General features: G+C 63.2%; 51 protein-coding genes and 1 pseudogene (2 of these 52 running past the window's edge). 21 read left to right on the top strand and 31 right to left on the bottom strand.

Annotated elements, in window-relative coordinates; genetic code table 11:
- Window positions 1-390 carry the 5' portion of a nucleobase:cation symporter-2 family protein gene (locus AC3WWH_RS26840; protein WP_058324839.1) on the bottom strand. It extends 1083 nt beyond the left edge of the window, so the window shows 390 of its 1473 coding nt (coding positions 1-390); it begins with the start codon at window positions 388-390; its stop codon lies off the left edge, out of view.
- A gap of 260 nt (window positions 391-650) precedes the next feature.
- Window positions 651-1289 carry a glutathione S-transferase family protein gene (locus AC3WWH_RS26835; protein ID WP_058324840.1) on the bottom strand — a complete coding sequence of 213 codons (639 nt, stop codon included), beginning with the start codon at window positions 1287-1289 and terminating at the stop codon, window positions 651-653.
- A gap of 229 nt (window positions 1290-1518) precedes the next feature.
- Here AC3WWH_RS26835 and AC3WWH_RS26830 point away from each other — a divergent pair, with 229 nt between their 5' ends.
- The gene (locus tag AC3WWH_RS26830) at window positions 1519-3267 is read left to right on the top strand and encodes an adenylate/guanylate cyclase domain-containing protein (RefSeq protein WP_058324841.1); all 1749 of its coding nucleotides are present in this window, start codon (window positions 1519-1521) and stop codon (window positions 3265-3267) included.
- 233 nt (window positions 3268-3500) lie between these two features.
- Here the strand turns inward: AC3WWH_RS26830 and AC3WWH_RS26825 are convergent, their stop codons facing one another.
- Together AC3WWH_RS26825 and AC3WWH_RS26820 are read right to left on the bottom strand one after the other, a co-directional pair.
- On the bottom strand, window positions 3501-3830 hold the full coding sequence (locus AC3WWH_RS26825) for a hypothetical protein (RefSeq protein WP_057253872.1): 330 nt from the start codon (window positions 3828-3830) through the stop codon (window positions 3501-3503).
- Between the two features lie 154 nt (window positions 3831-3984).
- Window positions 3985-6420 (bottom strand): arylsulfatase, encoded by a 2436-nt coding sequence (locus AC3WWH_RS26820; protein WP_113399087.1) that lies wholly within the window; start codon window positions 6418-6420, stop codon window positions 3985-3987.
- A gap of 323 nt (window positions 6421-6743) precedes the next feature.
- On the opposite strand from AC3WWH_RS26820, the gene AC3WWH_RS26815 reads away from it, so the two are divergent.
- Together AC3WWH_RS26815 and AC3WWH_RS26810 are read left to right on the top strand one after the other, a co-directional pair.
- Window positions 6744-7139 (top strand): hypothetical protein, encoded by a 396-nt coding sequence (locus tag AC3WWH_RS26815; protein WP_057253870.1) that lies wholly within the window; start codon window positions 6744-6746, stop codon window positions 7137-7139.
- 588 nt (window positions 7140-7727) lie between these two features.
- Window positions 7728-8738, top strand: coding sequence for an aldo/keto reductase (locus AC3WWH_RS26810; protein ID WP_058324842.1), 1011 nt, complete (start codon window positions 7728-7730; stop codon window positions 8736-8738).
- A gap of 26 nt (window positions 8739-8764) precedes the next feature.
- Here AC3WWH_RS26810 and AC3WWH_RS26805 read toward each other — a convergent pair whose 3' ends face one another.
- From AC3WWH_RS26805 to AC3WWH_RS26790, 4 genes and pseudogenes are all read right to left on the bottom strand, one after another.
- Window positions 8765-9697, bottom strand: a complete 933-nt coding sequence (locus AC3WWH_RS26805; RefSeq protein WP_058324843.1) for a LysR family transcriptional regulator — start codon at window positions 9695-9697, stop codon at window positions 8765-8767.
- A gap of 75 nt (window positions 9698-9772) precedes the next feature.
- Window positions 9773-10645 (bottom strand): NmrA family NAD(P)-binding protein, encoded by an 873-nt coding sequence (locus AC3WWH_RS26800; RefSeq protein ID WP_058324844.1) that lies wholly within the window; start codon window positions 10643-10645, stop codon window positions 9773-9775.
- Between the two features lie 87 nt (window positions 10646-10732).
- Entirely contained in the window at window positions 10733-11605 is an 873-nt protein-coding gene (locus AC3WWH_RS26795; RefSeq protein ID WP_058324845.1) for a helix-turn-helix transcriptional regulator, read from the bottom strand.
- 128 nt (window positions 11606-11733) lie between these two features.
- Window positions 11734-11973: pseudogene (locus tag AC3WWH_RS26790) on the bottom strand (efflux transporter periplasmic adaptor subunit); the annotation flags it as partial.
- Window positions 11974-12199: 226 nt separating this feature from the next.
- Between AC3WWH_RS26790 and AC3WWH_RS26785 the strand changes: the two are divergent.
- The 3 genes from AC3WWH_RS26785 (at window position 12200) to AC3WWH_RS26775 (ending at window position 16066) form a co-directional block, all read left to right on the top strand.
- The gene (locus AC3WWH_RS26785; protein ID WP_492377328.1) at window positions 12200-14140 is read left to right on the top strand and encodes a DUF3604 domain-containing protein; all 1941 of its coding nucleotides are present in this window, start codon (window positions 12200-12202) and stop codon (window positions 14138-14140) included.
- Window positions 14141-14222: 82 nt separating this feature from the next.
- Window positions 14223-15071, top strand: coding sequence for a peptidyl-prolyl cis-trans isomerase (locus AC3WWH_RS26780; protein WP_058324850.1), 849 nt, complete (start codon window positions 14223-14225; stop codon window positions 15069-15071).
- The gene (locus AC3WWH_RS26775; protein WP_112994453.1) at window positions 15071-16066 is read left to right on the top strand and encodes a HupE/UreJ family protein; all 996 of its coding nucleotides are present in this window, start codon (window positions 15071-15073) and stop codon (window positions 16064-16066) included. Before AC3WWH_RS26780 ends, AC3WWH_RS26775 begins: the two co-directional genes overlap by 1 nt.
- A gap of 154 nt (window positions 16067-16220) precedes the next feature.
- Here AC3WWH_RS26775 and AC3WWH_RS26770 read toward each other — a convergent pair whose 3' ends face one another.
- Entirely contained in the window at window positions 16221-18179 is a 1959-nt protein-coding gene (locus AC3WWH_RS26770; RefSeq protein ID WP_058322433.1) for an elongation factor G, read from the bottom strand.
- A gap of 288 nt (window positions 18180-18467) precedes the next feature.
- Here AC3WWH_RS26770 and AC3WWH_RS26765 point away from each other — a divergent pair, with 288 nt between their 5' ends.
- Window positions 18468-19148, top strand: coding sequence for a glutathione S-transferase family protein (locus AC3WWH_RS26765; protein ID WP_057253852.1), 681 nt, complete (start codon window positions 18468-18470; stop codon window positions 19146-19148).
- A 361-nt stretch (window positions 19149-19509) separates the two neighbouring features.
- Here the strand turns inward: AC3WWH_RS26765 and AC3WWH_RS26760 are convergent, their stop codons facing one another.
- Both AC3WWH_RS26760 and AC3WWH_RS26755 read right to left on the bottom strand, forming a co-directional pair.
- A complete protein-coding gene (locus tag AC3WWH_RS26760) occupies window positions 19510-20229 on the bottom strand; it encodes a SphA family protein (RefSeq protein WP_245299139.1) in 720 nt (239 codons plus the stop codon).
- Complete coding sequence (locus AC3WWH_RS26755; RefSeq protein WP_197417334.1) at window positions 20229-20474, bottom strand: hypothetical protein; 246 nt, start codon at window positions 20472-20474, stop codon at window positions 20229-20231. Before AC3WWH_RS26755 ends, AC3WWH_RS26760 begins: the two co-directional genes overlap by 1 nt.
- 338 nt (window positions 20475-20812) lie before the next feature.
- Between AC3WWH_RS26755 and AC3WWH_RS26750 the strand changes: the two genes are divergently transcribed.
- The 5 genes from AC3WWH_RS26750 (at window position 20813) to AC3WWH_RS26730 (ending at window position 26169) form a co-directional block, all read left to right on the top strand.
- Window positions 20813-21862, top strand: coding sequence for an aldo/keto reductase (locus tag AC3WWH_RS26750; RefSeq protein WP_058322439.1), 1050 nt, complete (start codon window positions 20813-20815; stop codon window positions 21860-21862).
- Between the two features lie 311 nt (window positions 21863-22173).
- The gene (locus AC3WWH_RS26745) at window positions 22174-23931 is read left to right on the top strand and encodes an adenylate/guanylate cyclase domain-containing protein (protein ID WP_058322432.1); all 1758 of its coding nucleotides are present in this window, start codon (window positions 22174-22176) and stop codon (window positions 23929-23931) included.
- A gap of 201 nt (window positions 23932-24132) precedes the next feature.
- On the top strand, window positions 24133-24537 hold the full coding sequence (locus tag AC3WWH_RS26740; protein ID WP_058322431.1) for an antitoxin Xre-like helix-turn-helix domain-containing protein: 405 nt from the start codon (window positions 24133-24135) through the stop codon (window positions 24535-24537).
- Window positions 24534-25223 (top strand): RES family NAD+ phosphorylase, encoded by a 690-nt coding sequence (locus AC3WWH_RS26735; RefSeq protein ID WP_058322430.1) that lies wholly within the window; start codon window positions 24534-24536, stop codon window positions 25221-25223. The genes AC3WWH_RS26740 and AC3WWH_RS26735 overlap by 4 nt, the downstream gene beginning before the upstream one ends.
- Window positions 25224-25722: 499 nt before the next feature.
- Window positions 25723-26169 carry a GNAT family N-acetyltransferase gene (locus AC3WWH_RS26730; protein ID WP_063891480.1) on the top strand — a complete coding sequence of 149 codons (447 nt, stop codon included), beginning with the start codon at window positions 25723-25725 and terminating at the stop codon, window positions 26167-26169.
- A gap of 81 nt (window positions 26170-26250) precedes the next feature.
- On the opposite strand, the gene AC3WWH_RS26725 is transcribed toward AC3WWH_RS26730, so the two are convergent.
- Window positions 26251-27447: a TCR/Tet family MFS transporter gene (locus tag AC3WWH_RS26725; RefSeq protein WP_058322428.1), complete on the bottom strand. Its 1197-nt coding sequence runs from the start codon at window positions 27445-27447 to the stop codon at window positions 26251-26253.
- Window positions 27448-27914: 467 nt separating this feature from the next.
- On the opposite strand from AC3WWH_RS26725, the gene AC3WWH_RS26720 reads away from it, so the two are divergent.
- The gene (locus AC3WWH_RS26720; RefSeq protein ID WP_058322427.1) at window positions 27915-28433 is read left to right on the top strand and encodes a GNAT family N-acetyltransferase; all 519 of its coding nucleotides are present in this window, start codon (window positions 27915-27917) and stop codon (window positions 28431-28433) included.
- Window positions 28434-28502: 69 nt separating this feature from the next.
- Here AC3WWH_RS26720 and AC3WWH_RS26715 read toward each other — a convergent pair whose 3' ends face one another.
- From AC3WWH_RS26715 to AC3WWH_RS26705, 3 genes are all read right to left on the bottom strand, one after another.
- Complete coding sequence (locus AC3WWH_RS26715) at window positions 28503-30068, bottom strand: sensor histidine kinase (protein WP_058322426.1); 1566 nt, start codon at window positions 30066-30068, stop codon at window positions 28503-28505.
- A 168-nt stretch (window positions 30069-30236) separates the two neighbouring features.
- Window positions 30237-31004: an adenylate/guanylate cyclase domain-containing protein gene (locus tag AC3WWH_RS26710; RefSeq protein ID WP_058322425.1), complete on the bottom strand. Its 768-nt coding sequence runs from the start codon at window positions 31002-31004 to the stop codon at window positions 30237-30239.
- A 112-nt stretch (window positions 31005-31116) separates the two neighbouring features.
- Window positions 31117-32004 (bottom strand): LysR family transcriptional regulator, encoded by an 888-nt coding sequence (locus AC3WWH_RS26705; RefSeq protein WP_058322424.1) that lies wholly within the window; start codon window positions 32002-32004, stop codon window positions 31117-31119.
- A gap of 125 nt (window positions 32005-32129) precedes the next feature.
- Here AC3WWH_RS26705 and AC3WWH_RS26700 point away from each other — a divergent pair, with 125 nt between their 5' ends.
- Window positions 32130-32486 carry an antibiotic biosynthesis monooxygenase gene (locus AC3WWH_RS26700; RefSeq protein ID WP_057253833.1) on the top strand — a complete coding sequence of 119 codons (357 nt, stop codon included), beginning with the start codon at window positions 32130-32132 and terminating at the stop codon, window positions 32484-32486.
- An 80-nt stretch (window positions 32487-32566) separates the two neighbouring features.
- On the opposite strand, the gene AC3WWH_RS26695 is transcribed toward AC3WWH_RS26700, so the two are convergent.
- The 9 genes from AC3WWH_RS26695 to napE form a co-directional block, all read right to left on the bottom strand.
- Window positions 32567-34006 (bottom strand): DUF1254 domain-containing protein, encoded by a 1440-nt coding sequence (locus tag AC3WWH_RS26695; RefSeq protein WP_058322423.1) that lies wholly within the window; start codon window positions 34004-34006, stop codon window positions 32567-32569.
- Between the two features lie 162 nt (window positions 34007-34168).
- Window positions 34169-35017 carry a hypothetical protein gene (locus tag AC3WWH_RS26690; RefSeq protein ID WP_058322422.1) on the bottom strand — a complete coding sequence of 283 codons (849 nt, stop codon included), beginning with the start codon at window positions 35015-35017 and terminating at the stop codon, window positions 34169-34171.
- Window positions 35018-35491: 474 nt separating this feature from the next.
- The gene (locus AC3WWH_RS26685) at window positions 35492-35914 is read right to left on the bottom strand and encodes a YciI family protein (RefSeq protein ID WP_058322421.1); all 423 of its coding nucleotides are present in this window, start codon (window positions 35912-35914) and stop codon (window positions 35492-35494) included.
- A gap of 525 nt (window positions 35915-36439) precedes the next feature.
- Window positions 36440-37138 (bottom strand): NapC/NirT family cytochrome c, encoded by a 699-nt coding sequence (locus tag AC3WWH_RS26680; protein WP_162752569.1) that lies wholly within the window; start codon window positions 37136-37138, stop codon window positions 36440-36442.
- Between the two features lie 4 nt (window positions 37139-37142).
- Window positions 37143-37598, bottom strand: a complete 456-nt coding sequence (locus AC3WWH_RS26675) for a nitrate reductase cytochrome c-type subunit (protein ID WP_058322419.1) — start codon at window positions 37596-37598, stop codon at window positions 37143-37145.
- Between the two features lie 110 nt (window positions 37599-37708).
- Window positions 37709-40216 carry a periplasmic nitrate reductase subunit alpha gene (napA, locus tag AC3WWH_RS26670; protein WP_058322418.1) on the bottom strand — a complete coding sequence of 836 codons (2508 nt, stop codon included), beginning with the start codon at window positions 40214-40216 and terminating at the stop codon, window positions 37709-37711.
- Window positions 40213-40497, bottom strand: a complete 285-nt coding sequence (locus AC3WWH_RS26665; protein ID WP_058322417.1) for a chaperone NapD — start codon at window positions 40495-40497, stop codon at window positions 40213-40215. Before AC3WWH_RS26665 ends, napA begins: the two co-directional genes overlap by 4 nt.
- A complete protein-coding gene (gene napF, locus AC3WWH_RS26660) occupies window positions 40490-40990 on the bottom strand; it encodes a ferredoxin-type protein NapF (RefSeq protein WP_058322416.1) in 501 nt (166 codons plus the stop codon). The genes AC3WWH_RS26665 and napF overlap by 8 nt, the downstream gene beginning before the upstream one ends.
- Before the next feature lie 8 nt (window positions 40991-40998).
- Window positions 40999-41187, bottom strand: a complete 189-nt coding sequence (napE, locus tag AC3WWH_RS26655; RefSeq protein WP_058322415.1) for a periplasmic nitrate reductase, NapE protein — start codon at window positions 41185-41187, stop codon at window positions 40999-41001.
- A 390-nt stretch (window positions 41188-41577) separates the two neighbouring features.
- Between napE and AC3WWH_RS26650 the strand changes: the two genes are divergently transcribed.
- Complete coding sequence (locus tag AC3WWH_RS26650) at window positions 41578-41952, top strand: DUF4180 domain-containing protein (protein ID WP_058322414.1); 375 nt, start codon at window positions 41578-41580, stop codon at window positions 41950-41952.
- A 77-nt stretch (window positions 41953-42029) separates the two neighbouring features.
- Here the strand turns inward: AC3WWH_RS26650 and AC3WWH_RS26645 are convergent, their stop codons facing one another.
- Window positions 42030-43472, bottom strand: coding sequence for an MFS transporter (locus AC3WWH_RS26645; RefSeq protein ID WP_113399108.1), 1443 nt, complete (start codon window positions 43470-43472; stop codon window positions 42030-42032).
- Window positions 43473-43782: 310 nt separating this feature from the next.
- Between AC3WWH_RS26645 and AC3WWH_RS26640 the strand changes: the two genes are divergently transcribed.
- Complete coding sequence (locus AC3WWH_RS26640) at window positions 43783-44694, top strand: LysR family transcriptional regulator (protein ID WP_058322437.1); 912 nt, start codon at window positions 43783-43785, stop codon at window positions 44692-44694.
- 322 nt (window positions 44695-45016) lie between these two features.
- On the opposite strand, the gene AC3WWH_RS26635 is transcribed toward AC3WWH_RS26640, so the two are convergent.
- On the bottom strand, window positions 45017-45910 hold the full coding sequence (locus AC3WWH_RS26635) for a LysR family transcriptional regulator (RefSeq protein WP_057254416.1): 894 nt from the start codon (window positions 45908-45910) through the stop codon (window positions 45017-45019).
- A gap of 155 nt (window positions 45911-46065) precedes the next feature.
- On the opposite strand from AC3WWH_RS26635, the gene AC3WWH_RS26630 reads away from it, so the two are divergent.
- The gene (locus AC3WWH_RS26630; protein ID WP_058322413.1) at window positions 46066-46719 is read left to right on the top strand and encodes a hydrolase; all 654 of its coding nucleotides are present in this window, start codon (window positions 46066-46068) and stop codon (window positions 46717-46719) included.
- A 213-nt stretch (window positions 46720-46932) separates the two neighbouring features.
- On the opposite strand, the gene AC3WWH_RS26625 is transcribed toward AC3WWH_RS26630, so the two are convergent.
- Window positions 46933-48669, bottom strand: coding sequence for an adenylate/guanylate cyclase domain-containing protein (locus AC3WWH_RS26625; RefSeq protein WP_058322412.1), 1737 nt, complete (start codon window positions 48667-48669; stop codon window positions 46933-46935).
- A gap of 351 nt (window positions 48670-49020) precedes the next feature.
- Between AC3WWH_RS26625 and AC3WWH_RS26620 the strand changes: the two genes are divergently transcribed.
- The gene (locus AC3WWH_RS26620; RefSeq protein WP_058322411.1) at window positions 49021-49944 is read left to right on the top strand and encodes a bifunctional helix-turn-helix transcriptional regulator/GNAT family N-acetyltransferase; all 924 of its coding nucleotides are present in this window, start codon (window positions 49021-49023) and stop codon (window positions 49942-49944) included.
- A gap of 66 nt (window positions 49945-50010) precedes the next feature.
- Here AC3WWH_RS26620 and AC3WWH_RS26615 read toward each other — a convergent pair whose 3' ends face one another.
- The 4 genes from AC3WWH_RS26615 to AC3WWH_RS26600 form a co-directional block, all read right to left on the bottom strand.
- Window positions 50011-50616 carry a histidine phosphatase family protein gene (locus tag AC3WWH_RS26615; protein WP_058322436.1) on the bottom strand — a complete coding sequence of 202 codons (606 nt, stop codon included), beginning with the start codon at window positions 50614-50616 and terminating at the stop codon, window positions 50011-50013.
- Window positions 50617-50672: 56 nt separating this feature from the next.
- Window positions 50673-50951: a hypothetical protein gene (locus tag AC3WWH_RS26610; protein WP_058322410.1), complete on the bottom strand. Its 279-nt coding sequence runs from the start codon at window positions 50949-50951 to the stop codon at window positions 50673-50675.
- A 10-nt stretch (window positions 50952-50961) separates the two neighbouring features.
- Complete coding sequence (locus tag AC3WWH_RS26605; protein ID WP_058322409.1) at window positions 50962-51657, bottom strand: SOS response-associated peptidase; 696 nt, start codon at window positions 51655-51657, stop codon at window positions 50962-50964.
- A gap of 174 nt (window positions 51658-51831) precedes the next feature.
- A complete protein-coding gene (locus tag AC3WWH_RS26600) occupies window positions 51832-53235 on the bottom strand; it encodes a DUF1254 domain-containing protein (RefSeq protein WP_058322408.1) in 1404 nt (467 codons plus the stop codon).
- 305 nt (window positions 53236-53540) lie between these two features.
- On the opposite strand from AC3WWH_RS26600, the gene AC3WWH_RS26595 reads away from it, so the two are divergent.
- The 3 genes in view from AC3WWH_RS26595 to AC3WWH_RS26585 are tightly spaced (at most 16 nt apart) and all read left to right on the top strand, a layout consistent with a single transcriptional unit that may run on beyond the window.
- Window positions 53541-54116 (top strand): TetR/AcrR family transcriptional regulator, encoded by a 576-nt coding sequence (locus AC3WWH_RS26595; RefSeq protein ID WP_058322407.1) that lies wholly within the window; start codon window positions 53541-53543, stop codon window positions 54114-54116.
- Window positions 54113-55084, top strand: coding sequence for a DMT family transporter (locus tag AC3WWH_RS26590; protein ID WP_058322406.1), 972 nt, complete (start codon window positions 54113-54115; stop codon window positions 55082-55084). Before AC3WWH_RS26595 ends, AC3WWH_RS26590 begins: the two co-directional genes overlap by 4 nt.
- Window positions 55085-55100: 16 nt before the next feature.
- On the top strand, window positions 55101-55991 hold the 5' portion of the coding sequence (locus AC3WWH_RS26585; RefSeq protein ID WP_058322405.1) for a DMT family transporter. The gene runs 30 nt beyond the window's last position; 891 of the gene's 921 nt are visible here — the first part of the coding sequence; the start codon lies at window positions 55101-55103; its stop codon lies beyond the right edge, outside the window.

Below are 55991 nucleotides of genomic sequence, written 5' to 3'. Positions count from 1 at the left end.
GAATATCGGTGTGATCAGAAGACCGATCAGCGAGGCCGCGATGACGGCGCCGAGAATGGCCGGTATGCCGCCATTGCCTGAAATCGCGATCATCGTCGCGACGCCCGAGAACGAAACGCCCTGCACCAGCGGCAGGCGGCTGCCGAAGAAAGGCAGGCCGATCGTCTGCAGGATGGTTGCGAGACCGCCGGCAAAGAGCGATGCGGTGACGAGCAGGCCGACATCGGCGGAATTCAAGCCCGCCGCCTGGCCAAGGATCAAGGGGACGGCAACGATGCCGCCATACATGGTCAAAACGTGCTGCAGACCATAGGCGAGGTTCGCGCCGATGCTCAGCCGTTCGTCTTCGGGATTCTCCGGTAGTACACTTTCCTCTGCAATACTTGCCAAGGGTATCTCCTCCATACCATTGTGATTGCCCCGTCTCCCGCGGGACAACCAAAAGGTAGCTGAAGGATGGCAAATCTCGCCTTCCTAAAAAAAGCGAAACACCTTTCGGATATTGGGCGGGAATGGGTACGGCGGCCAATTGATCCTTGCCCCGCTCCGCAGACGCCGGCGCGGCTGCCGACAGCGGCGCTTGGCGGGAGGCGGCTGGAGCCCTTTGTGCGCCATCATGCAACAGGGCTCGACGATGTGCAAACGCCCGCTCAACCCGGTATCGGCGGCAGCTCCGGCGCGACCAGCCCGCGGAACGGATCGCGCCATGCCTCGATCTCTTCGAGCTGCTCCACCCAGCGCTTGAGCGCCGGATAGTCCCCGATCGGCAGCCGCGCGGCATCGTTGTAAGGCAGGAATGTCGCCATGCGAAAATCGGCAAAGGAGACCGCGTCACCGACCAGCCACGCGCGACCGGAGAGCTCAGCCTCGAGGGTCCTCGCCGCCCTATGAAACTCCCGCAGCCCCTCCTCCACCATCGCTTCCTCGCAGGGGCCGATGCCGTAGCGCAGCTTGGTGCCCCGCTCCCAATGCACCATGTCGCAGGCTTTCACGAAGTTCTCTTTCCCCCAGCTGATCCAGCGGATCATCTCCGGCTCGCCGTCATCCGTTCGCCAGAAGTTGGAGCCGGTCTGGCGGGAAAGATAACAGGCGATCGCATCCGCCTCCCAGAGCGACCGGCCGGGGCGCTCCAGGATCGGCAGCAGCAGGTTCGGATTGAGCGACCGGAAGCGTTCGGCCTGCCCCACCCCTTGAGGGTCGGCAAATTCGAACGCGACCTCGGCCTGCAGATGCCGCGCGACGGCAACCGCCAGGCGAGGATTGGGATTGCGGCTGAAGTAGAGCTTCATGCGGTGGCTCTCCGTTGGTGCACGTCATGAAGACGAACGAAGGCGCCGCGCGCCGACAGGTACGAAAGAAAAATCGACCGCCGCTTCGTCGCGAATGACTCCTAGCAGACCTGACGCGTAGCAGCCTGACTTGGGACAACTGGTTGCGGCCAGGCGCGGCTATGTATGCTATCCTGTCATCAACCAGGCTCTGCAAGGGAGCCCAGGTGACCAACAGGGACACTATCGAGTGGTGGACAAGTCCGTTCAGCGCCGTCTGGCTGCCATCCTTGCCGCCGATGTAGTCGGTTACAGTCGCCTCATGGGCGTGGACGAGGACGGCACCTTGGCGGTCGTGCGGAACCTCCGCGCCGAAGTGATCGAAACTAGGATCGCCGAGCACCAAGGTCGGCTGTTTAAGTCTATGGGGGATGGCTTTCTCGCGGAATTCCCCAGCGTCGTGAAGGCCGTGGCCTGCGCAGTCGCATTGCAGAAGGATATGGCAGCACGGAACGCAGAGCTGTCAGAGGACCGAGCCATCCAACTCCGCATTGGCGTCAACTTGGGGGATGTGATTGCCGAGGATGGCGATGTTTTCGGTGAAGGCGTGAACGTCGCTGCGCGGATCGAGGGACTTGCCCCGGCGGGCGGCATTGCAGTCACCGGCATGGTTCATGACAACGTAGGAAGTCGCCTTGATCTCTCGTTTGAAGACATGGGTGAGCAGCAACTCAAGAATATCGCCCAGCCGGTCCGGGTCTATAGTCTGGGAGCTCCCTCAGGAACATCGGTGCGACCAACAGCGGTAGAACGAATCAAACCGTCCATAGCAGTACTGCCATTTACCAACATGAGTGGTGATCCCGGGCAACAGTACATTTCCGATGGGATCACCGAGGATATCATTACCGAACTCGCCCGCTTTCACGGCCTATCCGTAGTAGCTCGCCACGCGTCGTTTCATTTTGCCAACAAAGGAAAAAGTCATATCGAAATAGCGCGGGAACTGGGCGTTGCCTATGTAGTTGAGGGTAGTCTACGCAAATTGGGCGACCGAATACGCATCACAGCCCAGTTGGTCGATGCCATAACCGGCACTCACGTCTGGGCCGACCGCTACGATCGCGATGCGCAGGATATCTTCGCTGTCCAGGACCTTGTTGTGGCGGCAATCGTAACAATGCTGGAGGGCCGTATGTACGCTGCAGAAGCAGCAAAAGCCCGTGCAAAACCAACTACTAGCTGGTCGGCTTATGACTGTCTGTTACAAGGCCGCAATCTATGTGACCATCAGCGTGATGCCGAAGCCGTACCCCTACTTGAGCGGGCAATTGCCGTCGATCCGCATTTTGCACTTGCGCATGCCTGGCTGGCGATAGCTCTTACCATCAGCAATATCATTGTGCTCGATGACGATCAGATGGCCAAGGCTGAGAGCGCTTCGAAACAAGCGCTGGAACTAGATGCCAACGACGCCACGTCTCATTGGGCAAGAGCGCTCTACTACCTTTGGACAGGCGACCATGACCGTTCACGCTTCCATTTTGACAGGGCGCTGACACTCAATCCGGCCGATATACAGATTAAGGGCGACTACGCGAACTGGCAGCGCGCCAGTGGCAGGCCGGCCGATGCGTTGGCCACAATCGATGCCGCCATAGGCTTGGGTCCCTTCGTGCCCGATTGGTTTGCAGCGGTTCGCGGCCTGACGCTCTTTGACCTCGCTCGATATGCTGACGCAGTCGAAGCGCTCGAGAGTGTCCCTGTACAACGCTCCAGTGGCCTCTTGTACCTAGCCGCCGCGCGCGCGCAATTAGGCGACTTAACTGGTGCAAGTGAGGTGATCGCCAAGGTGAAGCTGGTGAAACCGGATTTATCGCTTCGGAATGTGATCCAGGTACTGCACTACGCACGCCCTGAAGCTCAGCAACACTTGATTGATGCCCTGCGGAAGGCGGGGCTGCCGGAGCAGTATGTGCGCCCCTTACGAGCAAGTTGAGTTAACTTCTGCTTGTGGCCCATTGCTTCTTTTAGCTGCCCTGCAAACGTTGGTCGCTTTCGGTGCATAGCGGACGCCGGCAAGTCTTCCGCCCGGTTGATTTATGGGTTCACGGCCTAGAGCATCCCGCTCCTCACGTGGAAGCACTGGAGGCGAAAGATGCTTTAGAATCAAAGTGCTATGGCGTCCTTTGTGCGTCCAGTTGAACGCACGGCACTCTAGGTGACGTTGGGTTAGTTGCGACTGCGCCAGAGCAAGACCGACAGCACCGCATGAACTGCGACCGCGGGCCACAGAAGGAAGCCCGCGGAGCCAGTCAGTCCGAAATAGGCCAGATAGAGCGTGACTGCCGCACTGTAGATCAGCATGCCGAGGAGCCCTGAGTTCCTCCAGCAGGCAACGCCGAGTGCGATCAGGGCAATACCGGCCACCCGGGCCGTCGGGATAGCGGGCCCGGTCAGCACCTCGCCAAGCAATACCTGCCCCACGAACGAAGGCACCACCACCAGCGCGAGCCCTGTTGCCATCTCCGCGAAGGCGGCGAGATCAAGCACGCGTATCATAGGAACGCACCTCTGCTAGCCGTTTATGTCCAAGCCTTGCGATGCACCGGCGCTAGAGCATCCCGCTCTCAAGTGGAATCACTGGAAGCGGAAAGATGCTCTAGATTCAAAGTGCTAGAGCGTCCTTTGTGCGTTCACTTGAACGCACGGCGCTCTAGGGCGTTGCGTTTGGCTTCAGTTCAAAAGTCAGCTTGTCGATCTTGCCCGTGAAGCGGAAGGGCGTGTCGTAGCGGTATTCCAGCAAGGCAACGCCGGTGCGTGTGTCGAGACCGACGTCAAAGGTCTCATCCTCGGGGAAGGTAACCGGGATGCCGTGGTCGATGCTGTTCGTGGCGACTTCCTGGCCGTCCACCGACAGAACGCCCGTGCCGCCGGCGCCAAGTCCCTTTCCATCCGACTTGAAGTCGAAGACGATCGTGTGTTTGCCGGGTTCGAGTTCCGGTCCCTCCCACATGGTGCGCTTGAGGTCGAGGAGATTGTAGAGGAACACGACCTTCCCACTGCCGACACCGAAGTCTCCCTGGCTGAGGAAGAGGCCGTAACCGCCAAAGCGGCCGCCTTCGGTGACGATCATGCCTTGCGCACCGCCGTCCGGTATCTCGACGTCGGCAGTAATCGTATAGGACTTGTTCAAGGTGCTGGGCGCAGCACTGCCCGGCACACCGCTCAATTCTCCCTGATAGGTGAATTCCGTCCGTCCGGCCGTCAGGTTGGGTCGAGGGGCGTTCCAGCGTGCGAGCGTCGAATTGTCGAGTGGCAGCACGTTGTACTTCTTCGCTTCGGCATAGAAGAGGTCCTGCAATTCCTTGAGCTTGTCAGGCATTTTGGCGGCAAGATCGGTGAACTGCGTCGGGTCTTCGTCGACGTTGTAGAGTTCCCAATTGTAGCCGGTGATCACGTCGGGAGGCGTCTTGGTGCTGAGTTCCCACGGCAGTGTTGCGGGCGTCGTCGCGGCGACCCATCCCTCGTGGTAGATCGCGCGGTTTCCCAGCATCTCGAAGTACTGCGTCCGGTGTTGCGTCGGGGCAGTGGCATTCGCCTTGTCCCATGTATAGGCCAAGCTGACGCCTTCGATCGGCTCCTGCTTGATGCCGTTGATCGTCTCCGGTTGCGGGATGCCTGCCGCCTCCAGGATCGTCGGCACGATGTCGATGAAGTGGTGGAACTGCGCGCGGATCCCGCCCGCGTCGTTGATATGGCCGGGCCAGGACATGACCATGCCCTGCGCCGTCCCGCCGAAATGCGACGGCACCTGCTTTACCCACTTGAACGGTGTCCCCATCGCCCAGGCCCAGCCGGCTGCGAAATGCGGGAATGTCCGCTCCGAACCCCAGAACGGATACCAGAGAAACTGGTCCTTAACCGGAACTTCGACACCGTTGAATGTGGTGAACTCATTCGGTGTGCCGTTGAGCATGCCCTCGGCGCTCGCTCCGTTGTCGCCGCCGATGTAGATGATCAGGGTGTTGTCGAGCTCTCCGAGGTCTTCCACCGCCTGGATGACCCGCCCGATCTCGTTGTCAGCATAGGCAAGGTAGGCGCCGTACACATCGGCCTGCCTGATGAACAGTTTCTTCTGCTCGAAACTGAGCGAATCCCATTGCGGTAAACTGTCGGGCCAAGGCGTGAGCTTCGCGTTCTCAGGCATGATGCCGAGCCGCTTCTGATTGGCGAAGATCGTCTCGCGAACCTTGTTCCAGCCCTCGTCGAAGAGGTGCATGTCGCTGATCTTCTTGATCCATTCGGGCGTCGGGTGGTGCGGCGCATGGGTGGCGCCAGGCACGTAATATACGAGCCAGGGCTTGCCGGGGGCGATCTCGCTCAGTTGCTTGATGTGCTGGATCGCGTCGTCGGCCATGGCCGTTTCCAGGTTCCATTTGGGATTGCCTTCAAACGGATAGATGGCAGTCGTGTTGCGGAACAGGTTCGGTTGCCACTGGCTGGCATCGCCGCCGACGAAGCCGTAGAAATAATCGAAGCCCATGCCCGTCGGCCACTGGTTGAAGGGCCCCGCCTGGCTCGATTGATAGGACGGCGTGTTGTGGTTCTTGCCGAACCATGAAGTGGCGTAGCCATTTTCCTTGAGGATCGTGCCGATCGTTCCTTTCTCGATGGGAATGATTGAATCGTAACCGGGATACCCGGTAGCGATTTCGCCGACCACGCCGAAACCGACGGAATGGTGATTGCGCCCGGTGATCAGCGCCGCACGAGACGGCGAGCAAAGCGATGTCGAGTGGAAGTTCGTGAAGCGCAACCCCTCTTTGGCGATGCGGTCCATCGCCGGTGTCGGAATGACCCCGCCGAAGGTGCTCGGCGCGCCGAAGCCTTGGTCGTCCGTCATGATGAGCAGCACATTGGGAGCGCCTTTCGGAGGCACGACACGCGGCGTCCACCAGGGCGTCGATTCCGAGGCTTTTTCCTTGATCACGCCGCCAAAAGCCGGACTTGGCGACGGAAGCTGCTTACCCGTAATTGTCGTGGTCGCTCCGGGTGCGCCGAGCGTCCCTGAAACCTGCTGTGCCCATGCGGACGTAAAACCAAGCGCGAAGAAGGCTGCACCCGCAAGCATGCTCTGGCCAATGGTCATGGCGAACACCTCTACTGCAGATCGTTGAATTCTCTCCGAATTAGAACGGTCTAATATACGCATATCACTGCGTGTGGGAAAGGTAAAAGACCGGTCGTAAAACTCGCGCGCGTTAGGTTCAATGTCCCAAGGCGGCTGATGCCGCCACAGGCAAACATGAATCACGCAAAAACATGCTCGTTTTAGCGGGACTCACGTATAGCGATGCAAGCATCCCAGCGATCGACGCGGGCGTCGCGTCTTTCGTTGCCTGAACAATTCCGTTCTGGCTGCGTTCATAATTACGAGCGCTAAATGGGACCGACGTTTAGGAGGTAACATACATGAAGAAGATCATTTCAATCAGCCTGCTGCTCGCGTCGCTGATACCGGGCGCAGCACTGACGCCGGGCACAGCACTGGCCCAAGGCGTAGAGCTCTATCTCGATGGCGGTGGGCCAAGATATGACGATGGCCGACGCTATTACGACGACGAGGACTACGGCGACGACTATTATCGCGACCGCTACTATCGCGACCGCCAGTATCGCGATCGCCGCGCCCAGCGCCGCATTTGTACCCCGCAACGCGCTTTGGCGATAGCGCGGGCCGAGGGCTTGCAGGGCGCCAGAGTCGGTCGAACCACCAATCAGTGGATCGAAATTAGAGGGTCGCACCGTCGCACGATCGTCTTCGGCCTTCAGCCCAACTGCCCGGTTCGCGGCTACAACAACTGGTAAAATGCATTGCGGGGCTTTCCGTCGACGGTTGGGGCGATCTCCGCCCCAACCCGGCGGCCAGCTATCTCAGGCCCGACCCCCGGCTGAGAACGGGGGGCCGGCCCGCACGGTGAACCTCGTCAGGCGTCCATCGACGGACGATGCTGGCGCTTTCCAGACACCGTGACAGCGTGAAGGTCTGTGCTCCCTCACGAGGTTTCGGCCTCGCCCCCTGTGAACCTCCCAAGCAGTTTTTTTTGCCCTATTTCCCGCCGGAGTTTTGCCCGGCCAGCTCAAAGCCGTCGTCTCATGGAGATGGCGCGCTGCATCAAGGCTGACGAGAGAGCGCACCCTGCGCCGCCAAACGGATCGCCCCACCCTGCGCGCCTGGAGCGTTGGCCGGGCGGTCCCATTCGGCGTCGAACCCTGCGGCGCAAGATTGCGAGCGCCATGCCGCCCCCAACAGATCGACCGTCTCGGCATCTGTGAATTTGCTTCCTAATACCTGCGAACCCGGTCTGCCTACCGGCGATCCACGGGCTGACCTATTTCTCTGTCCACCCTCGACGCAGGCAGGGCCTGCCCCATTGATCAGCAAAGGACAGTGAAATGGCACTCAAGGACATTCTTCCCGGCACGCTCGGCTTCGGCGCCGCACCGCTCGGCAACATGTTCCGCGATATCCCGGAACAGGAGGCGCTCGGCACCGTGGAGGCCGCCTGGGACGACGGCATCCGCTATTTCGACAACGCCCCCTTCTATGGCGCCGGCCTCGCCGAAATCCGCATGGGCGAATCGCTGGCCGGCCGTCCGCGTGACGAATACGTCATCAGCACCAAGGTCGGCCGGGTCATCCTCGACGAGATCGAGGATGTCAGCGCCCGCGATCTCGGGGAAAAGGGCGACGTCTTCCGCTATGGCCGGCCCAACAAGATCGTCAACGACTATTCCTATGACGCGACGCTGCGCTCGATCGAAGACAGCCTGAAGCGCCTGAAGACCGACCGGATCGAGATCGCCTTCGTCCACGACGTCGCCCAGGACTTCTACGGCGACGAATGGCTGGATGTGTTCGAGACCGCCCGCAAGGGCGCGTTCAAGGCGCTTGACCGGCTGCGCGACGAGGGCGTGATCAAGGCCTGGGGCCTCGGCGTCAACCGTGTCGAGCCGATCGAACTGCTGCTCGCGCTCGAAGGCCCCCGCCCCGACGGCTTCCTGCTTGCCGGCCGCTATACCCTGCTCGATCACGACCGCGCCCTGCAGCGCGTCATGCCTGTTGTCGCCGAACGCGGCCTCGGCATCATCGTCGGCGGCCCCTATAGCTCGGGTGCCCTGGTTGGCGGACCGAACTTCGAATATGCCCCGGCCACGCCCGCAATCCTTGCAAAGGTCGCGCGCATCAAGGCGATCGCCGACCGCCACGGCATCAGCATGAAGGCCGCGGGTCTGCAATTCGCGCTCGCCAACCCGGCGGTCGCCGCCGTCATCCCCGGCGCCAGCCAGCCGAGCCGCATTGCGGAAGACCGCGCGGCGCTGAACGAGGTCATTCCCGCCGATTTCTGGCGCGAACTCAGGGCAGCCGGCCTGGTCAATCCCGCCGCTCCCCTGCCGATAGCCTGAGCGAGAGCGTGAACTGTGCCCGCCCGCTATCTTGCGGGCGGGGCAACCGCTACCGGATCCTCCGCCAGAAAGCGCTGCAGGCGCGGCACGGCAAAATCGAGGAACGCGCGCACGCGCGCCGGCAGATGCTGGGCACCGCGATAGAGCGCATGAATTTCATCAGCCTCGGCAATGGCGCTGTCGGCAAGCACCTCGACGAGCTCTCCGCGGGCGATCGGGCCGCGGACGTGATAGTCGGCGATCCGCCCGATCCCGACGCCTGCCATCGCCATGCGGCGGATGGTTTCGCCGTTATTGGTCAGAAGCGAGCCGCTCAGCATCCGCTCGACGATCCGCCCGCCCTCGCGCATCGGCCAGACGGGGTTTGCCCGGCGAAAATTGAACCCCAGGCAATTATGCCTCAGCAGATCCTCCGGCGTTTTCGGCACGCCCCACCTGGCGAGATAGGCGGGTGAAGCGACGATGCGCCTTTTTGTCGTGCCGATCTTGCGCGCCACCAGATTGGAATCCGGCAGGCGCCCGACCCGGATCGCGACATCGGTCCGTTCGAGATAGAGGTCGACCACCTCGTCGGACAGCGAGAGGTCGATGACGATCTTCGGATAGGCTTCAAAGAAAGCGGGCAGGATCGGCTCCAGCGCCGCCGTGCCGAAGCTGACGGACGAACTCACCCGGATCAGCCCCTCGGGTGCTGCACCTCCTTGGGCGATCTGCTGCTCGGTCTCGTCGAGATCGGCAAGCAGCCTCTGGCTCCGCTCGTAATAGAACGCGCCTTCATCCGTCAAAAGCAGCCGCCGCGTCGAACGCTCGACCAGGCGGATGCCGAGCCGAGCTTCCAGCCGTTGAATGAGCTTGGATACGGTCGACGGCGTCATCATGAGCTGCCGCGCCGCCTCGGAAAAACTGCCGGCCTCGACCACCTGGACAAAGACCATCATCTCGCCTGCGCGGTTATCCATGACGCCACCCGGTTCGAATTTCGAAAACCCGCCGTCAGGCTATCGCGGAAGCCTCGACCTGTCGCCCCTGCCCCGTCATGCCGGCACGAACGGCCGGAGAGCCTCGACCAGTTCGGTGGTGCCGTAGCAAACCTCGCCCTGCGGTTCGATGTCGATCAACCCGCCCTTGTTGTGCGCATCGTAGAGATCGACCAGGAGCCCGGCAGTGCTCGCGCTCACAGCCCGCTCAAGCGCCTCCTGCCAATGTTCGCGCGGCACGGCCTGAGCGGTGATCGTGCGGCCCAGCAACTGGCTCAGGGCGCTGGCGACATCCGCAGCGCTATAGCGGCGCGGTCCTTCGGCGTGGACGATGCGCTCGACGTCTGCCGCGCTCGGTCGGCGCAGGAAATCGGCGGCGATGCGCCCCACATCGCCGGTCGAAACGGCGGCAAATGTCCGCTCGACCGGGTGGTGCAGGCTCGGCAGAATGCCCGTCGCGATCGCCGTGGGGATACTGCGGGCCCAGCCCTCCATATGCTCCGCCGAGCGCAGGAACACCTTGGGCATGGCGAGCGCGCGAAGGCGATCCTCGAAGTGACGGAACACGGTGGGCATGCCGATATCTTCGTCGACATGGGCGCCGTAGTCGGAGATCGCCAGCACGCGTTCCGGCCCTGCGCGCGCAATCGCCTCGGCCATGTTCGCCGTCATCCGGCGCATTTCAGCTCTGGCGTCCTCGGCTCTGAGCGGCGGCGGCAGGATGATCTGCACGGCTTGCGCCCCCGCGAATGCCTGACGGAGTGCCGCCGGGTCCTGCAGATCGGCGAGCGCGACGTCACAACCGATCGCGCGCAATTTGTCCGCCCTGGCCGCGTCGCGCAGCACCGCCCTGACCGGCAGGCCCGCCGCGCGCAGTGCCGATGCCGTTGAAAAGCCCACCTTTCCGGCGGCCCCGAGGATAACAAACATGATCTCGTTCCTTGCTGAAGATCGGCAAGGACTAGGGACCGCGAGGGCCCTCGTCGCACAGATTCGGCCAGGATTTTGCAGCTTCGGTCAGATTTCGGCCGCGCGTCGCATGATCTCGCTAGGCGTCTCGCCCAGAAGCCGGCGCATCGTTGAAGCCATATGGCTTTGATGGGCGAAGCCGGCGGCGACCGCAATCTCGCTCGCCGGCATCATCGTCGTGGTCATCAGCGCACGGGCATGCTCGACGCGGCGGCGGATCACATATTGGTGCACCGGCAGGCCGGTGCTGTTGCGAAAGAGCGTCTTCAGCCGCGTGGCGCTCAAGCCCGCGACCGCGGCAAGGTCGGCAAGATGAAGCCTCTTGTCCAGATGGGTCTCGATGAACTCGGTCAGAACCCGCAATTGCCGCGCCGAGAGTTTCGGTTCGCTCCGCCCTTCCGGCCGTTGCGGTCCGCCCGTCGCGGTCTCGATCAGCCGCACGGCAAGCGCATTGGCAAGAAGGTCGATATAGAGCGGATCGGATGGCGTGTCGGCCTCCAGATCCGCCTTGATCGCCCAGCCGATCGCTTCGAGCCTGGTGTCGCGCAGCTGCAATTGCGGCATCAATTCCACCCTGTCGCCATGCCGCCCGAGGTCGGCCGCGACCCGGTCGAGCAGCGATCGCGAGAAACTGAGCCGCAGGATCCGGCAGTCGGCATCATCCTCCCAGGAACCGTCGACGCCGGCCGGAATGATGTCGATATCGCCCGGCTTCTGCACCCGCCGCATGCGCCGACCGCCGCATTGGCAATCGGCGTTGACCGGCGGACCGAAATGCATGCCCAGACGGTGCATCTCGCCGCCCGGCACATGCACCCGGCCGCGCGGAATATGGATGAAGTCGGCCGAAAGCCCGTTCCATGCCCGCCCGGCACTGGTGAGCAGGATCTGTGGCGATGGTTGAATGGAAGAAAGTGACATGACCTGCTGCGACCTGGACCTCGGCATGGGGTGGCCATGCTACGTCGCAATCGGCGGCTTAACAACGGCGGGCGCGCAGTTGATCGCCACCTTTGCTTCCGCTGCCAGATCAGGCTTCCGTTGCTCCATCAGAACGGGTTGATATAGTTGGTGATCGCGATCTGGCGCAAAAGCACCCGGCGGATCACATGCGCCGCCTTTACCCGGTCGGTGAATACAGCGGCAACCCCTGCCGCGCCCGCGGGCAGCCTTGCGGCAAAGGCCTCGTCATCCAGCCTGATCCGCACGATGAAGGGTGCGGCCGATACCGCCTCCGGCGCCACCGCCGTGCCGGAGACGCGCGCCTGCCCGGAGGCGATCGCCTGCAGTCAGAGGAACGGGAAGGTCGCAACGCCGAGTTTGCCGACTGACCGTTAGCTGGCATCGGAGGGCGGCGGGCGAGCTTTTGCCCGCTTGTCCTGCTCGCTGGCCCGCCCCCTCATCGCCCTGGTGATCTTGATCAAAGTCAAGGAAATCCCCGCAGCGCCGTGCGATTGTTTCCGTGCAGTAGCTCAGTCTTTCGCGAAGCGGCCGTGCCGCACGGAGGGGAAAGCGATGAGAAACAAGTCTGCCAAATTGATCCTTGCAAGCATTCTGAGCCTTGGCCCGGCGCTCCCGGCAGCCGCACAGGAACACGGCGACATCGGCACGCCGGACGCCGCCAGGGCCGAAAAGGCTTTTGCCGCCAAGCCGCTCTATTCGCCCTACGCAGGCCGCAATTTTCCGACCCGCCCCCTGTTCGGCGACACGCATCTTCACACCGGAGCCTCATTCGACGCCGGCGCGTTCGGGGCGCGGCTGACGCCGCGCGACGCCTATCGCTTCGCCCGCGGCGAAGAGGTCATGGCGTCGAGCGGCCAGCCCGCCAAGCTGTCGCGCCCGCTCGACTTCCTGGTGGTCTCCGACCACTCCGACAACATGGGCATGTTTCCGGACCTCTTCGCCGGCAAGCCGGAGGTTATCTCCGATCCGCAGGCCAAGACCTGGTACGACATGATCAAGTCGGGTCAGGGCGGCAAGGCGGCGATGGAAATCATCGTCGGGTTCAGCGAGGGCACCTTGCCGCAGTCGATGATCTACGGGCCCGACACCCGCCCCTACAAGAACGCCTGGCAGGACACGATCAAGGCGGCCGAGGAATATAACGAGCCCGGCCGCTTCACCGCCTTCATCGGCTACGAATGGACATCGAACACAGCGGGCAACAACCTGCACCGCAACGTCATCTTCCGCGACAATGCCGACAAGGCGAACGAGGTCTTGCCCTACACGACGCTGAAGCCGCTCGGCAGCGACAATCCGCGCGACCTGTGGAAGTGGATGCAGGCCTACGAGGACAAGACCGGTGGCAGTGTGCTGGCGATCGCCCACAACGGCAACCTGTCCAACGGGCGCATGTTCCCGATGATCGAATCCTTCACCGGCAAGCCGGTGGACAAGGACTATGTCGAGCAACGCGCCCGCTGGGAACGGCTCTATGAGACAACCCAGACCAAGGGCACCGGCGAGGCGCACCCGGCGCTCGCGCCCAATGACGAGTTCGCAAACTTCGAGATCTGGGACTTCGGCAACCTCGATGCCAGCGAGCGCAAGACGCCGGACATGCTCGAATTCGAATATGCGCGCTCGGCGTTCAAGAACGGCCTCAAGCTCGAGGCTCAACTCGGCACCAATCCCTACAAGTTTGGGCTGGTGGGCAGCTCGGACTCGCATACCGGTCTGTCGGCCATGGAGGAAGAGAACTTCTTCGGCAAGACGACCCCCCAGGAACCGAGCCCGGAACGACTGACTGCAACCTTCGTCAAGAACCCTAAGACCAACATAACGGTGATGGACTGGGAGGTCGGGGCGTCTGGCTACGCAGCCGTCTGGGCGGTGGAAAACACCCGCGAGTCAATCTGGGACGCCATGCAGCGCAAGGAGACCTATGCGACAACAGGGCCGCGCATGCTCGTGCGCTTCTTCGGCGGCTGGGATTTCGAACCGGCCGATGCCGAAGGCCGCAATCCCGGCGCCATCGGCTATGCCAAGGGCGTGCCCATGGGTGGCGATCTGACGGCGGCGCCTGAGGGCAAGGCACCGACATTTCTCGTTGCCGCGCTCAGGGACCCGATCGGCGCCAATCTCGATCATTACCAGGTCGTCAAGGGCTGGCTTGACGACAAGGGCGAGACGCACGAACAGGTCTACGATGTCGCCTGGGGCGGAGACCGCAAGCCGGGCACGGACAGCAAAGTGCCGTCTGTCGGCGATACGGTCGACATCGAGAACGCCACATGGACCAACACCATCGGCGCGCCCGAGCTGATCGCGGTCTGGAAGGACCCGGAGTTCGACCCGAAGCAGAAGGCATTCTACTACGGCCGCGTCATTGAGATCCCGACGCCCCGGTGGACGGCCTATGACGCCAAGCGTTTCGGGACGAGGCCGCTGGAAGGCACGCGCATGACCGTGACCGAGCGCGCCTACACCTCTCCGATCTGGTACACGCCATAATCCGGGAGATGGATGACCGCATGCGGGCGGACGCACGAAGACCATGCGCCCGCCGCCCTCCGTCAAGCGAGCGAGCACGGCCATGCTGAAACGCATCTTACGAGAGCCGCTGGTCCATTTCCTGGCACTCGCACTTTTGATTTTCGCCGCGCACGGCCTTCTGCGCACCGGCGCCGATGCGCCGGAAAAAATCGTCGTCAGTGCGTCGAAGATCGAGCAGATGGCAACGGTCTTCACCAAGACCTGGCAGCGCTCGCCGACGGCGGACGAGCTGAAAGGCATGATTGACGACTATGTGAAGGAAGAAATTCTGGTCCGCCAGGCGCTGGAACTCGGGCTCGACCGGGACGACACGGTCGTGCGCCGCCGCCTGCGGCAGAAAATGGAGTTTCTGAACGCCGCCGACGCCGTCCCCGTGACGGTCACCGATCCGGAACTGGAAGCCTATCTCGAGGCCAATCCGGCAACCTTCGCCAGCGATGCGAAGCTGGCATTCGAGCAGGTGTTTCTCAATCCCGCCCGGCACGGCGACACGATTGCTGAGGACGCCGCCGCCTTGCTCGCGGAGCTCCGCAGCAACGACATGGCCGACCCTGCTTCGCTTGGCGATGCGTCCCTGCTTCCCGCGGCAGTTCTGCTCACAAGCAAGGCGGCGATCGACCAGACCTTCGGCGGCGACCTTGCGGACGGGCTCGAAAAGGCTCCGCTCGGTCAGTGGACGGGGCCGATCGCCAGCAGCTTCGGCCTCCATCTGGTCCGGGTGTCCGAGCATGCGCCGGGCCGGGTGCCGCAACTCAAGGACGTCCGCGACGAAGTGGCAAGGGAGTGGGAAAACGCCAAGCGTGCCCAACTTGAGCAGCAACGCTTCGGTGAATTGCTCGCTCGCTACCAGGTGAGCGTCGAAGCCGCCACCGCTGCAGGAGACAACTGATGAGACCGCTTGGCGCGCTTCTCGCCTTGCCGATCCTCCTGCTGCTCGGCGCTTCCGCTATCGCTCATGAGGTTCGGCCGGCATATCTCGACATACGCGAAACGGCGCACGACACCTTCGCCGTTCTCTGGAAGGTGCCGGCGCAGGGCAGGATGCGGCTGGCGCTCGACGCGCATCTGCCAAAACAGTGCATCGAAAGGGCCACGCCGATCCGGTGGTTCGAAGGCAGCGCCTATCTGGAGCGGTGGACCGTCGACTGCGCGGGGGGATTGCGGAATGGCACGATCGTCATCGACGGGCTCAAGGCCACGCTGACCGAAGCACTGGTGCGCATCGAATACGAGAATGGCGGCACCGAGGTTGGGCGCCTCATGCCCGAGGCGCCCACCTTCACTGCGGCCGGCACCCAGCCCAGTCTTGAAGTGGCGCGGACCTATTTCCTGCTCGGCGTCGAGCACATACTCCTGGGTTTCGATCATCTGATCTTCGTGCTCGCGCTCATGTTGCTGATCCATGACCGCTGGATGCTGTTCAAGACGATCACGGCCTTCACCGTCGCCCACAGCATCACGCTCGCCGGAGCATCGCTCGGCTATTTCAGTCTTCCCCAGAAGCCGGTCGAAGCAACGATCGCCCTCAGCATTGCCTTCGTCGCAAGCGAACTGCTCAAGGCCAGACCGAACGAAGCGCGCCTGTCGGAAACCTATCCCTGGGTCGTCGCCTTCGCCTTCGGCCTGCTGCACGGTTTCGGCTTCTCCGGCGCGCTGAAGGAGATCGGATTACCGCAGTCGGATGTGCCGCTGAGCCTCTTGACCTTCAACCTCGGCGTCGAGGCGGGACAGATCATCTTCGTTGCCGCGGCTCTGGCGGTTGCCTGGGCGGGGCGCGCGGTGGTTGGTTACCACGCCGCCTTCGCGCGCCGGGCAATCGCCTACGGCATCGGCACCAGCGCGATGCTCTGGTTCATTCCCAGGATCGCCAGCCTGGCAGCCTGAAGCGCGGCGCTCTTGCGCGACATGCAGCCAAGCAAAGTTCTACAGCGACCTTTGCGCGTCTGATAAGACGCGCGGCGCCGTAGAGCCCGGCAATCGAGTTGAGCCGTCCGCACCACCCCATGAACACCGACATCTGCCCGAAGGGCCGCTCGCCTCACCCCGCCTGCTGCGCCCCATGCGCGTGGATCACCGCATCGGCCTCCTTGCCGTAGAGCTCCTCGAAATGGTCGAAGCTCTTGGAAAAGTAGCCGATCCCCTGCGTGGCCGCCCGCAGTGCCCGGGCGAGATCGTCCAGCGCCGATCCGGGCACCAGTGCGCGAAAGATGTCCCAGCCCTTGGCGGTCTCGTCGCGGTCGAAGCCGAGCACCTGGCCCTTGTAGGTGGAGACAATCGGCACCAGGCTGCCGGAATAGATCGAGGGGATGTGGATCTCGATGCGGATGACCGGCTGCATCAGCACGGCGGAGGCCTGCGACAGCGCCTGGCGCACGCCCATCTTGGCCGCCGCCCGAAAGGCGAAGTCGTTGCTGTCGACCGAATGGTGCTGGCCGTCGGTCAAGGTCACGCCGACATCGATCACCTGAAAGCCGAGCGGGCCTTTCTCCATCGCCTCCCGCGCCCCGGCCTCGATCGCCGGGATGAAGTTGCGCGGCACCGCCCCGCCCTTCACCGTCTCGGCAAAGGAGAAGCCGGTGCCGCGCTCGTTCGGGTGCACGCTGAGCTTGACGTCGGCAAATTGCCCGGCGCCACCCGTCTGCTTGCGGTGGCGATAATGCACGTCGGAGGGTTTCAGCACCGTCTCGCGATAGGTCGGGCTCGGTGGCTTGTCGGTGACGCCGACGTGGAAGACGTCGGCGAGCGTCTTGCAGAGATCGCGCAGGTGCATCGGCCCCTGCACGCAGACGAGCTGGGCGCCGGTTCCCTCCTCCTGCATGACCGCAAGCCCGCGGTCGGTCTCGGCGAGCTTGGCGAGCGTGCCGGAAAGCTTGGTCTCGTCGCGCTCGCTGTCCGGCACCAGGATGCGCTCCAGCATCGGCGTCGGCGGCACCGTCCAGTCCGGCGCCTCGGCCGTGCTATTGCCGGCAAGCAGCGCCGGCACCGGCAGATGCTCGGATTTGACCGCCGCGATGATCGCGCCCGCCTCCGGCGTGGCGTTTGGCAGCGGTTTTCCGGTCACCGGGTCCTGCAGCGAGCCGAGGCTGCCGCCGCCGAGCGTTGCGCCCTGCTTGATCCCCGATGTCAGCGCCCGCACCAGCACGGTCTTGCCGACATTGGCGCGGTGGTAGGCATGGAAGCTGACAGCCGAAAGGGCGGTTTCGGCAATCGAGCCGGCCGCCGCCAGACGGTTTCGAAGCGCATCCACAGCGGGCGCCTCATGGCGCAGCGCCTTCATCAGCCGCATGATGCCATTGGCATGGCTTGCCGAGCCGACCAGCACCGGGATGATCCGGTTTTCCTTCAAGAGCCGCGTGGAGATCGCGTAGATCGTGTCGCTTGCCGGCGCCCGATCTTCGATCAGCTCCTCGAGCAGCCAGTCGTCGAACTCGGAGAAATGTTCCAGCAGTTCGGTGCGCGCCTCCTTCTCGCGCTCCATCACCGTATCGGGGATCTCGATCAGCGCCGAGGTCTGGCCTTCGCGGTAGCGCCAGGCGCGCTCGGAGATCAGGTCGCAGGTGCCGACGATCTTGTCGCCTTCGCGGATCGGCACCTGCCGCAAGAGCAGCATGTGGCCGGAATAGTCCTGGAGGGCGGCGATCACGTCGCGCAGCCGCGCCCGCGGCTCGTCCATGCGGTTGATGAAGAGAATGCAGGGAGTGCCCGAGGCCTCGATCACCTTGAGATAGGGCGCGGCCAGCACCGCCTCCTCCGGCGCCGGCGAGACGCAGAGCACGCAGGCATCGCTGGCAATCAGCGCATGCTGCGCGTGGCCAAGCGCCTCGGTACCGCCGGGAGCATCGAGCGCGCACCAGGGTTCGCCGCCAAACTCGAATTCCGTGAGGTTCAGTCCATAGGGCGAAACAGCTTTTCTGGAGGCCCCCTCCAGACCGGCCAGCTTTTCTGCCAGCGTGGTTTTTCCGGTCTGTGAGGGCCCAAGTACCGTGAAGCAGCGCATCGGCGATCCTCCCCTGTCGCGTTTGCCAGAAGGCGCCGAGCGTTGCGACGCCCTTACTCTATTAATTCTAGGGCAGCTTTTGCGCTTTCAATGGCTATGCGCAAATTCGGCACAGTTCCGGTGCCCGCTGCGTCGACAATCGGCGTCGCCGGATGCCCATAATCTGATTGTCAATTTAAACCGGTTGTGAAATTATATCATTGTCGAGATCGACAATCGAAAGCGCGGCGCTAGTTCTATCGAAGCGCCATCCATTCATTGGAACCGTCCGAGCCGGAGACCGTCCGCATGTCCCTCACGCTTTACCAGCATCCGCTTGCGTCCTTCTGCCATAAGGTGCTGATCGCGCTTTACGAGAACGATACCCCCTTCAAGAGCAGCCTTGTCGATCTGCTCGATCCTGAGGAAGCGGCCCGCTTTGCAGCACTCTGGCCGGTAGGCAAGATGCCGGTTCTGACCGACAGCGCCCGTAATGTCGTGATGCCCGAAACCTCCATCATCATCGAATATCTCGACCGCCACTATCCCGGCCGCCAGCGGCTGATCCCCGACGATCAGGATACGGCCCTCAAGGCGCGCCTCTGGGATCGCTTCTTCGATCTCTACATCCATGTGCCGATGCAGAAGATCGTCACCGATACGCTGCGTGCATCAGGCGAAAACGACCATCGCGGCGTCACCGACGCCCGCGCTTCCCTTGCCGTTGCCTATGGCATGGCCGACAAGCATTTCACTGAGAACACCTTCGCCGCCGGCGATGCCTTCAGCCTTGCCGATTGCGCGGCCACGCCTGCGCTCTTCTATGGCGGCATCGTCGAGCCCTTCGATGAGAAATACCCGCATCTCGCAGCCTATTTCGAGCGCCTGCTTGAGCGCGCCTCCGTGCGCCGCGTGCTCACCGAAGCGCGGCCTTATTTCCATATGTTTCCCTACCGGAACCTGATGCCCGAGCGGTTTTTCGAGATGTGAGCCAAGCGCCAGAAATAAAAGGGAATACAGAAAGATCGGCCGCATTCGTGAATCGGAATGGCAAGACGCACTGTGACGCCGTCGACCGCTCCGTTCGCCGCCAAATCCAGACGAAGTCTGCCCCTCTTCTCGGGTTTAACCCGACGACTAGCCCTCTCCCCGCTCGCGGGGCGAGGGAACGTGCCCCTTCGCAGCGTTGTCGAGCGGAGCCGTTGTTGTCAGAGAAAAATCGAAGATGCTTGTCGCTGAGACGAGCGGTTGCCACGTGTCCCTTCTCTCCGCCTGCGGGGAGAAGGTGCCGGCAGGCGGATGAGGGCCCCCCTCACCGCGCGGATGAGGGGCAACCTGCGGAGAGCGGAGCCTACTTCACCTGCGCCGGCGGCGTGCCGATCGGGAAGGCGACGGTTACGAAGCCGGCGGTACCCTCCGGCCGGTTCTTGGCGCCGAATTCCTGGAAAATCTTCAGCGTCAGAGAGACCGGCGTCTCGGCCATCTTGAAATTGTAGCCCATGGTGCCGCCGATTGCGGCGATACGGCCCTTGAAGTCGCCGAGGCTTGCACCGGGACCGCTGTCGCCCGTCACCTGCTGGTAGAAGTAGCCCGCCACGCCGGCGGAGAATTCCTGGCCGAAGTGCCTGGTAACCGCCCATTCCGCGTGGAATTCCGTACCCGTGCGATAGTCCGTCGCCGGGTTCTCGCCGTTGAAGGTGAAGCCCGCGGCACCCGAAAGGTCGAAACCGGCTTCCGGGTTGAACCAGGTGCCGGCAAGGGTGAAGTCGCCTGCCCAGCGATTGAAGGAGAGATTGGCGAGCTCGCCTTTCTGGTAGTCGCCGATCGGCACGTTGAGGCTGGCGTTCGCCGTCCAGTGGAAATCGCCTTCGTGCCAGCCGAGCACGACGCCAACCACCGGGTCGCCGATGGTGAAGATCGAGTCGCTTGCGGAGGCCGAACGGCCGGCCCTCGGCGCTGACAGCGTTGCATCGATGTCGGGGCCGCCGAAAGGCACGATCGCGGTAAAGCCGAGATTGCCGCCTTGCACCTCCTCGGGCATGACCCAGAGGCCGGTGCCGAAGACGCCGATCAGGGTCGCGTCGACTTCGCCGACGATCTGGCCGCCGAGCGGAAGCTGCTTTCACCGACATAGAAATAGGTGTCGTTCTGAAAGTAGGTTCCGGGCGGTGCGAGAAGGCCGGCCATCGGGCCACGGGCACCGAGCAGATAGAAGCCGGCACCGTTTTCAGCCGCGTTCTCCGTCGAAGGCGCGACCACGCAACACAGGCCGGCAGCGATTGCCGATGCGGACAGCAAACTCTTGGCAACGCTCATCGAGTGACCCCCCTCATCTCTCGGCAGAGACGATACCATCTTGACGTGTCCTAGCCAGCCCGAAAGCATCTCGCGCAAAAGTGCGCAGCGGTTTGCGATCACGAGATGCGAAATATCAAGAACTTAAAGCGCAAGGAGCGAACCTGAAGGATCGCGGCGCGCTTCAGGAAAAAGGAGCCTCAAGGACCGCAACATCCGATTGCAGGACGGTGCAGGCATACACACCTTGCCCGCCCGGCACAGGCCGCTACCTTACCGCCTGTCGCCTTCGGTTTGTTCCACAACGGAGGCTTGCGTTTTCGTTGCTTTCCCAGCGCATCAGCAAAGGATCCGAGACCATGGAATACCGGCTGCTCGGCCGCTCCGGCCTGAAAATCTCTGTTATCACCATGGGCACGATGACGATTGGCGGCCGCGGCAAGTTCGCCGAGGTCGGCAATGTCGGCCTCAAGGACGCCCGCCGCTATGTCGATCTCTGCCTCGACGCCGGCGTCAACCTGATCGACACCGCCGATATCTATTCGACCGGCTACTCAGAGGAGATCATCGGCGAGGTGCTTGGCGGCAAGCGCAAGAACGGCGTGCTGGTCGCCACCAAGGCACGCTTCTCCATGGGGCCCGGACCGAACGACGGCGGGCTCTCGCGCCACCACCTGATCGCCGCCTGCGAGGCGAGCCTGAAGCGGCTGAAGACCGACGTCATCGATCTCTACCAGGTGCATGAATGGGACGGCCAGACGCCACTCGAAGAAACGATGGAAGCGCTCGACAGCCTCGTCCGAAGCGGCAAGGTCCGCTACATCGGCTGCTCCAACTATTCCGGCTGGCACATCATGAAGGCGCTCGGCATCAGCGCGCGCGAGGGCCGGCAGCGCTTCGTCAGCCAGCAGATCCACTATACGCTGGAAGCCCGCGAGGCCGAATACGAACTGATGCCGATCTCGATCGATCAGGGGCTCGGCGTGCTCGTCTGGAGCCCGCTTGCAGGCGGCCTGCTCTCGGGCAAGCACCGGCGGGGCGAGACATCAGAGGGAACGCGCCAGCTCGCCGGCTGGAACGAGCCGCCGATCCGCGACGAGGAGCGGCTGTGGAAGATCGTCGACATGCTGGTGGCGATATCAAGCGAGCGCGGCGTCTCGCCGGCGCAGGTGGCACTCGCCTGGCTGATCGGCCGCAAGGGCGTCACGTCCGTCATCATCGGCGGCCGCACGGAAGCACAGTTCAACGACAACCTCGCCGCCGCCGGCCTGAAGCTTTCCGACGAGGAAAAGGAACTGCTCGACGCCGTCAGCCTGCCGCCGGTGATCTACCCCTACTGGCACCAGCTCCGGAGCGCCAAGGACCGGCTCGGCGAAGCCGATTTCTCGCTGCTGGGGCCGCATTTGTAGAGGAAGGTGCCCTATCCGGCTCGCCAACGCCTCTTCAGCATCATGGAGCAAGTGCCACAAGATTCCGATGAAGGCCGACGCGATCTCGTGAGGAAAACCGACCTTCCTTCTCCATTGGACGGCAACAGACCTTTCCAGTGACCGCTTCGCGGATCCTGTTCCTGCTGAAGGCGGTACCTCGTGAAGCGTCGCTATATGGCCGTCTCAGTGGTATCATGAACCAGCACGGTCGCGGTGTCGGGCAGCCGGATGGTGCATGTCGCGTCAATTGCCTGGCTTCATCCGGCGGATCTCCTGAGGGGGAGACAGCCATGGCAACTGCAAGAGCAGAGCGGCGGCTGGCCGCGATCCTGGCCGCTGATGTCGTCGGCTATTCCCACCTCGTCGAACATGACGAGGCCGGGACGGTGTCGGCCCTCAAGGTTCTGCGCCGGGAGGTGATCGATCCGCTGCTGGCCGACCATCAGGGCCGTATTGTCAAGCTGATGGGCGACGGTGCGCTCGTGGAGTTCGGCTCGGTCGTCGATGCCGTCGCGTGCGCGGTCGCCATCCAGAAGGGGGTTGCCGAGAACCAGGCCGATATCCCGACGGAGCGACGCATCATCTTCCGGATCGGCGTCAATCTCGGTGATGTGATCCATGAGGTTGATGGGGATCTCTACGGCGATGGCGTCAACATCGCGGCCCGCCTCCAGACCTTGGCGGATCCAGGCGGCATTTGCATTTCCGGCACGGCGTACGATCACCTCCCGGGCAAGCTTGACTGCGGCTACGAGTACCTCGGCGAACGCGCGCTCAAGAACATGGAGCGGCCGGTGCGATTGTACCGCCCCCTTCTGGAAAGGACGACCGCAGGAACGGTATCGCCCAGGCCCGCACTTCCGGATCGACCATCCATTGCCGTGCTGCCGTTCAACGTCATGAGCGCCGACCCGGAGCAGGACTTCTTCAGCGATGGACTCACCGAGGACATCACCACCGCGCTATCCAAGCTCAAGGGCTTCTTCGTGATCGCCCGCAACACGATGTTCACCTACAAGGGAAAGCCCGTGGATGTGCGCGCCATCGGGCGCGAACTCGGGATCCGCTATATTCTCGAGGGGAGTGTGCGCAAATCCGGCAACCGGGTGAGGGTGACCGCGCAGCTCATCGATGCGGCCTCCGAAGTCCAACTCTGGGCCGAGAGGTACGACGGCGACCTCGGCGACATCTTCGTTATTCAGGACGAAATCACCGCAAGCGTCGTCGGCCGCATCGGGCCGGAACTCCTGGCGGCAGAGCATGCCCGCGAAAGCCCCAAGCCGCATCATGGCCTTGATGCTTGGGAATGTGTCGTGCGGGCGGTGTTCCTGTGTTCCCAGTTGTCTGAGGAGAGCAGCGGCAAGATGCTCCCCCTGCTCGATCGGGCAATCGGACTGGCTCCCGGTTATGCCCAGGCGCTCGCGATGAAAGGTTGGATTACCGTGTGGCGCGCGTTCCAGGGATGGGAGGACATGGGATACGCCCTGGCCCTTGCCAGGGATTTCGTCCAACAAGCCATTGCCGCGGACGATAAGGAACAGTGGACTTACCTTGCGCAGGCGATGATAGCCTTTGCGACGCGTGACAATGTCCTGGCGATGGCAGCGATCAGCCAGGCTGTCGCGATCAACCCCAACTCCGCGTTTGCACACGGCCAGTTGGGGCTTGCGCATGCCAACGGGGGCCGCGCGGCGGACGCCATTCCTTGCATCGACTACGCCCTCAGACTGAGCCCCCGCGAGGCTTTTCTCGGCGACTTTCAGTTTTACTACGCCATGGCTTATTTCCAGGGCGCGAATTACGAACTTGGATTGAGTTACGCACGGGAGGCGCATCGCTTGCGGTCCGGCCACGCGGTTCCGCTGATCATCGGCACGGCCTGTGCCGGACTTCTGGACAACCAGGAGGCTGCCACGGACTTGCTCGGACGGCTCAAGTCGCTAGTCCCTGACATCTCACGGGACGCCGTCGCAGCAACATCTTCTTTCGTTCGCGCCGAGGATCGGGCGCGTCTGATCGAGGGACTTGCCCGTGCCGGCCTGAATTGACGGGTTGGATCGACCTCGAGAACCGATCGCTCCCCATCAGAGGCACGCACGCAGGAAAATTCCGATCCAGCCGGAGCCTCGGCGGTGATGTCTCTCCGGCAGCACCCCGCACAGCAAACGTCGCCATCGCCCCTTGACTTCTCGCCCAGCATCGCCATTTCATATCATATGATACACGAAGTCGCGGCATAGGAGACAAAAATGGCCAGCGCTCAACCGGCTTTCGCCCCCGATCGGCAAGCGGCCCGGCAGGAAGAGGCGGTTATCGTCAAGGCCGTGGTCAAAGCCTGCGACCTCTGGAACCTCACCAACAGGGAGGCAGCCCAGCTGTTCGATGTGCCGATCGCCACCTGGAACCGCATGAAGGCGGGTGACTTCAAGGGCAGGCTCGACCAGGACAAGCGCATGCGCGCGAGCCTGATCGTCGGCATATTCAAGGGGCTGCGGCTCTTCTTCAACGGCCCACTCACCTATCAATGGCCGAAGGCGGTCAATACCGGCCCGCTCTTCAATGGCCACTCGCCCGTCGATCTGATGATCGAGGGCGGCATTCCGGTGATGCTGAAGGTACGGCGCTATCTCGATGGCCTGCGCGGCGGCCTATGATATCAGAGATCGACTTCAACGAGCCGGCGACCGTCCGGCTGATCTCGACCGCCTATATTGACGAGCCCGCCGTCAAGCCGCTCGCCGACGATGACGACGAGATCGAGATCCTCAATCGGCTGGAGGCGATGACCTCGGCGCGCCTCAGCCCCCTCGCCTTGCCTGTCGGCGTCGATCCGGCCGAACTGCTGAACGAGACCTTCGGCTACGGCTGGTCGCTGATCAATGCCGCCTTCTGCCATGCGCGCCCGCCGGGCAACCGCTTCAACGGCGAGGAGCGCGGCGCCTGGTATTGCGCCTTCGGCCCGCGCGCGCTTCAAACCTGTCAGGCGGAAATCGTCTATCACCGCACCCGGGCGCTCGGCGAAGCCGGCAGCTTTCACGACATCGGCCGCTACCGCGAGCTGATCGCCGGCTTCACCTGCCGCTTTCATGATGCGCGCGGAGAAAAGGGAGCCGCCTATCTCGATCCCGATACCACGGTCGCCTACCCCGCCGGCCAGGCGCTCGCCGCCACGATTCTGGCGGAAGGCGGCAACGGCCTGATCTACCCGTCTGCCCGCGACCCCGAGGGCGAATGCCTCGCCGTCTTCCGCCCCGCCGTCATCCAGAACATCCGCCAGGGCCGCACCATCACCTTCGCATGGACCGGCGCGCCCGAGCCGCGCATTCTGGACGAAGACTGATCCTCAGGAGCCGACGTAAGTGCCGAGAGCGGCCCCGCAATGTTCCCGCAATGCGCCTCCCCGACAAGGGCTCGCCTTTCCGGATTCCCGCGCTAGACTTGCCGGGGGCCGGATGCGGCCTGAACAGAAACAACTTATAAATCAAATTATTACCGACGCCTTTTCCCGGCGGAACACGCGCCACGCATCCGTCAAGAACTGCCCCTCACCCTCACCCTCTCCCCGCAGGCGGGGAGAGGGAAAACGGTAAGCGTCCCGCCTCGCCGTAGCCCGTTGAAGGCTGCGACGAGACAGGATCGGCGCGACCTGCAAACGCTAGAGATGGACACAGGCAAGCGCCACAGCGTCCCGTCTCCCCGCAGGCGGGAGACGGTGCCGGCAGGCGGATGAGGGGCAATCCTCACCGTGCGGATGAGGGCAAATCCCTCACCGCGCGGATGAGGGGCACGCGGCAACCGCCTCGCTCCACGCGGGCCCGGCGTCAACCATGAGGAAACGAATGACGATAACGCTTCTACCCGTCGATGCCGTCGATCCCGACGTCATCCGAAAACTGGACGTGCATGAAAGCCAGATGGATTTCATCGCCAGCAACGAGGAGTCGCTGGAAGAACTCGCCGAACGCCCCGAATGCGTCGGCTTTGCCGTGATGATCGAAGGCGCCCCCATCGGCTTCGCCATGTATGCGCTCGATCCGGATGACGGCAACCACTGGATCTACCGCCTGATGATCGACGCCCGCCACCAGGGCAAGGGCTACGGTGCCAAGGCGCTTGCCGCCCTGCTGGAACATATGGCCGGCATCCCCGAATGCGGCAACATCTATCTCGGCGTCTACCCGGAAAACACCCGCGCCCACGCCCTTTATCACCGCTTCGGTTTCCGCGAGACCGGCATGATGCTCGGCGAGGAGAAGGTGATGCGGCTGGATCGCCCATCGAAATAGCCCCCGGGGCATCGTCCCGCTCGGCAGCGGATGGGATCATCGCGATCCCATCCGCATTCACATGGCCTGCCCCGCGACGCGTTATGACGCGACTGAGGCCGCCACCGGTTTCGTCAGGCGCAGGCCGAGAACCAGCAGCCCGCCCAACGCATAAACGACGACGACCGACAGCCAGATCGCGCCCGGCCATTGCGCGCGAACGACGAAGTAGATGCTCGAAAACGCGAGCGGACTGATGATCGATGCAAGGCTCACGGCCGAGGCCAGCACGCCCTGGAACTGGCCCTGCTGGTTCTCGTCGACCTGCCGGGTCGCGAGCGATTGCAGCGCCGGCACGCCGATGCCGCCGAGCGCAAAGACCGGCATGATCGCGAAGATCATCCAGCCCTCGGTCGCGAAGGCCATGACGGTCAGGGCAAGGCAGACGCCGGCGACGCCCACCAGAATGGCGCCGCGCTCGCCGAAGCGTCTTACGGCAGGTCCCGGGAGAACCGCCTGGGCAAACGTCTGGCAGACGCCAAAGGCGCCGAGCGATAGGCCGATCCAGAGCCCGTTCCCCTGGAACGTCTCGCTGCCCCAGAGCGCCCAGCAGGTGCCATAGGCCTCTCCCGTGGCGCTGAAGATCAGGAAGAGAAAGACGATCGGCAGCACGCTCTTCACCGAGAACACCCAGCGCAGCGGCCGAAGCGGGTTGAGCGCGGCAAGGTCGATCCTCTCGCGGCTCGGTGCGCGCGACTCCGGCAGCACGAAGTACGCCAGAGCCAAATTGCAGCCGTTCAGGACCGCCGCGGCGACGAAGGGCAAACGCAGCCAGTGGTCGCCGAGCACGCCGCCGAGAACCGGGCCGATGATGAAGCCGATGCCGAACATGGCGTTGAACAGGCCGAAGCGCTGCGCACGCTTGTCCTCGGGCGTGATGTCGGTGAGGTAGGCGGTTGCGACCGACATGTTGGCGCTCGTCAGCCCGGCGATCGCACGGCCCGCAAAGAGCATCCAGAGATTGGGCGCAAAGGCGAGGAACAGATAGTTGACCGCAGCACCCGCGAGCGAGATCAAGAGCACGGGCCGGCGGCCCAGCCGATCGCTGAGCGCACCCAGCACCGGCGCGCAGATGAACTGCATGACCGCGTAGAGCGCGGTCATCGTGCCGATATAGGGCGCCACGTTGTCGGCATGGATCACGTCCTTCAGCAGCGAAGGCAGGATGGGAAAGATGAGGCCGATGCCCACGGCATCGAGCACAATGGCAGTAAAAATGACGATGAGGGATTTCTTCATGATGCGTTCCGATCAACGCAAGCACGCCCACGCCAAGAGGCGCCGATGCCTTGCGATTGGGTGACCTGACGATGCAGGCGATAGGTTTTGGGAAACGCTGGCCGATCCGTGCTCAAACGGCAGGGATGGCGTGTGCTTGACTGCCTGGACGTGGATTCGTCCACCTGTTTACTCCGCCACTGAGCGGATCAAGGGAAGCAGTCGCTTTTCGCGATGGCATGCAATTAACACCGGATGGCGGGACGCGGCAAGCCCCACGTTTTTGCGGAAGCAGAAGCGCGCCGCGCTCAGCACCGGCAAATGGTCAACAGGGCCTTTTTCGACTACAGTTGCGGCAGAAACCACGACATTCGTCAGAGCGGACAAGTCCTTGAGCCCGGCCCGACTGTGGCCTCCCTTTCGGTGGCCGCGGAACTCGGGACGGAGCGCCCGCTTTCCGATGCAGAATTCGTGAGTGGAGCGCAGCGATGGAACAGAACTCCGAGATCGGCCCGGCCGAAGCTGACGACTTTCCTGCCATTCGATCCTTGTGCAACGGCTTCCTCGACTGGTGCCGATCGCGCTATGGCGAAAACGCCTGGTTCGTCGACCGGTACTACACGCCGGAACAATGGGCCGCACTCCTGGACAGCCTGCCGAAAATCCATTCGGCTCCAGATGGGGAGATTCTTGTTGCCCGCCTGAACGGAAAGGTGATCGGCTGTGTGATGATGCAGCGGATCGACGAACGTACATGCGAGATGAAGCGAATGTTCATCAGCCCGGAGGGCCGAGGCTTGGGGCTGGGCCGCCGTCTCGCCGAGGCCCTCGTGCGCGTGGCTGCCGAGCGGGGCTATGCCGCCATGCGGCTGGATACCGGCCGCAACCACGATGAGGCGTTGAGCCTCTACCGCTCCCTGGGATTCCAGGAGATCGCACCCTACTACAAAGCACCTCCCGAACTGCGCAACCATCTCATCTTCATGGAAGCCCCTCTGGCCGGGTAGTCGCATCCCCCCTCGCGATGTGTCTTCGCAGTGGCAGAGCAAGGTTGCAGAACAGTGTCGAAGCCTGCCTCATCGAGCCATGTTGAGCTCGGAGACCGGCATGGAGATGGTGCAGCGCAGGCCATCCGGCCCAAGGGCGAAGCTCGTTCTCGCCTCAAGCTGGTAGGGCAGCGCCCGCTCGATCAGTTCGCGCCCGTGCCCGATGCCCTCGCCGGCACCGGTTGCCGGCGGCATGCGCACGCCGCTTTCGTGCCAGTCGATGTGAAGCCAGAGCTTTTGATCCTGCCCGGCCTCGACATGCCAGCGAACGGAAAGTGCTGCACCGGCCTGACCCAAGGCACCGTACTTGACGGCATTATTGGCCAGTTCATGAAGGGCCATGGTCAGCGTTTGCACCGTCGACGAACGCAGCTTCACGCCGCTGGGACCGTCCAGCCGCACACGCCCCATATCCGCATCCACCGCCGCCAGTTCTGCCCGGAGCAGCTCATCGAAGGTGACCCGCTGCTGGTTGGCCAGGCGCGACAACAGGCCCTGGACCCTGGCCAGCGCCGACAGGCGGCTGCGAAAATGCGCGCTGAAATCCGGCAGGTCCTTGGCTCTGCGGGCGGTGGTTTCGGCAACGGCCCGCACGACCGCCATGAGGTTTCGGGTGCGATGCTGCAGCTCGGCAACCAGCGCCTTCTGGCGGTCTTCCCATTGCCGCCGCTCGGTGGTGTCGGTCATCGCGCCCACCATGCGGATCGCCTGCCCGCCTTGATCGTAGAAGAAACGGCCGCGGCCGTGCAGCCAGCGAACGGCGCCATTCGGATGCAGGGTGCGAAACTCCGTGACGAACTCTGTGCGGGCCTCCCGCGCGTGCTGCAGCAAGGCCTCGGTCTCCGCCCGGTCATCCGGGTGGATGCGCGCGGACCAGTTTTCATAGCTGGGCGTCACCTCGTCCACCCCGTAACCCAGCATGCGAAAATACTCGTCGCTCCAATGCACCTCTCCGGTTAGGACATTCCAGTCCCAGAGCCCCAGACCGCCGACCTCCACCGCCGTCCGCAACCGTTCCTCGCTCGCCCGAAGCGCCGTCTCCGTCTTCTCGCGCTCGATCAGGTCGGCCGCCTGTCGTGCCAGCACGTCGAGGAGACGCAGTTCCCGCTCCTTCGGTCGGTGCACATGCGCCCAATGGGTCGACAACATCCCGATGAGCGTTCCGACGCGGGAATGGAGCGGCGTGGTCTGCACGGCGCGGATCCCGCTCTGCCGGTAATGGGCCAGATCCGCCGTACCCTGCATGAACGCAGCGGTTTCGACATCCGAAACGACGACGCGCCGCCCGGTGCGCAGGGCGAGCGCGCAGGTGGAAGCCCGGTCCATGCTGACCCAATGCCAGAATTGCGCGGCCTCGTCGCTGAAGCCGCGATGGGAAAGCAGGCGTAGCTCTCCAGCGGCGCCCCGGTCGGCATCCAGCATCTGCAGGCTGGCGAATTGCGAGCGCATGATGGCGGCCGCACCATCCAAAATGGTCTCGTAGACGGCCTGCGGTCGCCCGTCCTTGATCAGTTCGAGGCTGATGGCCTGCAGCCGTTCACTGTCCTCAAGCTCGCCCTTCATCTGTTCCCGGCTTTGATCGTGCGCGATGGTCATCGAGGCGCTCCCTTCCCGACGAGACACCCAAGGGCGCAGCGGCAGCCGTGCAAAGGACGTTGTCGCGCAAATCCGCGCCAACTGCTGGCAGCTTGCTCCGGGCCTACCCCTATCGCCTCAGTGCAATCTCCCTCCGTGGGCTCCCTCCAGTTGCAACGGTGCGCCGGATCAGTGCGCCGCCAGCACCCTCGCCTCCACCGGCTGGTCGATGCCCTTCAGGACAAGCAGCCGGGTTCCGGCGCCCATCGTGAGCGCTGCCGCCTCAGCGGCGGTCTCGGTCGAGATCAGGATCTCGCCCGCCTCGGCCTGGGATTCGAGCCTTGAGGCCAGGTTGACCGTGCCGCCGATCGCGGTGAAATCGCTGCGGAAGCTCGAGAACTCGCCGATCTCGACCTCGCCCGAGTGAATGCCGACACCGACGCCGAGCGTCTCTCCCTTGAGGTCGTCGAACTGCAGGCTGCCAAGTGCCGCCGCGCAGAGCCGCTGGATGTCCCTCCCGGCCAGGATCGCGGCTTCCGCGTGATCTTTCCTGATAATGGGAAAATTGAAGATCGCCATCAGCCCGTCGCCCATCTGCTTGTTGACGATGCCGTCATGCGCCCAGATCGCCTGGGCGCAGCGGTCCTGAAACAGGCTGACGATTTCGCTGAGCCGGACACGCTCGATGCGCTCGGACAAATGGGTGAAGCCGCGGATGTCGGCAAAAAGAATGGTCGCGCTTGCCGCAACGTGACTCTGCTTCTTGACGTAACGGAAGGAGCGTTCGCAGATCGTGCAGATGTTCGGGTTCATCTTGCTGCGGGTGATGCCGAAGGCACGAAACGGCAGCGCCAGCGGCCCGCGAATGGGGATCGGCATGTGCATCTGGTCCCAGCATCCGCGGCAGATCCTGGCGTCGCCGCGATGGGCCGGCTGCATGGTAGAGGCTTCGGTCATGGTCTGCGTCTCCGGCTCACATGGCCAAAGTGGCGTAGACGGAGCTTCTGCCATTTGTCGCGCTTTAGCAACGGCTGGAATAATACAAGGCGCCTGCCGTACGGCCCGGCCGTTACTCGGCAAACAGGTTCGCGGCCATGAAGTCGACGAAGGCACGGACCTTTGGCGAGAGATATCGATTGGTCGGCCACAGCACGCGGAATGTGCCCGTTTCGCGAAGGCAATCCTCCAGCAGCGATACCAGCTTGCCTTCCGCCAGTTCCGACGACACGGCGAACGGCGGCAGACAGGTGATGCCGAAGGATCGCTCCGCCAGGAAGATCAAGGGCTCGAGTGTGCTCGCAACCGTGGTCACGGGTAGATCGAGCTTGACCTCGTGCCCGTCACGAAAGAGCGGCCAGGGTTCGAGGCGGCCGGAGTTCGCGTACCGGTGATGGAGGCAGCGATGCCCGAGCAGGTCTTCCGGCACCTTCGGCCGACCGTGCGCGGCGAGATACTCCGGCGCCGCGACGATCCTGTGCCGGAACGTCCCGAGCTTGCGGCTCATGAGGCGCGTATCCTTGACCTCTCCTGTTCGGATGACGGCATCGAAGCCCTCCTCGATGACGTCGACCAGCCGATCGGTGAAATCGAGGTCGAGGTTGATCAATGGGTAGGCTCGCATGAAATCCGATATGGTCGGGATCAGGAGCATGCCGGCCAAAGGCAGGCTGACACGAAGCTGCCCGCGCGGCGTCGCGTGCGACCGCGACAGCTGCGCCTGGGCTGCCTCGAATTCGGATTGGATGCGGCGACAGGTGTCGAGAAAGAAGCTCCCGTCCTCGGTCAGCGCCATGCTTCTCGTCGACCGATTGAAGAGACGCACGCCCATCTCGTCTTCGAGCCGCGCGATGGCCTTGCCGACCGCAGAACCCGAAAGGCCGAGCCGATGGCCGGCGGCCACGAAGCTGCCTGCCTCTGCGACCTGAATGAAAATGCTGAGCGTTCCGAGCTTGTCCATCGTCTGCCGATTGCGGAATTAATTTCCGAAGTGATGAGAATACCCGCTCGTTTATCCGCTATTTCTCCGTCGATATCCAGATGTCGTCGCGGTCGATGCGCTGCGACGTTCAAATGGAGAGCCCCATGAATACGAGCCTTACCCCCACTTTCTCAGCTTCCCCCGCTCCGACGACCTTTGTCGTCAACGTCATCCACGCTCACCCCGGCAAGCAGGAGGAAGCCTTCGCGATCATCCAGGACGTCGTGCACTACGTCGCCGAACGGAAGGAAGGGTTCCTGTGGAGCACTTTGGCGAAGAGCACGGACGGACAGACGGTCGTCAATGTCGAGGCAATCCAGGGAACCGGAAATGTCGGTGAGTTCTTCTCCGACCCGGTGTTCGTGGAGAAGTTCCGGAAGCTGGACGAGGTCTCCCGGAGCGAGTTTCACACCTACTCGGTCGGCGATCTCGTCCTGCCGAAGCGCGTATCCGTGGCCTGATCGCTGCTGCATGTTTCCCTTAGCCGTACCCGGTTAAAGGACAAAAACATGCAGCAATTCAAAGTGCTATAGCGCCTCTATCATCCCGCCTTCTTCACCGGCGGGATGACCCAGGAGCCGTCGAGAATGGAGGGCGGGCTGTCGTCGGGCCAGTAGAGCCGCATCATCAGGATGAACTTGCCCTTCGGCGCGGGCAGCCAGTTGTTCTCCTTGTCAGCTCCGGGCGTTTCGTTCTGGATGTAGATCTCCGTCGACCCGTCGGCATTGGCCTTGGGGCTGACGCGTGCGCTGATCGAATAGCGATTGATCGGATTGTCGACGAAGAAGTAGTCCTCGTCATACATGGTGATCGACCAGAAACCGCGCACCGGCGGCAATTGCCCCTTCGCGAAGGTGATGACGTACTTGTTCGCGCCGTGGTAGGCGCGAGAGAAGAGGCCGTCCTTGGATTTCAGCGACGTCGGATAGATCGCATCCTGCGGACGATTGGCGCCGAGACCGATCGCCGTGATCAGTGCACGCTGCAGATAGCCCGTGCCGTAGATACCGGTCTTGGTGGTAAAGCCCCAGCCATTGATGTCCTGGACGTCGCCATCGCTGAACTTGAAATGCAGCATGATGCGATGGAACGCCATGGCGGGAATGCGCGAGATGAAAGCGGCATCCAGCTTGCTCTTGTCGAAATCCTTGCCGGGCACGATGCCGATTTCGGCGAACTTGGCGATCGCTTCCGCATCCGCAGCCGTCGGCGGATTGGTCTTCATCAGTTCGCAGAGCAATGTGAAGTACTCGACCGCGTCCATGCGGCTGACCTGTTCGCGCACCGCCGTCTTCATGTCGATGGTCGGGTCGATCTTGCCCGCCGGCGGCGTCCAGTCCTTGCCGTAGGCGCTGAGCGGCGAAAGCTTGCACTGATCCTGCAGCGCGTGAACCGCCGCATAGTCCTCGGGCGAGCCGTCGCAATAGATGCGGCCCAGGATCCAGACGATGCTCGTTGCCGACCTGTATTCGGTCACGCCATCGGGAATGGTGCCCTGCCAGCCGGGCCCGGTGATCGCATAGGACTGCGCCCCGTCGCCGGTCGTCCGCTTGCCCGGCACCTGAAACACCGTCGTCCAGCCGTCGAGCATCGGAAACAGGAAGTAGCGATCCTTCATGTCCGGGATCGACAATACCCAGGGCTCCTTGCCCACGTCGACGAAGGCCGTCGTATAAAGCGTATCGGCGTTCGGCGCGGTCACATCCTTGAAGGAAGCGTTCGGATATTCGCGCAGCTTGATGATGTGGCCCATCGGCCCCTTGCTGCCCTCAGGCTGCGCCACATTGGTGACGACCCGACGGGTCATTTCCGTCGTCACCAGCGGATAGCCATAGATATAGGCTTCCACCGCCAACCAGAATTCGTCAGCCGCCTCGACCGGATCGATAAGCGGAGATTCCAGAGCATTCGCGGGTAAAGTTGAAACCGTTGCGAGCAGACCAGCGCCTCCCAAAGCGACGGCACGACGTGTCATTTCCATGTTCGCCTCCCTCTTGCCCTCATGGCGCGGGAAGGTTAGCACACGCTAAATAATACTACTAGGCATTGTATCCGTGTGAATTTCACGCGAGCTAGCGGCATTTGCTGCGATCAGCTGCCCCGACTCGCGGGGCAGCACGAGATGCGACTGCCAAGCAGCCGATCAGAACGACAGGCGGTTGCTGGACCAGACCGGGCCGAGGCGCTCTTCTTCCTTAAGCGTCGCGGAACCGTAGGAGAAGCGCAGGCCCCCGAAGATGGTGCTGGTGTCACCGGAGACCGAGGCGCTCAGCCCCGACAGCTCCTCGTTGGTGTATTTGTAGCCGGCAAAGAGCGTGACCGGGAAAGCGTCCAGCCGGTAGTTGGCCGTCAGCTTCAGGCTGCGCAGATCGTAATCCAGGTCGTTTTCGCTCATGCGATGAAGCGAACCGTCGACGTCGAAGCGCAGGTTGTCGGTCGCGTAAATGCGGGCACCGAGCGAGCCCATATAATGATCGGCGTCGATGTCGTCGAAGTCTTCCACGCTCGCCTGGCCGTAGCCGACCGCGCCATGCAGCGTCCAGGTATCGAGGAAATAGGCCGCTTCAAGGCCACCCATGTAATCGTTGAGGTCGACGCCAATGCCCGGGTCGAGGCGTGCGCCTTGCACAAAGACGCCTGCCGCATAGAGATCGTTGCGGTAGTAGCCGTGCAGCGCACCGTCATAGCTGTTGGTATCGACGTCTTCATAGGACGCGCGCGTGTAGCCGAGATCGACCTGCAGGTTCAGGCCGGCACCGGCATCGAAGTTCACGGCGCCGCGCAGGTCCCATGCATCCGTATCGATATCACCGGGTGTATCGACGCCGGCGCCATAGGAGCCCTCGATATAGCCGACGATGCCGCCGGATGCTTGCTCCACCGGCACTTCATAGGCGTCCTGCGTCCCGACCAGCGGACCGTCGATATCGGCAGCGGCCGCGAACTGAACACTTGATAAAAGAAAAATGACGAAACCGCTCGCCCTGACCATTGCCCCACTCCGGTTGAAACCCCTGAGAATAGGTAAGCAAATATGGTTAATACAATCTCTACGGGAAACCGACGGAGCGGACCGCTAACGGCGACACGGTTCGGACACTGTGGTAGCCGCTCATCCGGCATGCGGGCTGCTTTCTTCCCGCTCACCGCCCAACACTTGCGGCTGCCCCTCATCCGCCCGGTGAGGGCTTGCCCCTCATCCGGCCTGCCGGCCACCTTCTCCCGGCGCGCGGGGAGAAGGGCACGCGTGGCGCCCGCTCGCCTCGACAACAAGCGCCACAGTTTCACTCCGGGCTAATTGGTTTGCCCCCGACTAAACCCCGTTTGACCCTGACTGCGGCCGCGTTCGAAAACGCCGCAAACCGGACTCGTCCCCTCTCCCCGCTTGGCGGGGAGAGGGTTAGTCCTCGGGTTAAACCCGAGGAGAGGGGCAAGCCCACCCTTAACCGTCAGCAGAGTGACGTCCCTACTGCTTGGCGATCTTCTCGCGCAGGCGCTCGTCCTGCGCGGCGATCTCCGGCGTCACCGCGTCGCCGAAATCCTCCATCTCGAAGACCGGGCGAATTTCGATTTCGCTCGGGCCCGGCATCGGGTTCGGGCAGCGCTTGACCCAGGCGATCGCCTCGTCCATGTCCTTGACGGTCCAGATCCAGAAGCCGGCGACCAGTTCCTTGGTCTCGGCGAAGGGACCGTCGATGACCAGTCGATTGGGCCCGTCGAAGGCGACGCGGGCGCCCTTGGTGGAAGGATGCAAGCCTTCGCCCGCCTGCATGATGCCGGCATTGACCAGTTCCTCATTGTACTTGCCCATGGCTTCGAGAAGCTCGGTCGTCGGCATCTTGCCCGCTTCGCTGTCCTCGGTCGCCTTTACAAAAACCACTACGCGCATTGTCCAATCTCCTCTGTCACGCCGTCCCGGTCGTTGCGACCCCTGGGGTATCGGCGCGGTGAAACCCAAGTAGTGAGAGCGGGTTGCAGGCGAAAGACCCGCACGGACTTTTTTCCTATCCCGCTCCGTTGGAGGAAGCCGAATGGGCCTCCCTGGCTAAATGACGAACGGGAAACGACGGTGCCGACATCGGTGGCGAATTTTTTCAGGAAAATGATGGTGTGGAGGGAGGCGAACGGAAAGCCAAGGCCAGCCAGTCCATTGCTGCCCGTCCTCGTAGGCTCCGAAGGCTCGGCAGTCGCAGCACCCTCCACCCTCATCTCTGTGCTCGTCACAGAGATCCAGCCGCCGTGCGTCGGCACGGCTCGAGATGCAGGGCTGCGGACGCTCGACATTCGGAGGATTTCTCGCGCCGCGGACGCGGCGCGGCTGGATTCCTGTGACAAGCACAGGAATGAAGGAGATCCGAGTTGGCGCAAAAAATTCCGGCGCCGCCAGTAGCCCTACTCCAGCCCCCGCCGCACCCTACTGCACCTGCAGATGCAGCTCCGCCAGCGCCTGCCGCAGGTCGTCGATCGGCGTCTGGTTGGCCATCTTCTTGCCTTCCAGCTCCGGCGGCATCTTCCAGCCGGGATCGATGCCTTCCATGTTGGGCAGCTCATGCGCGATGCCCTTGTGGCAATCGATGCAGGTGGCCTTGCCGGAAAGCAGATAGCGGGTGTGGATCTCGGCCGCCCGCTGCGTCTGCTTCTGCAGGTCCATGGCGACGGAGGAATGGCAGTTGCGGCATTCCAGGCTGTCATTGGCCTTCATGCGCGCCCATTCGTGCTGGGCCAGCTCCAGCCGTTTTTCGAGGAACTTCGACCTTGTGTTGATGGTGCCGAAGATCTTGCCCCAGACCTCCTTCGACGCCTGCATCTTGCGGGCGATCTTGTCGGTCCACTGGTGCGGCACGTGGCAATCCGGACAGGTGGCGCGCACGCCGGAGCGGTTGGAGAAGTGGATGGTGCGCGTCAGCTCCTGGTAGACGTTGTCGTGCATCTCGTGACAGGAGGTGCAGAACTTCTCGGTGTTGGTGAGTTCCAGCGCGGTGTTGAAGGCGCCCCAGAACATGACGCCGCCGATGAAGCCGCCGAGCGTGAGGAAGCCCAAGCCCAGCGTGCCGGCCGGCGTCGCCATGATGTGCCAGGCCCAGAGGATAAGTTTCCTGATCCATGCGATCATGATGTCACTCGCTTCCGGCCGGCTTGAAGCCCAACTCGCTCATGTCCTTGAAATTGCTCGGCACCAGCGGGCTGGTGTCAGCCTGCGGCACATGGCAGGCCGTGCAGAAATAGCGCCGCGGCGAAACGTCGGCGATCATCTGCCCGTCGCGCGTCATGTAATGGGTGACGCTGATCATCGGCGCGCCCGAATCCTGGGTGAATTCGCGCTTGTGGCAGGAAAGGCAGCGGTTGGCATTGACCGAAAGTTCGTAGCCCTCGATCGAATGCGGGATGACCGGCGGCTGGTCGGGATAGGCGCGCATCTTGCGCTTGTCGTCGACCACCCATTTCGGCAGCGGCGCCGCCGCTTCGGTCGCCATCTGCGGCGTCGGGCCTTCGAGCTGCGGCACCAGCTTTTCCGCAACTTGAGCCACGGCGGCGGTGGTGACGAACACCATCAGCCCCGCGGCCATCGCCATCCAGACGGGCCGCTTCGGGCCAGCAAAGGTGCGAAGCGGTCTTGCCTGAGGAACTGCCCCGAAACAAAGAGACAGGACGTTTCCGCAAATCCGCTTCAGCCGAAAAAACCCTAGAGGGTGACGGGAACGATCTTGACCGCGCATTTTTTGAAATCCGTCTGTTTGGAGATGGGATCGGTGGCGTCGAGAGTGACCTTGTTGATGAGCTGGCTCGCGTCGAACCAGGGAACGAAGATGACGCCAGGCGGCATGCGGTTGCGGCCGCGGATATCGACGCGCGAGCGGATTTCGCCGCGCCGCGAGACGATGCGCACTTCCATGCCCTGGTTGATGCCGCGCTTGCGCGCGTCCTCGGCATTCATGAAGACGCGTGCACCCGGAAACGCCTTGTAAAGCTCCGGCACCCGCATGGTCATCGAGCCCGAGTGCCAGTGTTCGAGCACCCGGCCGGTCACCAGCCAGGTGTCGTATTCCTCGTCGGGGGATTCGGCCGGCGGCTCGTAGGGCACGGCGAGAATGATCGCCTTGCCGTCCTTGTTGCCATAAAATTTCACGCCCTCGCCCGCCTTCACGTAAGGGTCGAAGCCCTCGCGGTAGCGCCACTTCGTCTCCTGGCCGTTGACGACAGGCCAGCGTAAGCCCCTGACCTCATGATAGGTGTCATAGGGCGCCAGGTCATGGCCGTGGCCGCGGCCGAAGGTGGCATATTCCTCGAACAGGCCCTTCTGGATGTAGAAGCCGAAGTCCTTGGCCTCGTTGTTGTCGTACTCGGCGCTGACGTCGGTGATCGGGAAGCGGTCGACTTCGCCGTTCTTGAACAGGACTTCGAACAGCGTCTTGCCGCGATATTCGGGGCTGGCGTCGAGGATCTCCTTCGGCCACACCTCGTCCGTGATGAAGCGCTTGGAGAATTCCACCAACTGCCAGAGATCCGAGCGCGCCTCGCCGGGGGCCTGGACGAGCTGGTGCCAGACATGGGTGCGCCGCTCGGCATTACCGTAGGCCCCTTCCTTCTCCACCCACATGGCGGCGGGCAGGATCAGGTCGGCGCTCATCGCGGTGATCGTCGGATAGGCATCGGAAACGACGATGAAATTGTCCGGGTTGCGATAGCCCTGCCAGGTCTCGTTGGCGGTGTTGGGTCCCGCCTGGACGTTGTTGTTGACCTGCACCCAGTAGAAGTTGAGCTTGCCGTCCTTCAGCATCCGGTCCTGCTGCACGGCGTGATAGCCGGGCTTTTCCGGGATGATGCCGTGCGGGATGCGCCAGATCTCCTCCGCATGCTTGCGGTGCTCGGGATTGGTCACCACCATGTCCGCCGGCAGGCGGTGCGCGAAGGTGCCGACCTCGCGCGCCGTGCCGCAGGCCGAAGGCTGGCCGGTCAGCGAGAACGGGCTGTTGCCGGGCTCGGAGATCTTGCCGGTCAGAAGGTGCAGGTTATAGACCATCTGGTTGGCCCAGACGCCGCGCACATGCTGGTTGAAGCCCATGGTCCAGAGCGACATGACCTTGCGGCTGGGGTCGGCATAGAGCTCGGCAAGCTGCTTCAGGAATTCCGGCTCGACGCCGGTCAGTTCGACGGTCTTTTCCAGCGTGTATTCCGAAACGAATTCCTTGAACGCCTCGAAATCCATCGGCTCGGTCTTGCCCGGGTCCTTGGAGTTGGCGGCATTGACCTCGACCGGATTGTCGGGCCTCAGGCCATAGCCAATGTCGGTGACGCCGCGGGCAAACTTGGTGTGCTTGCTGACGAAGTCCTCGTTGACGCGGCCAGTCTCGATGATGTGGTTGGCGATATAGTTGAGGATCGCCAGATCCGTGCCTGGCTTGAAGACGATCGGGATGTCGGCCAGGTCCATGCTGCGATGGGTGAAGGTCGAAAGCACCGCGACCCGCACATGCGGCTGGCCGAGGCGGCGATCGGCGACGCGCGTCCAGAGAATCGGGTGCATCTCCGCCATGTTCGAGCCCCAGAGCACGAAGGCATCGGCGTTCTCGAAATCGTCGTAGCAGCCCATCGGCTCGTCCATGCCGAAAGTGCGCATGAAGGCGACGGCGGCAGACGCCATGCAGTGGCGGGCATTGGGGTCGAGGTTGTTGGAGCGGAAGCCCGCCCGCATCAGCTTCGTCGCGGCATAGCCCTCGAAGATCGTCCACTGGCCGGAGCCGAACATGCCGACCGCCGTCGGCCCCTTCTCCTTCAGCACCTTCTTCGCCTGCTCGGCCATGACGTTGAAGGCCTCGTCCCAGCTCACCGGCTCGAACTCGCCGTCCTTGGCGTAGGCGCCGCCGCGCTTGCGCAGGAGCGGCGTCGTCAGCCGGTCGTTGCCATACATGATCTTGGAGAGGAAATAGCCCTTGATGCAGTTGAGGCCGCGGTTGACCTCCGCCTGCATGTCGCCGTGGGTGGCGACGACCTGGCCCTCCTTCACGCCCACCATCACGCCGCAGCCCGTGCCGCAGAAGCGGCACGGCGCCTTGGACCATTTGATCTCCAGCGCGTTGACACCGCCGGGCACCGGCTGTGCGGCGGCAGGCAGCGCTATGCCGGCCGTGGCGGCGGCGATGCCGGCTGCGTGGGCTTTCAGAATGTCACGCCGCGTCAGTTGTCCGCTCATGGCTCCTGCCTTTCCTCTTCCATTTCGACATGCTCGAAAACCATGTTGGCCGAGATCACCCCATCAAGCAGCGAGATCTTCGTCAGGCACTCGCCGAGCTGGCCCGTGCTTCTGCCTTCGATGACGATGACGATCTTGCCGCCGCCATGGCCGTGGATTTCGACGTTTTCCATTCCCTGCAGCGTCTGAAGGATGCTCTCGGTGCTGGCAGGCATCGTGGCGACCACGGCGCTCGAAATGTGATAGGGCGTGCCCGCCTTTGCCGTTGCGGCCTCAGACATGAGCCACCTCCGCTTCCATTGCCTTGACCGCGATGGCGCTGACCGGGCAGCCCGAGAGGCAGGCGCCGCAGCCGGTGCATTTGGCCTCGTTGATCTCAGGCAGGAACGGCCCGCCAATGCGCGGGCGAAAGCGAATGGCCTGCTCGGGACAGCTTTCGCCGCAGGACTGGCAGGCGACGTTGCGGCGCGCCAGGCACGTGTCGGTGATGACGGCGACATGGGGGAAGCGCCGCACGTCCTTTGCCTCGAACACCGGCTGAGGACAGGCTTCCTCGCAGGCGCCGCAAAAGGTGCATTCGCCGCGCGAAAAGTCGACGAAGGGGAGACCGTCTGCGAGACGGATTATGCCGGTGGGACATCGTTCCCCGCAGGCGCCGCAGCCGGTGCAGGCCGCAAGGCTTGCCTCCGAAACACCGGGCGGCCGGATGCGGACCGGCTTTGCGGCGGCGCGGCCGGTAAAGAGTTCACGGCGGGAAAGAGGTTCTGCGCCCATAGCCGGCCTCAATGCCCGGGCGGGCCCGGCGGGCCAAAGATGATCTGCAGCATCCAGACGAGGAAGCCATAGCCGCCGACGACGCCGACGGCGACGATCGGCCAGATGCCGAAGGCGAGCACCAGGAAGGTGAGAAGCTCCGCACGCCGCGAGCGTGGCGGCCTTTCGATCGGCTGTGGCTGAACGAGTTCTGGCATTTCTGCGTCCCCCAACACAATCTAAGGTAAGATGCGCCACCCGAAATAAAAATCAATCCCGTAACCGGCAGATGACAAGAATGTATCCTGTTGCAGAATAGATAGCGAACTGAGCGGGTCATTGATCTGGGTCAAAACAACAGGATTCCAACGGGAAAATCGTCCGAAACTCTCGGATCGCGCGCCGAAATAACTCGCGAAGAACAAACAATTTTACGAGATTCGTTATGTTTAAAAGAATACATCGATTCAGGACCGATCGCCCGAGCCAGTCAAACAGCGCAAATGTCGGGCGAATTTCACGGACGGTGAACGCGCGGCGCTGGCTCGGCCGCAGCGCCTGACACGACCACTCTTGCAACCCAGGGCTTTATCCCCTATCCCGAACGCATGACACAGCTTCTCGAAATCGGAACCGCGCGCGTGCTGAAATGCGCAAATGATGGCCCCCTCCTCAAGGTGCCGGGCGACGCCAATGATTTTCTCGGCGACGCCTGGGCGCATGAGGCCACTCTGGTGGCGATCCCTGTGGAACGGCTTGGGGCCGATTTCCTCGATCTTTCGACCCGTATTGCCGGCGACGTGTTCCAGAAATTCGTCAACTACCGCATGCGGCTCGCCATCGTCGGCGATATCAGGGCCAAGCTCGAAGGCAGCAAGGCGCTGACCGATTTCGTGCGCGAGACGAACAAGGGCAACGCGATCTGGTTCGTGCCGGATTTCGAGACGCTCAGCGCCAGGCTTGCAAGCGCGCCGGTCGCCTGACCCTCAGGCCGGCAAAGAACGAGCACGATGGTTTGGCGCGACCAAACCATCGGCTTCTGCATCCGGCTATCCGCCTGTCAGCGAGCATTGCGGGAGCGCACGCGCCCTCCCGCAAACACCCTGCTCCCGGCCGCGATCGCCAGCGCAATCACCGTCAGCACAGCCGCAACCACAAAGGTCACCCGCATGCCACCCGCGACCGCGTCCGGCGCGGCTTTGGCGATATCGCTTGCGGCCACGGCTGAGGCGAAGACCGCGCCCATGACCGATGCACCGGTGACGAGCCCGAGATTGCGCGAGAGGTTGAGCAGGCCGGAAACGACGCCGCGCTTGTCCGGGCCGACGTCGGCCATGACGGCCGTGTTGTTGGCCGCCTGGAAGAGCTGGTAGCCGGGCGTCAGCATCGCGATCGCCGCGATATAGCCGACGACGCCAAGGAGACCCGGCAGCAGCGCAAGAGCAGCACACCCCGCAACCATTGCCACGAGACCGGCCGTCACCACCGATCGCGCCCCCAGCCGATCGACGATCCGGCCGGCGGCCACGCCGCCGAAGGCCGAGATGACCGGCCCGACCGAAATGACGAGCCCGACCGTCGCCGCATCGAGCCCGAGCCCGCGCGAGAGATAGAACGGCCCGACCACCAGCGTCGCCATCATCACGGTCGAGACCAGCACGTTGGTCGAAAGCCCGACGCTTAAAGCGGGGTCGCGAAACATCGCCGGCCGAACGAGCGGCGAGGCGACCTTCGTTTCGACGAGCAGGAAGAGCCCAAGCCCGAGAGCCGCGGCCGAAAGCAGCACGACATTGAACACGTCGAAACTGCCGCGCCCCAGCGTCATCGCCAGCGCATAGGCGCCGAGCGAAAACGCCAGCAACAGCGTGCCCGGCACATCGAAGCGCGGGCGCTGCCTGCCCTCAGTCTTGCGGTCGGAGGGCAGATGCCGACGGACGAGAAACAGCGCCACGAGACCAAGCGGCACGTTGACGAGGAAGATCGCCCGCCAGCCCGGGCCGGCCACCAGCGCACCGCCAAGCGACGGCCCGAGTGCGGTGCCGACCGCCGACATGGTGCCGAGCAGGCCCATGGCGCTGCCGGTCCTCGCCTTCGGCACCGTCTCGCCGACAAAGGCCATGGTCAACGCCATCATGATCGCGGCACCAATGCCCTGCACCGCCCGCGCCGCGATCAGCAGCGCAAAGCTTGGCGTGAGGCCGCAAACGACCGAGGCCGTGGTAAAGAGCGCAATACCGGCAACGAGCAGCCGCCTGCGGCCGACGATATCGCCAAGCCGTCCGACGCTGACGATCAGCGTGGTGATTGCCAGCAGATAGGCAAGCACCACCCACTGCACCGCCTGAAACGACACGCCGAACGCGTCCGCCAGCGCCGGCAGCGCGACATTGGCGCTGCTGGTGCCGAGCGAGGAAAGCAACATGGAAAGTGAAAGGCTGGCGAGCACCCAGCGAACGGAAGGCGCTAGAGCGGTCGGGGGCATGGTGGTGTCTGTCGAGGTCATCAGCCACGTCCCGCGCACATGGCTTCGCGACGCGCAGTTCTCGCGCAAGAAACCCCTTGAAAATAAAGAGTTAGAGCGATTTCGTGACTCTGCTTGTGCGGCGATCTCATGCGATCGGACCGGAACATCAGGGACATCAGGAAACGGCCAAGGGCCACGGGCGTTAGCCGGCATAGGATCATCGGGAAACCCTCCAAATTCGGTTCCCCGAGAACCTAATCTCCTGCCACATAGGGCGGAAGGCGCAGCATTTGCACTTCATTCGTGCGTTTGACGCCACATCATGGTCGAACTCATGCTATGGAAGGCCATGACCAGACCCGACCTCAACCTGCTCGTGACCCTCGATGTGCTGCTTTCGGAAGGCAGCGTCGCCCGCGCCGCCAGGCGCCTGCAGCTCAGCCCATCCGCCATGAGCCGGGCGCTGGCCCGGCTGCGAGAGGCAACCGGCGATCCGCTGCTGGTGCGCGCCGGCCGTGGCCTCGTGCCCACGCCGCGGGCGCTGGAGCTTGGCGCCCATGTCGGCACCCTGGTCGAAGCAGCCGAAGCCTGCCTCCGCCCCGCCGAAAGCCTGGACCTGAAGACGCTTACCCGCACCTTCACGCTCAGGAACCGCGAGGGTTTCGTCGAGAATTTCGGCCCGGCGCTGATTGCCCGCGTAGCCAGGCAAGCCCCCCGCGTGCGCCTTCGCTTCGTGCAGAAACTCGACCGGGAAAGCAGCCCGTTGCGCGAAGGCAGCGTCGACCTCGAAACCGGCGTGATTGGGGAAGCGACTGGCCCGGAGCTTCGGGCACAGGCCCTCTTCCACGACCGCTTCGTCGGCGTGGTCCGATCAGGCCATCCGTTTTCGAGCGGCGAGATCACCCCCGCCCGCTACGCTGGAGGCCGCCACGTCCACGTCTCCCGCCGCGGCAACGACACCGGCCCGATCGACGCCGCCCTTCACCCCCTCGGCCTCAAACGCGACATCGCCGCCTCCGTCGGCAGCTTCTCCGAGGCCTTAGCGCTCGCCCGCGCCACCGACCTCATCGCCAGCGTCCCCGAACGCTACACCGGAACGCTGCGCGAAAACCTCTTCACCTTCCCCCTGCCGGTCACCCTCTCGGAGATCACCATCTCGCTGATCTGGCACCCCCGCCTCGACGCGGATCCGGCGCACCGGTGGTTAAGGTTGTGTGTGCGGGAGGTGTGTGGCGATGGAGCTGGAGGGATCCGCGGCTGATCTCACCTGACCAATGGACGTGTCACTTGCATGTTCGAGGAATTAGGTCACGTCAGACTAACGGATGCGGAATAGGTCGAGCCAGCGATGATGAATCGTCAGCGGAAGATCCCGCGCTATCCCTACTGCATGTCTCCTTAAATCGACCTCGATCTAAGGACAAAGACGTGCAGCAAATCAAAGCGCTACAACGACCTTTGGGCGTCTGATAAAAAACGCGGCGCCGTAGTGCCCCCAAACCAACGTGGACATTCGCCACGACCGATCATCCCCGCATCCTGACATCGATTGAGATCGGCCGGGGCTGCGCACCGTTCGTGTCTTAGAGACCGACGCCCGCAGGGTCCGGAGTTTGTTCGAAACACTCGATCAGCATTTCGGTGAGGACACGTACCTTCCTTGCGGGATGCTGCCCCGGCGGACGGATAACATATACACCTGCCGGAGGTGGCGGATGGCGTGTCATGACCGGAACCAGCGCGCCGGAGGCTATATATTCATGGGTGACGCCATCGGGGAGCCACGCGATGCCGAGTCCTGTCAATGCAGCGGCGGCGAGAGCTAGGGCGTTGTCGGCCTTGAAGCGCCCCCGCGGATAAACCGTAATGATCTTGTCGCCATCCATAAATTGCCAGCCCTCCGTTCCTTGCATGAGGGCCTGATGGGCGACGAGTTCCTCCAGCGTCTCGGGGGAACCATGCGTTTTGACATAGTCCGGGCTCGCGACCAACTTCCCGTAGATCGGCCCGACGCGTCTTGCGACCAGGTTAGAGTCCTGGAGATACCCAACCCGGATCGCGCAATCAAAGCCCTCCGCGATGAGATCGACGAAGCGATCACTGTAGGCGGCATGGATATGGAGCTGCGGGTGGCGTTGCGCCATTTGCGCGAGTACGGGCGCGAAGTGGGTCGGGCCGAAAGAAAGCGGCACAGCAACTCTCAAGCGGCCGCAAAGGTCACCGGCGGGTAGGATCGTTTCCCTTGCCATGTCGATCTCGGCACAGACTCTGGCTGCATGGTCCCGAAACGTGATCCCGGCTTCTGTGAGAGCTGCGCCGCGGGTTGTTCGTGCAAGAAGTTGCACGCCAAGTTCCGCTTCAAGTCGGACGAGCCGCCGGCTGACCATTGACTTGGAGACGCCCAGCCGCCGCGCGGCGGGCGAAACGCCCCCAGCATCAGCCACTTCCACGAATGTCCGCAGATCTTCGATATCCACTTTGGCGTTCCCCATTTCGCGACACAGCTTGGCACAAACGAAGGCTACCGTATCAAAAATGGGAATGGCAGTGTCCGTTTCGTAGGCAGCGCCGCTGTCAGCGCATGTCTGCCGGTAAGCCGACCTCACACGAAACGGCAGCAGAGGATGTATTCATGACCTTTCGTAACGGCCTTGCTTCGCTTCTTCGCCCGGAGGATTCCGTACTCGTTCTGATTGACCATCAGCCCTACCAGCTCGCAAACCTAAACAGCCACGATCCGCAGATGGTGGTCAACAATTCGACGGCTCTGGCGAAGGCCGCCAAGGCCTTCGGCGTACCGACCATCCTGACCAGCGTGATCGCTGAGCGTGGCGGTCTCATCTTCCCGCAAATCACCGATGTGTTCCCGGGCCAGGAAGTGATCGACCGGACGTTCATCAACACCTGGGAGGACCGGAAGGTGGTGGATGCGGTCAAGGCGACGGGCCGCAAGCAGTTGATCATCGCCGGCCTGTGGACCGAGATCTGCGTCGCGATGCCGGTGATCCAGGCCCTCGGCGAAGGCTGGGACGTGACGGTCATCACCGACGCTTCGGGAGGGACTTCGGTCGAGGCCCACGAGGTCGCTATCCAACGGATGATCGCGGCCGGTGCGAACATGATGACCTGGCTGGCGCTGGCGGCCGAATGGCAGCGCGACTGGGCCCGCACCCAGCATGCCGCCGAGCTGACGGACGTGCTCAAGCATCATGCCGCTGGTAGCGGCATCGCGTTCCTGTGGGAGCAACAACTGCTCAACACGCCGATACCGAGCAACGCAGGCTGATACGTGGCGAATTCTCAAGGCTGCCCATTTGAGCAGCCTCTGAAACTGGAGCTGGTCGCTAGAAACGCGACCAGCGTCGCTAACTGGAATTGCAGTTTTTCCGGCTTTGGCGGTCAAAATTCCAGAAAATCGTGGCGAGCTACAGTCGTTTTTCCGGGCGCCACCAGGGCGACCGTCATCGCGCAATGGCCCGTCGCCTGGCGTCGAGACAGCTCAACCCGCCCCCGCCTTCACCAACCCCTCACGCAAATGCTGCGCATCGCTCTCCTGCGCATAATGCAGCGTCGAAAGAAACGTCTCGATCCCAAACGTCGGCGCCAGCGTCCGAACCTTCTCCATATGCGCGTTCGCCGCAATGTTGTCGCCGAGCCAGCCGTGGCAGGCGGCGACGAAGGCGTGTTGCGTCTCGTCCATGCTCGTAAGATGCATGAAGGCCTCGATCGCCTCGCCATATTGGCGGGCGGCGAAATGGGCCTTGCCGAGGTGGCTCCAGAAGCGTTCGGGGTGATGCGGGTTGAGCCGCATCGCCTTCAGGATCCATTCCACCCCCTCTTCCGGCCGCCCGAGCCAGGTCAGAAGCTCGCCCTGCTGCACCACGACGAGGTCGTAATTGGGGTTGAGGAAGAGCGCACGCTCCTGGTGATAGCGCGCCATCGTCAGCTCGTTGTTGTTGACGTTGACGGCCGCAAGGATGCGGTGCACGTCGGCGTCGTTGTCGTCGAGCGCCAGCGCCCGTTCCAGTTCGGCATTGACCTCCACCCAGGTCGCGTCCTTGTCGGCGCACCATCCGTAGACCCAGGCCTGCCCGAGGATGCAGGCCCGCCAGGCATGGGCATGGGCATAGCCGGGGTCGAGTGCCACCGCCCGGTCGATCAGCGATTGGGCTTGGCTGTTGTCGGCGACGGTGCTGCGATGGTGCAGCACCTTGGCGGCGAGCGCGCATTCATAGGCCGCCATGTTGGCCGGCTTCGTGCGGGAGAGCTGGTCGCGCTGGGCGGCCTCGACGCGGCCCGGCAAGGTGGCGGCGATCGCCGCCGTCACCTCGTCCTGAATGGCGAAGATGTCGTCCAGCTGCCGGTCGTATTTGTCGGCCCAGATATGGGCGTCGTTGAGCGCGTCGATGAGCTGGACGGTGACGCGCACCCTCTCGCCGATCTTGCGAACGCTGCCTTCCACCAGGTATTGCGCCCCGAGCCGTGCGGCCACCTCGCGCGCGTTGACCGGCTGGTTCTTGTAGACGAAGCTCGAATTGCGCGAGATGACGAAGAGCTCATGGCGGCGCGACAGCGCAGTGATGATGTCTTCGGTCAGGCCATCGGCGAAGAACTCCTGATCCGGGTCGCCGCTCATGTTGTCGAACGGCAGCACCACGATCGTCGGCTTGCAGACGGCCCTTTTCGCATCGGCCTCGTCCGGCGACGCCGGCAGGATCACGCCTTCGGGCCCGATGCGATAGAGATGCACGGGGCGGCTGATGTTCTTCAGTATCTTCTCGCCAAGGTCTTCGATCGGCAGTTCGAGGCGGTCGGCCACCTGTGTCGCCACCGCGGCGGTCACGCAGATGCCGCCGACATCGGCCAGTTGCTCGATGCGCGCGGCGATGTTCACACCGTCACCGAAGATGTCGTCGTCCTCGAAGATGATGTCGCCGAGATTGATGCCGATGCGGAATTCGATCCGCCGGTCCTCGGGCACATCGCTGTTGCGCCGCTTCATGCGCTGCTGGATCTCGACCGCGCATTTGACCGCATCTGTCACGCTCTGGAACTCGACCAGCATTCCGTCGCCGGTGGTCTTGATCAGCCGGCCCTTGTTCTTGGCGATCGCCGGATCGATGAGCTCGATGCGGTGGGTTCTGAGCCGCGCAAGCGTGCCCGCTTCGTCGGCCTCCATCAACCGACTGTAGCCGGCCATGTCGGCCGCCAGCACTGCGGCGAGTCTCTGCTCCATGGGCTTGCCAAACACTTTGAAAAGCGGCCCGTTCCGGGCTTCCGGACCAAGGAGATCACCGCAGAATACTATCGTACGGCGACGCGATCGCCTACCTAAATTAGCACTCACCAAATCAAGAGGGAGCAAGTATCCGGAAGCAACCCAGCGCTGCGCATCATTCGATTGCGGCATGGAGTGGCGAACCAAGCGGTCGAGGCTTCTCGTAAGCTGCTCGCCAAGCAAGCCTGGGTCAGAGCAGATTCCCGTTCAGGTCGTCGAGCCGTGGGGCCTACGGTGCTGTCTCCGCTTGACATTAATTGCCTAAAGCAACTAATTATATGCTCAAGGCAAATTTATGAAGGCATCGCCATGTCGCCGCAGCAAGTCGACGAACGCGCCCTGACGGTGCGGCGCTTCAACCGGTTTTATACCCGCCTGATCGGCCTGCTGCACGAGCACCTGCTCGCCAGCGCCTTCTCGCTGACGGAGGTTCGCATTCTCTATGAACTGGCGCACCGGCCGGCGCTGACGGCAACCGACCTCTGCCGAGAGCTCGGCCTCGATGCCGGCTATCTGAGCCGGGTCATCGCCGGCTTCGAGAAGAAGGGACTGGTCGAAAAGACACGCTCGCCCGCCGATGGCCGGGTCGCACAGCTGGAACTGACGGAAGCGGGGCGCGCGACGTTCCAGCCGCTGGAGGATGCCTCCCAGCGCGAAGTCGTCGCCATGCTGGAAAAGCTCTCGGTGCCGGAACAGCGGCAACTGGTCGCCGCGATGGGCGAGATCAAGAGCCTGCTGCGGGACGAGCGGACGCCAGGCTATATCCTGCGCGATCCGCAACCGGGCGACATGGGCTGGATCATCCATCGCCAGGGCGCGCTCTATGCGCAGGAATACGGCTGGAGCACCGAGTTCGAGGCCCTGGTCGCGGAAATCATCGTCAAATACATGCGCGACTACGACCCCGCTTCGGACCGGTGCTGGATCGCTGAAAAGGATGGCAAGGTGGTCGGCTCGGTGTTTCTCGTCCGGCACGACGCAACGACGGCAAAGCTCCGGCTTCTCTATGTCGAGCCGAGCGCGCGGGGCCTCGGCATCGGCCGCCGCCTGGTCGAGGAATGCATGCGCCACGCCCGCCTTCAGGGCTACACGCGCATGGTGCTGTGGACCAATGCCGGCCTCGACGCTGCCCGCCACATCTATGAGAAGGCCGGTTTCGCGCTGATCGAGGAAGAGCAGCATCACAGCTTCGGCAAGGATCTTACCGGCCAGACGTGGGCACGCGATCTGTGAGGATCTTGTAGGCGCCTTGCACGCGACAGAAGGCCGAAGGTATGTCGTCCCGCCGGGCGCACCCGTTTACTGCGTTTGCAGTGACGGGGCACGCACCGACGAGCCGCTGACGAGGCTGAACGTCCCGTCACAGAGGCGGTAGAATCCGTTCTGCGGAACCGGCAGTTCCAGCATTTCCCGCCGCGAGAGGCCGGCATAGACGCCGCGCAGCAACCGGCCAAAGAGCCCGTGGGATATCGCGACCGTCGGCCCCTTGATATCGGCGAGCCAGCTCTTTGCCCGGGCGCAGGCTGCGTCGAAGCTCTCTCCATCCGGCGATCGAAAGTACCAGTCGAAGGCGTCGGAACCGTCGAGCACGCCCGGAAACTCGTTGTCGATCTCGAACATCGTCAGACCGTCCCAGGAACCGACGGAAACCTCCATCAGGCGTGCGTCCTCGCGACGCGCCAGCGGCAGCACGCGCTGCACCCGCTCTGCTGTTTCCCGTGTTCTGCCGAGGGGACTGACGTGCAGCTCGACAGTATGCGGATCGTCCGTCATTTCCTCCAATAGCAGCCGCGCAACGAAATCCGCCTGCTCAAGCCCGCGTCCGGTTAGTGGCGAATCCTGCTGCCCCTGGAAGCGGCCAAGGGTGTTCCAGACGGTCTCGCCGTGGCGCAGAAGGTAGATCACGGTCGGCACAGCCGACTTTGAAAGGGAAGCGTTGGTTCGGTCCACCGGAGTTTCGCTCAGAACAAAGGGATGGAGAAACCGGCTAACAAGGTAGCCCAAATAAGTATGCCCATAGGATAGCCATAGAGTAATTTTTCCCTGGGCGACATCTCAAAGTCAGGATCAGTCGATTCGCCCTTGTACATCTTCGGCCCGATATCGACGGTAAAATCCCAGCCATTGCCTTTGTAAAAGCGCAATGACCGGATGAACGAATAGGTTTCCCGGATCAGAAATGCGGCGAGTACAGGTACGACCAGGTACAGTACGTAAACGGGGCCTTCGTTCTTCAGCAAGATGATTCTCTCACTCCACCGGATCGAGAATATCCGGCGTATCGTTCTTCGGCGAGCCCACCTTGCTGCCGATCTTCCACATGGTCATCAACTCTGGCGGAAACGGCTTCATCAGATCAGGCGCTTCCGGCTCTGGCGAAAGCCAGCGCTCGTAGTCCTCAGGGTGAAGGATCACCGGCATGCGGTCGTGGATATCGGCGATCATGGCGTTGGCGTCGGTTGTGACGATCGCGAAGGTGCGGATATCCTCGTCGGTTGCCGGGTCGCGCCAGCTCTCCCAGATGCCGGCAAGACAGAAGGGTTCGCCCGATTTCATGGCGATGGCATAGGGCTGCTTATCCTTGCCGGTGCCGTGAATGTCCTTCCATTCGAAAAAGCCGTCTATCGGCACCAGGCAGCGGCGCCGCTGATAGGACGAGCGGAACTTGGTGGCGATCGTGTCGCTGCGCACGTTGACGAGCGGCCTTCCCGCCTTGGGGTCCTTCGTCCAGCTCGGGATCAGCCCCCAGCGCGCCGAAACGAAGACCGGGCCGAAGAGATCGGGATCGCGGATCACGTCGCGGATGATGATTGGATAGATCAGCGTCGGCGCGCCGTTATACCGCGGAAACTGGTTGGCGATCGCTTCGACGCCGCCGCGCGTCGCAAAGCCGAAGGCGCGCAGCAATCCCTCGAGATTGGTCTTCAGATAGACGCGTCCGCACATGATCGCTCCTCTGGAACCGGCGGCAAAACGAACGGCAGCAGCGGCTTTGCGCATTCAACCGGCGCCGGAACCGCAGAAAAAAAGGTATAGCCCGGTCGCTCCGGGTCAACAGCCCCAGCCCATCGCCCTCTCCGGGCTCCAAGAAGTTTGGCGCCAGCGCCCTCTTCTAGCGCGTCACTTCATCTTCTCGACATCGGGCAGCTTCCAGCTCTTTTCGAACAGCGGCTTTTCCGGGCCGTAGAGCCTGAAGAGCAGCTCGAACTTGCGGCTCGGATCGACCGGCACCCAGTTGGCCTCCTTGCCCGCTGGCGCCTTGGCGCCGAAGAAGACCTCGACCGAGCCGTCGGCGTTCTTCTGAACGCCTGACCCGATCGAGGCGACACTTGCCTTGTCCATGTTGCGGATCAGCGCATGGGTCTCGCGGTCATAGGCCGTCACCGACCAGTATTGCTTGACCGGCGCATCCTTCGGCACGACGAGGCGATAATTGGCGCTGCCGTCGAAGGCGTTGCCGTCCTTGTCCTTGTTGGCCATCAGGTAGAACTGCGCCGTGCCGATATGCTTGATGCCGGTGAAGCCGAGCGTGTAGGTCACGCCGCGGGCGTCGACCGGATAGCTGTTCGGGTCGGCATAGGCGTCCGTGGCGGCCGCCACCATGTCCGGCAGGCCGGCCGGAAACCAGCGGATGCCCTCGTTGATCACAGGGAAGCCAGCGTCATAGCGTGCGGAAAGCTCGGCCTTGGCCTCGGCGGCCGCCGCGTCGAGAAGCTTCTTCGTCTCGTCGCTTGGCTGGTAGGGCTTGCCCTTCTCGATCCCGAGCGTTTTCAGATGATCGATCATCACCCGGTCGCGTTCGAGCCAGGGCTCTGTCTGCACGACGCGGTTCAGGTTGTCGAAGAATCTCGCATCGTAGCGGATGGTGCTGTCGAACAGCACATCATAGGCGTCTGTAAAGACCGTTTCCGGCGGCTTGTCGGTCACCGGCATCGGGTAGATCTTGATCTTCTTGCCATAGGCGACCGATTTTTCGATATCGGCGTCGGCATGGCTCTTCAGGTTAGAGCGCAGCAGCGCAAAACCTGTGAAGGTGTCCGAGCGAAGCGGAATGAAGCCCTCCGGCACCTCGCCCATGTAGTCCGGCGGCAGGATCAGGTACTTGCCGCCCTTGCCCTTGTCCGCCCCCTCCGGCCCGGCATCCTCAAGCGGCATCTGCCAGGCATTGACGATGTTGCCGGCGATCGATCCGCCTTCTGCCGGCGGGATTTCGATGACGATGGGTCCGTCCTTCACGTTCCAGAACGACATGAAGTAGATCGCGTCCGGGTTCGGCGTCAGCGTCTGGTTCTTCCAGTTGACCGGCCGCGACCAGTAGACGATCTCGTTGACCTTGGCCTTGGTCTTCGAAAGCGCCTCCTGCAGCATCAGGTCGGCGTTGACCGCCGGCATGCCCCAGATGACCGCCTCCGTCGCCCGGCGCTCGACGGCGCGGCGCTGAAGACTTTCCGGCGAAACGTCCTGTGCGGCGACACCAGCCGTTCCGGCAAGGAGCGCAAGCGCTGTAAAGGCAACCCGAAGCATGTGGATCCTCACTTTCGGCAATGTCCATCTGAAGCGCGAAACGCAATGCGGCGTGACGCCAGGCCGCATCTTTCCACCGCGATGAACCGCTGGGAAGTAGACCTCCCGCCTTTTCGCCGCGGAAGTACGTAACAGTTACCTAAATCAGAAAACCAGGCCCGTGATCGCCGGCTCCTCCTCAGACCGGACACTGCCTTGGCATTGAGCCCTTGGCATAGCGCCCTTGGCATCCGGCCCCTTACATCCGGCCCTTGACATCAGGACAAATTAGGTAGATCGGTCTACCTAACGTTTTGGAGAAAGCGATGAGCGAGAAAGCGCCGGCGCGCGAGCGCCTGCTGAAGGCCGCGGCCGAATTGTTCTATCGAGATGGGGTCGGTGCCACCGGCATCGATGCAATCACCGCGCATGCGGGCGTCGCCAAGATGAGCCTCTACAACAACTTCTCGTCCAAGACCGATCTGGTGAATGCCTATATCGAGGCCCGGCACAAGGAATGGCAGGAGCTTTACCGTGAGCGCCTGGCACACGCGGCAACGCCGCGAGACCGGGTGCTGGCGATCTTCGATAGCTATGTCGACCACGCCGAGATGGCTTACTCCTGGGGCTTCCGCGGCTGCGGGCTGCTGAATGCCGCAGCCGAGCTTTCCGTCGGTGACCCCGCCCGCGCCATCGTCGCCCTGCAGAAGGACGAGGTCGAAACGCTGTTCAAGCAGTATCTCAGCGAGATGCGGCCCGACGCCGGGGCCGCGATCGACGAGACCGCAGAACATCTCTCCTTCCTGCTCGAAGGCGCGATGTCGCGCGCCGGGCTCGACGGCAACGACATCAGGCTGAAGTCCGCGCGCAGGATCGCCATCTCGATCATGGAGCAGCTATGACCTCCCAGAATTCCGTTTCCTTCGTCGGTTTCGCTTGCGTGCTGATCGCCTCCGCCCTCTGGGGCACGACCGGCACCACCGCCACCTTTGCATCAGGGGTCAGCCCGCTCGGCATCGGCGCCGTCGCCATGGGTTTCGGCGGCCTGCTCCTGGCGCTGACGGCGCTGCACTCGATCGTCAAGAGCAGCAGCCGGATCGCTGCACAATGGCCGATGCTTTTGCTCGGCTCGCTCTCTGTCGCGATCTATCCGCTCTCCTTCTACAGCTCCATGCACCTCGCCGGCGTCGCCATCGGCACCGTCATCTCCATCGGCTCGGCGCCGCTGGCAGCCTCGCTGATCGAGCGGATCTTCGACGGCCAGAAGCTCACGACCCGCTGGCTGCTGGGCGCTGCCGCCGGCCTTGCTGGCGCCGTGCTTCTCACTTTTTCCGAAAGCGCCGGCCACGGCGGCGGAAACGCTCAGGACGCGGCGGCGGTCCTTTACGGCGTTCTGCTCGGCCTCGTCTCCGGCCTGCTCTATGCGCTCTATTCCTGGGTAGCGCGCCGGCTGATGCAGGCGGGCATCCCGCCGCGCGCCGCCATGGGCTCGATCTTCGGCGTCGGCGGCGTGGCTCTCCTGCCGGTGCTCGCCTTCACCGGCGCGCCGCTGCTCGCGTCGTGGACGAACATCGCCGTCGGCGTCTACATGGCGCTCGTGCCGGTGCTCGTCGCCTATGTGCTCTTCGCCTATGGTCTCGCCCGCGTGTCGGCCACCATGGCGACCACGCTGTCGCTGCTCGAACCGGTCATTGCCGCCGTGCTTGCGGTCGTCATCGTCGGCGAGCGCCTGCCGGCCGAGGGCTGGGTGGGTATCGGCCTGATCGTCGGCTCGCTCTTCGTCCTGACCGTTCCGGTGCCGGGGCGGCATCGCCGCGCCAAGCCTGAGCGATCCGATGCCGCGATCGACGCGGCGCTCCACACCCGCTGAAGCCGGAAGCCTTGAGATGAGCGACGTTGCGCTGCCCCAACGCCAGGCAAACCGGTTCTCCGTGATCGTCATTCTGATCTTGCTCGAAGCGGCGCTGGTGGTCTCCTGGAGCGCCGGCTTCGTCGGCATCCGATTTGCTATCGACCATGCGCCGATCTTCCTGATCCTGCTCTGGCGCAGCCTCGTCTCCGGCCTGCTGCTGCTTCCCTTCGCGCTGACGATCGGGCCGAAAATCCGCTGGAAGGACGCCGCCCCGCAGATGCTCTTCGGCGCACTCGCCATGTCCGGCTATCTCGCCGGCTTTGCGCTCGCCATCTCCTACGGCGTGCCGACCGGGCTCGTGGCGCTGATCGCCGACATGCTGCCGCTGGCGGTCGCCATCCTCTCCTGGCCCATTCTCGGCCAGGCGCTTAACCCCCGCCAATGGCTCGGCTCCTTCATCGGGCTTGCCGGTGTGCTCATTGCCTCCGGCTCGTCGGTCGATCTCGGCGACGTGCCGCTCTGGGCCTATGGCCTGCCGGTGCTCGGCACCCTGTCGCTGGCGCTGGCGACACTTTTGCAGAAGCGCAGCCCGGCGGGCGCCATGCCGGTGCATCAGAGCCTCTGCATCCAGTGCCTTTCGGCGGCCGCGATCTTTGCCCTTTTCGCCTGGCACGAAGGCCGCGTGCTGCCTGTTCTCGATCCGGGTTTCGTCGGCGGCATCCTCTGGCTGGTCTTTATCGCCACCTTCGGCGCCTGGAGCCTCTATTATCTCGCGCTCAAAAAATCCTCGCCCGCCCGCGTCACCGCGATCCTCTATCTGAGCCCACCGGTGACGATGATCTGGGCCTTCGTCATGTTCGCCGAACCCCTCTCCTGGGCCATGGCAGCCGGCCTCACCGTCTCGCTCATCGGCATCGTCATCGTC

It is taken from the genome of Ensifer sp. EB106-03-01-XG145, from assembly GCF_058792075.1.
The sequence above is the reverse complement of the archived record's forward strand: the minus strand, read 5'-3'. Positions and strand labels throughout refer to the sequence as shown.

What these genes read in the sequence shown, in the direction of transcription:
- AC3WWH_RS26835 (WP_058324840.1), bottom strand. Translation starts at nt 1,289, where the DNA reads ATGAAGCTCTACTTCAGCCGCAATCCCAATCCTCGCCTGGCGGTTGCC.
- AC3WWH_RS26825 (WP_057253872.1), bottom strand. Translation starts at nt 3,830, where the DNA reads ATGATACGCGTGCTTGATCTCGCCGCCTTCGCGGAGATGGCAACAGGG.
- AC3WWH_RS26820 (WP_113399087.1), bottom strand. Translation starts at nt 6,420, where the DNA reads ATGACCATTGGCCAGAGCATGCTTGCGGGTGCAGCCTTCTTCGCGCTT.
- AC3WWH_RS26815 (WP_057253870.1), top strand. Translation starts at nt 6,744, where the DNA reads ATGAAGAAGATCATTTCAATCAGCCTGCTGCTCGCGTCGCTGATACCG.
- AC3WWH_RS26810 (WP_058324842.1), top strand. Translation starts at nt 7,728, where the DNA reads ATGGCACTCAAGGACATTCTTCCCGGCACGCTCGGCTTCGGCGCCGCA.
- AC3WWH_RS26805 (WP_058324843.1), bottom strand. Translation starts at nt 9,697, where the DNA reads ATGGATAACCGCGCAGGCGAGATGATGGTCTTTGTCCAGGTGGTCGAG.
- AC3WWH_RS26800 (WP_058324844.1), bottom strand. Translation starts at nt 10,645, where the DNA reads ATGTTTGTTATCCTCGGGGCCGCCGGAAAGGTGGGCTTTTCAACGGCA.
- AC3WWH_RS26795 (WP_058324845.1), bottom strand. Translation starts at nt 11,605, where the DNA reads ATGTCACTTTCTTCCATTCAACCATCGCCACAGATCCTGCTCACCAGT.
- AC3WWH_RS26785 (WP_492377328.1), top strand. Translation starts at nt 12,200, where the DNA reads ATGAGAAACAAGTCTGCCAAATTGATCCTTGCAAGCATTCTGAGCCTT.
- AC3WWH_RS26780 (WP_058324850.1), top strand. Translation starts at nt 14,223, where the DNA reads ATGCTGAAACGCATCTTACGAGAGCCGCTGGTCCATTTCCTGGCACTC.
- AC3WWH_RS26775 (WP_112994453.1), top strand. Translation starts at nt 15,071, where the DNA reads ATGAGACCGCTTGGCGCGCTTCTCGCCTTGCCGATCCTCCTGCTGCTC.
- AC3WWH_RS26770 (WP_058322433.1), bottom strand. Translation starts at nt 18,179, where the DNA reads ATGCGCTGCTTCACGGTACTTGGGCCCTCACAGACCGGAAAAACCACG.
- AC3WWH_RS26765 (WP_057253852.1), top strand. Translation starts at nt 18,468, where the DNA reads ATGTCCCTCACGCTTTACCAGCATCCGCTTGCGTCCTTCTGCCATAAG.
- AC3WWH_RS26755 (WP_197417334.1), bottom strand. Translation starts at nt 20,474, where the DNA reads ATGAGCGTTGCCAAGAGTTTGCTGTCCGCATCGGCAATCGCTGCCGGC.
- AC3WWH_RS26750 (WP_058322439.1), top strand. Translation starts at nt 20,813, where the DNA reads ATGGAATACCGGCTGCTCGGCCGCTCCGGCCTGAAAATCTCTGTTATC.
- AC3WWH_RS26745 (WP_058322432.1), top strand. Translation starts at nt 22,174, where the DNA reads ATGGCAACTGCAAGAGCAGAGCGGCGGCTGGCCGCGATCCTGGCCGCT.
- AC3WWH_RS26740 (WP_058322431.1), top strand. Translation starts at nt 24,133, where the DNA reads ATGGCCAGCGCTCAACCGGCTTTCGCCCCCGATCGGCAAGCGGCCCGG.
- AC3WWH_RS26735 (WP_058322430.1), top strand. Translation starts at nt 24,534, where the DNA reads ATGATATCAGAGATCGACTTCAACGAGCCGGCGACCGTCCGGCTGATC.
- AC3WWH_RS26730 (WP_063891480.1), top strand. Translation starts at nt 25,723, where the DNA reads ATGACGATAACGCTTCTACCCGTCGATGCCGTCGATCCCGACGTCATC.
- AC3WWH_RS26725 (WP_058322428.1), bottom strand. Translation starts at nt 27,447, where the DNA reads ATGAAGAAATCCCTCATCGTCATTTTTACTGCCATTGTGCTCGATGCC.
- AC3WWH_RS26720 (WP_058322427.1), top strand. Translation starts at nt 27,915, where the DNA reads ATGGAACAGAACTCCGAGATCGGCCCGGCCGAAGCTGACGACTTTCCT.
- AC3WWH_RS26715 (WP_058322426.1), bottom strand. Translation starts at nt 30,068, where the DNA reads ATGACCATCGCGCACGATCAAAGCCGGGAACAGATGAAGGGCGAGCTT.
- AC3WWH_RS26710 (WP_058322425.1), bottom strand. Translation starts at nt 31,004, where the DNA reads ATGACCGAAGCCTCTACCATGCAGCCGGCCCATCGCGGCGACGCCAGG.
- AC3WWH_RS26705 (WP_058322424.1), bottom strand. Translation starts at nt 32,004, where the DNA reads ATGGACAAGCTCGGAACGCTCAGCATTTTCATTCAGGTCGCAGAGGCA.
- AC3WWH_RS26700 (WP_057253833.1), top strand. Translation starts at nt 32,130, where the DNA reads ATGAATACGAGCCTTACCCCCACTTTCTCAGCTTCCCCCGCTCCGACG.
- AC3WWH_RS26695 (WP_058322423.1), bottom strand. Translation starts at nt 34,006, where the DNA reads ATGGAAATGACACGTCGTGCCGTCGCTTTGGGAGGCGCTGGTCTGCTC.
- AC3WWH_RS26690 (WP_058322422.1), bottom strand. Translation starts at nt 35,017, where the DNA reads ATGGTCAGGGCGAGCGGTTTCGTCATTTTTCTTTTATCAAGTGTTCAG.
- AC3WWH_RS26685 (WP_058322421.1), bottom strand. Translation starts at nt 35,914, where the DNA reads ATGCGCGTAGTGGTTTTTGTAAAGGCGACCGAGGACAGCGAAGCGGGC.
- AC3WWH_RS26680 (WP_162752569.1), bottom strand. Translation starts at nt 37,138, where the DNA reads ATGATCGCATGGATCAGGAAACTTATCCTCTGGGCCTGGCACATCATG.
- AC3WWH_RS26675 (WP_058322419.1), bottom strand. Translation starts at nt 37,598, where the DNA reads ATGGCGATGGCCGCGGGGCTGATGGTGTTCGTCACCACCGCCGCCGTG.
- napA (WP_058322418.1), bottom strand. Translation starts at nt 40,216, where the DNA reads ATGAGCGGACAACTGACGCGGCGTGACATTCTGAAAGCCCACGCAGCC.
- AC3WWH_RS26665 (WP_058322417.1), bottom strand. Translation starts at nt 40,497, where the DNA reads ATGTCTGAGGCCGCAACGGCAAAGGCGGGCACGCCCTATCACATTTCG.
- napF (WP_058322416.1), bottom strand. Translation starts at nt 40,990, where the DNA reads ATGGGCGCAGAACCTCTTTCCCGCCGTGAACTCTTTACCGGCCGCGCC.
- napE (WP_058322415.1), bottom strand. Translation starts at nt 41,187, where the DNA reads ATGCCAGAACTCGTTCAGCCACAGCCGATCGAAAGGCCGCCACGCTCG.
- AC3WWH_RS26650 (WP_058322414.1), top strand. Translation starts at nt 41,578, where the DNA reads ATGACACAGCTTCTCGAAATCGGAACCGCGCGCGTGCTGAAATGCGCA.
- AC3WWH_RS26645 (WP_113399108.1), bottom strand. Translation starts at nt 43,472, where the DNA reads ATGACCTCGACAGACACCACCATGCCCCCGACCGCTCTAGCGCCTTCC.
- AC3WWH_RS26640 (WP_058322437.1), top strand. Translation starts at nt 43,783, where the DNA reads ATGACCAGACCCGACCTCAACCTGCTCGTGACCCTCGATGTGCTGCTT.
- AC3WWH_RS26630 (WP_058322413.1), top strand. Translation starts at nt 46,066, where the DNA reads ATGACCTTTCGTAACGGCCTTGCTTCGCTTCTTCGCCCGGAGGATTCC.
- AC3WWH_RS26625 (WP_058322412.1), bottom strand. Translation starts at nt 48,669, where the DNA reads ATGGAGCAGAGACTCGCCGCAGTGCTGGCGGCCGACATGGCCGGCTAC.
- AC3WWH_RS26620 (WP_058322411.1), top strand. Translation starts at nt 49,021, where the DNA reads ATGTCGCCGCAGCAAGTCGACGAACGCGCCCTGACGGTGCGGCGCTTC.
- AC3WWH_RS26605 (WP_058322409.1), bottom strand. Translation starts at nt 51,657, where the DNA reads ATGTGCGGACGCGTCTATCTGAAGACCAATCTCGAGGGATTGCTGCGC.
- AC3WWH_RS26600 (WP_058322408.1), bottom strand. Translation starts at nt 53,235, where the DNA reads ATGCTTCGGGTTGCCTTTACAGCGCTTGCGCTCCTTGCCGGAACGGCT.
- AC3WWH_RS26595 (WP_058322407.1), top strand. Translation starts at nt 53,541, where the DNA reads ATGAGCGAGAAAGCGCCGGCGCGCGAGCGCCTGCTGAAGGCCGCGGCC.
- AC3WWH_RS26590 (WP_058322406.1), top strand. Translation starts at nt 54,113, where the DNA reads ATGACCTCCCAGAATTCCGTTTCCTTCGTCGGTTTCGCTTGCGTGCTG.